We start from the raw sequence: 51,595 nt of genomic DNA, 5'->3' as shown, positions 1-51,595 counted from the left end.
GTGCCTGCGGGGGCTGCTGATCGCTGTTCTGCGGTAGCGCTGGAAGCCCCGTAAGTCCACCGCAGGCAGCACCCTCGTGCTGCCGAGGAGGATGAGCGTTAGCGAAGGGCGCACATAGCGACGGCTCCGCCGAAAGGCTGTGCCGAACCGCCTCTATGAAAAAAAATCAAACCGTTTTGCTAATTATAGCAAAAACTAGAACACGTTTACCCTAAGCCCAACGGAAATCTGTGGAATAAGATTTTCGACATCGACCTGCGAGTTTACATCGGTTGGAACAAACCACAGCTGGCCTTCGGTATAGAATGCAATCGTTCGGAACATCTTCTGCTTTGCAAAAGTTATACGAGGGAATTCCAACTGTGCAAGAACTGCAGAAAGTATTTGCGGCTTTCCAGATGCAGATTCGTTAAATCTTGTAAAGTTTGCACCAACCGTAATATTGGCAGAAAGCCATTCATAGTCGCGACCTAAGAAGTACATAAATGGAAGATAGACTACGTTTGCAAGGATTTTTCCACCAAAGATGCTATCGCCTCCGTAACGGAAATCTGTTTTGCTGAACATATTTCTTTGCGTCTGCGTAAACTGTCCCCACTGCGCCTGTAAGCGAACGTTGTCGTTAAAGAACGAAAGTCCTACGCCAATGTCAAACAGGGTTGCGCCCCAAAAGTGCCAATCCAAATAGAGACCTTGAATGAACGTTGGAACTTCATAAGTAGCTTTATCGCCTTTGCGAAGTGCAAGCGTTACACTTCTGAGCGCTACATTGTCATGAGCCAAGCCGCTTACTTCGAGAGTTTGGTTGAATCTTCCGCCTTCTCCAGGGCTTATCAATCTAACATTTGGACTTGTCTTATCGACTTGAACAATAGTTCTTGAAACCGCTTTTTCGCCGTTACGCATTGTGGCACGAACTAACAAGAAATGATAGCCTTCTGCAATATCTTCATTTTCAACTCTGTATCGCCATTTGCCAGAAGTTGAAACTTCTTTAAATGATTTGCCATTGTTGAGAGAGATTTCAACTTTTTCGACAGATTTTGCAGCGACAGCGGATTTAATTTCGTTTGATGCGCCTTTTGTTTTTGCAGCAATCAATTCATCTTCTGCTATTGAATAACCTGCGTTTCCAACGATATAAGGTCTGTCCATCGCAAAATCGCCATAAGTAAAGTTGTCGATTGTAACCCAAGGACCAACAGAATTGTAATTTATATACTGTTCGTTCGACATAATAGAAGAAGCGTTTGAAAGATTTGCCTTAACCTGAATTTTATGCTGACCTTCGGCTATCAATTCTGGAGTAAGATTGAATTTATAATATCCGCTTGAACTCAACTGCGTTTCTGCGGCTTTTTGACCGTCTATGAGCAGTTCAAGGTTTTCGATATTTATCTCGCTCACAGCAGTTCCATATATATTGAATACACCTTGTACAAATTCTCCATTAAGCGGATACAACAAATCAACTTTTGCGACTGCAGCAGTTTTATCGAGCTGAACATTTCTGGAAACTCTTGTGATGTTGTTTGCAACGTCGAGCCCTGTCAATTCAATGTTGTAAAATCCGTCTGGAAGCGATGACATATCGATTGACTGCGAAATTATCTCGCCAGGAACAAGATCCAAGCGTGCAAGTTTTGAACTTACAGTTTTTCCTTCCAGCGAGCGAATCGTTATGTAAAGTTTATCGAGCCCAATATTGTCTGTTGTTTGACCAGAAAAGAAGAGCATCTTTGTCGTTTTAGAATCGTCTAGTGGAAGTTCTAGGTCGATTTTTGGTGCCGTATTGTCGATGTTAATCAAAGATGAGTAAAGTCCTTCGATTCCAAACCAATCGACAACTTTTAAGAACACAACATGAGTTCCATCTTCAACAACGCGAGTATCAAATTCGTAAGTCCAATTAGATTTTTCTGTTTCGTGCGCGAAATTTCCTTTGGCTTCGTTATAAGTATTACCGCCATCCACAGAAATTAAAACTTTGCTTATTCCATTTTTGTCAGTCGCGATTCCAGAAAGCTTTACCCAATCGCGTACAGTCTGATCTATAGGTGGCGTTTCTACAGCACCTTTTGGCTCTTCTAGAGAAATTTTAAAGTTTCGAACGAATTCAGGACCTTTTACGCCATTTAAATCTTCTGCATAAACGGTTACTTTGTGTTCATTATCTTTCATAGAAGAAAGCGGTACGCTTATAGAAAAAGTTGTTCCGTATTCTTCTGAAGAAAGCCTGTAGTCGCCGTTGTCAATCTTATAGTAGATTTTTGCAGGGCCGTCATCATCTAAAACAACTCCAGAGATAACAAAATCCGTCGTAATTACAGCCTCTTCTTCTGGCAAATGAACTTCTGCTATAGGCAAATCCGATTTTTGATCTATTATGAAATCCCATTTTCGTATCGTAGCAACATTGCCTGCATCATCGTAAAAATTGAATATCATAAGATCGTTTATTGGCTTTTCAACTGTTCCAATGTGAGTTACAACCATAGGCCCAAGAGGAATTTCTATAGGATTAACCTTTTCTTTGCTATTCGCTTTTGGAGCAAGATATTCCGCTCTATTAAGATGACCATTATCTTTTACCCTAAACGCGATAAGGTTTTCGCCGTTTACAATATCTTGTGCAACAGGAAGAATAACTTCAACTTCTGGAACTGTAGTATCTTTTTGGATTACAGTTTGAGTGTAAGTGATTTTTCCTGCATTGTCTTTTACGCGAACACCGAGAGGAATAAGTCCATCTTCTTTTTCTTGCAAATTAAGAGTTGCAGAATAGGTTGTAGAATTCTCCGGTTTTGCAGAATTCCAAGATTCTCCTGCGTCTAAAGAATACTCAACGCTTGCAATTCCATTTGTATCTGTCGCCTTTACAGAAAGGTTTGTTCCTGTTTGAACCCATTTTTTTGTTTCTGGAGCGACCAGTTCTGCCGTTGGAGCAAAATCGTCCACGAGCAAAGTTACTGGTGTCGAATTATAAACAATTCCTAACGCATCTGTAATTTTTAGAACAACATTTTTGTAAAGACCTTCTTTTTCCGCAGTTATGTATATGTATTTTCCTTCCACAGAAAACGAAAGTCCAGTTTGCGCTTGAGCAAAACTTACTGTAACTGGCGAATACACGTTTGCAAAGGCTGTAAATTTTGTAGCGGTTTTTAAAACATAACGACTATTCGCCTCATCATAAGGAGCATTTTCCGATGGAATCCAGTATATTTTTTTCTCGTTGTCCAAAAGCGAAGAATCTCTTTCTCTTACGATTGCAACGGTGCCGCTAAAAGAAGCACTGCCCTGTGCACTTTCTGCAACAAGTTTTATAGAAGTCAGACGGCTTGGCAAGTTAGAAAGAGGAATGTCGGCTTCATAATGCGTTGAATCTTTCTGTCTTAATGATTTTGCATCGATTTTTCCAGCTTGAGTTTTGTCGCCACCAGGAACATCTTCCCCGTCGATAGTCCAGTTTAAACTGGTTATTGGATAATCAGAAACTATGGTTGCAGTTGCCGTTACAGGAGAATCTTTTACTACACCTCTAGGAACAGCAACCTGCATTCCAGAAGCATAATCCCTTCCTGCAACAGAAGATATAAATACTTTCGCATTGCCATCTTTTTTTGTCGTGTATTTTGTTTCTTTTCCAGAAGAATCTTTTACGGTTAAAACAGGATTTCCACCTGGCATTTGTGAACGCAAAAATACGCGTTTAAAATCTTGTGTTTGGGTATGGCAGATTATCGCGCAATAAACGTCAACAGAATCTACCCATTTGTGAACAGCAACTGCTTTTTTGGGGTCAATATCTCGTGGCTCGATTTTTCTTATCATGACGGACGCTGCCGCTTGCTTGCCGTTGTTTGCAACAATTTCTACCAACGAGATTCCGTTTACAAGAGTTGAAGGTTCAAGTTCAAAAGAAAAATCTCCATTCTTTGCAGGAAGATTTTCAACTTCGCTCCAAACAATATCCGAAGTAACAAAGGTCTCTGGATTTTTTGAATCGCATTCTGCGGCGATAGAGCCAATCCTATAAGTTAAAGAAGTTAAAGGCGTTAATGATGAAACCTTTCCTCGAACGTGGACTTTTAAAAGCGGCTGAAGATAAGTGCCGTCTGGCTTCATCGTGAACTCTAAATTTTCTTCTTCGTTTTCTACAGAAATTTCAGGGGATGGAAAGTCAGAATGAAAAACCAAAGGTCTGCTTTCGTAAACGATTCCATTATCTGCAACAACCCTTACTTTAACAGGAGCAGAGCTTCCAGCAGATTCTACTGCGTGCAAAGTTACAGAGTGCTCATCGTAAGATATTGTTGCAAATGGTGTTGAAGGATTTAACGTTGCGCTTTTTATCTTTCCGCCTACAAAATATCCACTTACAGGGCATTCAAGGTCGTTTAAAATGTCGCCATTTTCTGATATGCGGCTGTCGCTGAATACTAATTCTGGTTTTTCAACGGTTATGTCCGTTAAATCTTTTATTTTTATAGCAGATTTTTGAATTGAAGTTCTGTTATAGATATCTGTCGCACTTATTGTAAGAGTTACAGTTCCCCAGGCGATATCGTCACCGCTAAGAGCGATGCTCAAAGGAACAGATTTTTCCCCTGCTTTGAAATTTACTTCTCCAGTTTTTGAACCATTTGAGCCCCAATTTATCTGATACCCTACAGAAGAAATTCCTGCCTCACAAGAAACTGTTGTTTCGTATTTAGGGTTTGCTTCTGGATGAATTTCCACATCTGCAAAAACAGAAAATTCACCTTGAGATGATACTATCTTTGGTTCAGAAAACTGAAGCGAGTTCCCTCTTGAAATAAAAGTCGCTGTTGCAGGCTTGCCTTTTACGCCATATAAATCCGTTGCAGTAACAGTTACAGTGTGCTTACCAGCGGAAAGCTCTTTATCCCCAGAAAGAAGAGCGTAAAAAACTCCATTTGTTTCTAAAACAGAAGTTTCGCCTCCGTCTAAACTGTATTCAACAGAAGCGACTGCATCATCATCAAATGCTATACCTCGCAAAAACACGTTTCCAGCTTCGCTTTCTACAGTTCCTCCTTCAGCAGGATATTCTATTGAAACAGTTGGTTTGTCTGCGTCTTGATTTAAAGGAATAACCTTTTTTACAGTAACTTCGTTTCCTGCGGTATCTAACGCTGTAACGGAAAATTCAATATTTTTTGTAAATCCTGTTGAATCTATTTCTTTATACCAATATGGATTTCCTGGTGTAAGTTCAAATTCTCCAGTTTGCCCTGCACACGCCCAAGTCAATTTTTTTATTCCGATTTTATCTTTTGCAAAACCTGTAACTCCAAACCGACCGTTTGCAACTTCATTTTCTGCCGGCGAGACAATTTTTACATCTGGCTTTGTGTTATCTATAAAGTATAAAAATGAATTATATCCGACAGAACCCATCTTATCGGTCGATTTGAACCAGCATACAGCAGCACCGTCTTGAGTTTTTCTTGTATCAAGAGGAAGTTCAAAAGTGCAGATTCCTGTTTTTTTATCTTCCTTAAGTTTTAATTGTGAAAAAGTTTTTCTTCCGTCTAAAGAATAGTAGAGCGATTTTATTCCGTTACCGTCAGAAACTTCACCTTTTAATTCAATTTTACCAGAAACCAAAGTGCCAAGTTCTAAATTCGTGACCTTTGTTTCTGGAAGTCTTCTGTCCAAATTCCAAGTAACATAGGCTTTCTTTTTTGGCTTAGAAATAGAGGAAAGACCGTTTATGTCAACTCCGTAAACTTCTATTGTATGAGAGCCTTCTGCAAGTTGAGTTGTATCTAAATAATAAGACCAAAATTCTTTGCCATTTGCTTTTACAGGTTCTCCACCGTCAAAAATCAACCAAACTTCTTGAACGCCGTCGTCGTCTATACAAGTTCCTACGATATTCAAGTTACCAGGAACTCGCATATTTTGTATTGGGTTTGTTATTCCAGAAATTGTATAATCGGAATCTGGGTCTATAAAGATATTGAAAGGACCTCCAATAGTAGTGTTTCCACCTTTGTCCTCTACAACTGTTATTACATTGTACTTACCTTCTTTTTTGGAACTTATATCAAATTCTTCCTGCCAACTGTCTATCTGCGAAACTTCTCTTTCGTCTATATCTCGCTTCCCTAACGCAAAAACAGTTGTCCCCAAAATGATTGAAGTTAAAATGACTAATCCCTTTTTAAACATTTTTGCTCCTTGTTTTAAACTTTTTAATTTATTTGCAATGCAGAATATAATGGCTTATTAAAAGATGCAAATAAACAAAAATATCCAAATTCTCGAATTTATTATCGGAAAGTATAACGCAATTATTCACCTATACCATGAAAAAACTGTGAAAAAAATCTAACGTTGCTAAAAATTTTAAATGCTATAATAAATATGAGGTTGCATTTATGGAAGAAAATAAAAAATCAAATACCACTTGCTTAGAAGAAAAAATTGCAGTTTTACAGGGAATTATAGATAAAAGTCAAAATATCGTATTTTTTGGAGGAGCCGGCGTAAGCACAGAAAGCGGAATTCCAGACTTTAGAAGCACCGATGGACTTTACAACCAAAAATGGAAATATCCGCCAGAAACAATTTTGAGCCGCACTTTTTTTGATGAAAACCCTAAAGAGTTTTACAGATTCTACAGAGAAAAACTGATTATAAAAGGAGTAAAACCAAACATAACGCACAAAAAGCTTGCAATGCTCGAAAATCGTGGAAAATTAAAAGCGATTGTAACGCAAAACATTGACGGTCTTCATCAAAAAGCAGGAAGCAAAACCGTTTACGAATTACACGGCAGCACTTTGCGAAATTTTTGCATGAACTGCAAAACCTTTTACGATGAAAATTTTATTTTAGAAAGCGCAACGAATGAAAATTCTCTTCCTATATGCACAAAATGTGGTGGACTTGTAAAACCAGATGTCGTTCTCTACGAAGAAGGTCTCGATAATCAAGTTGTCGAAAAAGCGATAGAAGCAATAGGAGCGGCAGATTTACTGATAATTGGAGGTACTTCTCTTGCCGTATATCCTGCTGCAAGTTTTATAAATTTTTTCAGAGGAAAAAATCTCGTCATCATAAATAAAACGCAAATTCCAGCCGACAGCCATGCAGACTTGGTTTTGCACACAAGCTTAGGCGGTGTTTTTGAAAAGATAAAAGTGAACTAATCACTTAACTGACAATTTCTTTTTGTCATGTTAAAATCTTTTTAAATATGTATGAAATTGAATTAAAAGCACACGTTCAAGACAGAAAAAAGACAATCAAAAATCTTGAAAAATTTGCTTCGTTCTATGCAGCAGTAGAAAAATATGACAGTTATTATGAAAATTTAATTAACGGAAAAACGATAAAAGTTCGTATACGAAAAGAAATTCCTTTTTCCACAAAAGAATTAGAAAATTCGCCAAAAGTTTCCACAGGAAAATCTGTAATCTTTACCTACAAACAAAAGGAAATGCACTCCGAAACTGGAGTTGCAATCGAAGTAAACAACGAACACGAAGCCTATCTTTCAGATGCAGAGCCGCTTGAATCTTTTTTAAAAGACACAGGATTTTCACTTTCACTTACAAAACACAAAACAGTTTTGAGCTGGCAATTCGACGGAATCTTGTTAGAACTTTGTAACGTGGAACGTTTAGGAGATTTTATAGAAATAGAAGTGCTAACAGAAACAAACGATTCCCATCAAGTGGAACAAGCACAGGCAAGGCTAAGAAAATTGCTTTCAAAATGCGAAATTCCAGAAGATAAAATTGAAAAACGATATTATTCACAAATGCTGGAGGAGTTAAAAAAATAATATGTTTAATAGAAGAGCTTACAAAAAACTGGCAAAAAGTCAGTTAAAAGGAAGAAGATTTGTGCCTGCGATTGCAACTTTAATAACGATTGCAATTCTCGCCTTGATAAGCGGTTCCGAAACCTATTCTAAAAATTTTTCCGAAGGAAAAAATCCCTATTTGCAAAATGTCGACTTTATAGAAGAAGATTTTCCAAATGGAATGAACTTTTTCTGGGAAAAGAATTTTTCAGCATACAGCGATAGTTCAGATTTAATTTTTTCTATCATAATGGTTTGTATTTTAGGAATTTTAAACCTTGCGCTGTGCCACTTATACAATGAATATTTTAAGGATGCAGGAAAAATTCCCCTTTCACGATGGCTTCAAGGATTTTCGTACTGGTTTAAAGGTGCACTTTCTATGCTTTGGTATTCTTTGTGGGTTTTTCTTTGGAGTCTTTTATTTTTTATTCCAGGACTCGTAAAAGCGTTTTCGTATTCGCAGATGTTTTTTATAATCGCAGAAAATCCAAAAATCGGTGTTGCAAAGGCAATGCGTTTAAGCAAAGTTATGACAAAAGGATTCAAAGGCGATTTATTTGTAATGTATCTTTCGTTTATACTTTGGGATTTTCTTTCGGTTTGCACTGGAGGAATTCTAGTCCTTTGGGTTCATCCATATAAAAAACTTTCGTTTTTAAACGCCTACAAGGATTTAAAAATTCACGCAATAAGAGCAGGGCTTCTCTCTCCAGAAGATTTTAGATAAACACATCTTTGTAAGGAAACTAAAGGAAAATATATGAAAGACAAAAACACGAAAAAAGGGCTCATAGTTTTGCTACTGATTGTTGCTGTCGCGATAACAATGGGAACATTCAAATTAGTATCTAAAAAAAGCGACAATCTTTTACAAAGCGAAAGATTTACTTCAAAAAAAATAGTAAATTTTAATAAAAAACTAAAGCCTTACATAGCAGTGATTTACATCAATGGAGTTATACAAGAAAAAGGAAATCAATACAATCAAGCGTGGCTCTTAGATAAGATTGAATCGCTAAAAAACGACGAAAAAAACAAAGGGATTCTGCTTTTTATAGATTCGCCAGGTGGTGCAGTTTATCAATCTGATGAGGCATATCTTAAACTTATAGACTATAAAAATACCGGAAAAAAAATCTATTCATATTTTGGCTCTCTTGCCGCTTCTGGCGGATATTACATAGCCTTGGCAGGCGATAAGATTTTTGCAAATCGCAACACATTGACAGGCTCAATCGGTGTAATAAGTGCAAGCACAATAGATGCAACCGCACTGCTTGAAAAAATTGGCATAAAATCGCTTACGATACATGCTGGAAAAAACAAAAATATGTTTAACTACAACGAAAAAGCGACTGATGAGCAAATTAAGATAATGCAGTCTATTGCAGACGAAGCATACGAGCAGTTCACCCAAATTGTAAGCGAGTCGAGAAAAATGAACATAAAAAAAGTGCAACAACTTGCTGATGGAAGGATTTACACCGCAAAACAGGCAAAAGAACTCAATTTAATTGATGAAATTTGTACTTTTGAGCAAGCGAAAAATAAAATAAAAGAAGATTTTGACAACAACGAGTTGAATTTTAAAGGATTTCGATATGAAAAAAATGAGAACCTTCGCTCTCTACTTTTCGAAAGTCTTTCGTTTATAAAATCACCACAATCCGTATTTTTGCAAAATGCGCCTCTTTCTTACATCTATATCGCAAAATAATAAAAACAGATTATAAGCAACTCAGGTTATAGAATTATGATTTTAAAGTTCTATGACCTGTGCAAGCTGAGCCAGATTAAGCGGTTTTTTAAAGAAAAATTTTACGCCCTGCTCCTTTACACGATTTTCAATATCGCCATCTTCAAGGGCAGTTATGACTATAATCACAGTGTTTGCAAAAGCTTCATCCCCATGTATTCTCTTGCACAGGCTAAAACCGTCGACCCCTGGCAAATCAAGATCCAAAATTAAAATTTTGGGATGTTTTTCCATCATCAAAACACCTGCTTCAAAACCGTCAAATGCCTGAAAAACTTCTATATTTCCATCTTCAAACTTATTGCTAAGGAATTTTGTAACGACGGTATTGAGTCCCAAATCGTCATCAACCACCAAAATTGAATGTTTTTCAAAAATCAAAGAAGAACAAGATTCCGCTAATTTTTTAGGAATACGCATGTTGCGTTTTTTCATGAAGTCTGCCAAATCGTCTGGATAAACTCTGTATTGACCGCCAGGAGTTGTAAAAGCCTTTAAATGACCACCTTTTATCCAGTTTATTGCCGTCTGATTTACGACGCCGCAGATATTTGCTACTTCCAATGCCGAAAAAACTTGCGGTTTATTATTTTTCATCAACATTCCTCAAAAGCCTCTCCGACTTTTTTTGTATTTAGTTTTCTTTTATATCTATAAATCTCGATACCATTTTATACGAAAAACCGGAATCTATCATATATTTTATCAATTTTTCGTCTTTTTTCCCCATAGCTGTTGCTTTTATAAAACAGCGCTTGCATAATTTTTCTTCTTCTGCAATCTCCAAAAACTCGTCAACGGCCTGCCTTGCAACAAAAGTTTTTATTCCTCGCGAACAAAGTTCACTTACGAGCCGTGGCCGTCCTTGCGGTTTTGAAATAACATGAGAGCGTAACCATGAACGACAAAATCGGCTATCGTCCAAAAGCCCCTTTGCTTCGAGCCAGTCAAGAGCAGTTTTTACAGACGATTTTGAATGATTTTTTTGAATAAGTTTTTTTTCAAGAGAAAATCTGCATTGCTCACAGCGAGCAAGATATTCTTCTGCCTTGCATTCAGCAGAAAAAATGAGTGCCGCTTGAAGAATTTCTTCTTCCTCTTCTCCAAAAAATTCTTTTCCTTTTGCAAAGTCGTCTATTTTTAAATTTTGCAAAAAAGCTTCTCTGACAAAAAAAACAGGCCTATCATCTGCGGTAATTTCTACAACATCTGACGCAACCTGTTTTACTGATTCTAAGCGCATTTTGAATTCTTAAGAAACAAGACACCCTGAACAAAATTGAACTGGATGCCAAAAGAATTTCTTAACGCTTTGAGAACTGGAATCTGCGACGTGCACCACGCTGACCGTACTTTTTGCGTTCAACCATGCGGCTATCACGAGTAAGGAATCCGTTAGCTTTTAGAGATGTGTGAGCATCAGGATCAACTTGAAGCAACGCCCTTGAAAGACCGTGAAGACATGCTTCTGCCTGTCCAACAAGTCCGCCACCAGTAACATTTATGAGAATGTCAAATTTATTCTCATTGCTTGTAACCAAAAGTGGCTGATGCACGATACGAATTTGATCTTCAGTATCAAAATAATCAGCTAAATCTTTTCCATTTACAACAATTTTTCCGCTGCCGTCGCGCAAGAATACACGAGCTGTAGCAGTCTTTCTTCTACCTGTACCAATTGCAATATTCTTTACCATAAGTGGACTCCTAACTTAAACTTCAAGCGGTTTTGGGTTCTGAGCCTTCTGTGGATAATCAGAACCAGCATAGATTTTTACGCTGTCCATCATTTTGCGTCCAAGACGACCATTAGGAAGCATACCAGCAATTGTTCTAGTAAGTGGCTCGGTAGGCTTTTTTGCCAAAAGTTTTGCGAAAGAATATTCGCGAAGACCACCTACATAGCCTGTGTAATGGCGATAAAGTTTGCCTTCTTCTTTGTTTCCAGTAACGACAACTTTGTCTGCATTGATGATAACAACAAAGTCTCCCATAGCCTGATTAGGCGTAAAAGTAGATTTGTTTTTTCCACGAACAACTGATGCAGCTTTTGCGGCAACACGTCCGAGCGGTTTTCCGGCAGCGTCTATAACGTACCAGTCACGTTTTTGTTCATACTCTTTAACGAATAAAGTTTTCATTTGTATATACCTTGTACTAAAAAGTCTCTTGTGTTCATTTTGATTTGCATCTTCAAAAATCACACTCCGCAGATGTTGAAGCATTATCTGCGCATATACGGGGATAGATAATATAAATTTTTTATTTGATTTGGTCAATAAAGTGTCTATCAATTACATTGAAAACAGGGTTGCTCGCTTTCTTTTTTTTCTAGCATTTTCACAGCAAAATTGAACTGGAACTCATACTCCATGCAATTAAGAATGAAAGAGCATTACGCATTATTGAAAAATTTTATTAACCTTGGTTTTGAGCCGCTTTTTCGGCTTCTTTTTCTTCTTTGCGTGCTTCTTTTTTATCCTGAATATCTGCAAAACCTATAAAAATTGCAATTATTCCAACAAGGGCAGCAATGATTGGAGAGAGTCCTTTTAGAACAAAGATTATGTATTCACTCCAGCCTAAAACATTTGGCAGGCAGGCACAAACAGTAAAGGCTATTAAAGCCATACCGAACAAAATTGCTATCATTTTTTACTCCCACTTTTTCGTACATTTTTAATGCAAATCTCTCTTACATAAAAAACTTTATCATACTAAAACTGTTTCATCAAATAGGACAAAATGATACAATCGCTACCATGTTAAAAAAGAATTCTGCACGCAGGGCAGTAAAACTGACATTGCCGATTTTTTTTGGTTACATTTCTATAGGAATTCCGTTTGGACTTATGGTTGTAAACGCAGGGTATCCGTGGTGGATGTCTTTGTTTATGGGGCTAACCATTTTTTCGGGAACTGGACAATATATTGGAATTGGACTTATGACAGCAGGTGCAAGCCTTCCAACTTTTTTGATAACCCAATTTTTTGTTGGCATACGGCACATAGTTTACGGACTTTCTCTCTTAAAAAAATATAAGAGAACTAATGTTGGAAATTGGAAATTCTTTTTGATTTTTTCTTTAACAGATGAGACCTACGCTCTTACGACAACCTGTGAAGTTCCAGAAGGAGAACACCCTGGAGAATTTTACAGCTTGATTGCAGCGTTGAACTGGTCGTACTGGCTTTTAGGTGGCTTGATTGGCGCCTTATTGGGAACAGTTTTGCCGTTCAGTTTTGCAGGAGTGGATTTTGCACTTAATTCGCTGTTTATTGTTCTTATGATTGAGCAGATAAAAAAGAGCAAGGATTTTTTCCCTTCGTTGTGCGGAATAGGAACTGCCACACTTGCAATAATTCTCTCTCGACTTGGAATACTGCCTGCACAACAGGTTTTGATAGTATCGCTTTCGCTTGGAATTGCGGTTCTCCTTTTGGTTCGAGGAATTTTTGATAAGAGGAGGCAATAAAAATGAGACTTACTTTATTACAGGCTGTTATTGCAACTTTGGCGAGTGCAGTTTTAATGTTTTTATTGAGAGCCTTTCCTTTTATGCTATTTAGCAAACGAAAACCGCCTAAACTTTTGAGCTTTATAGAGCAGTACATTCCTGCAATGGTGATTGGAGTTTTGATAATCTATTGTTTGATTGATCCAAAATATATGACTTTTACCGCTTCTCCATGGGGAATTCCTGCTATTGCAGGTGTAATTTTTACGGTTTTTTTGCACCTTTGGAAAAGGAACAGCATGATAAGCATTTTTGGCGGAACCATCATCTATATGGTTCTTGAATATCTTATATAGAAAAAATGAAAGACAGTTTTTGCAAAACTGTCGAAGTTTATTGTAGGTCACACCTCCTGTGCGACAGTGCGGCAGTGATTGGAGGGGGAAGCGCAAGCGAAAACAAACGCAGGGCGAAGAACTGCGTTTGTTCGGAGCCGAAAGGCGCAGCCCCGCAAAGCACGGTTTTGCGAAGCAAAAGCCGCCCAAAATATTTTCTGAAAAATTCTTAAAACTTATAGACAATTTGTCCTAATAATCTTATTTTACTCTTTATGCAGATATGCTGTTTTTTATCAAAGCCTCCTGAAGTTGGCTTATAAATTAAGAGGTACGCATTTTGAACGGTAGCCAGGTTACGATTACCAACGTGTCTAAGCAGTTTGGTGATTTTATTGCACTAAACAATATTAATTTTACGATTAGGCAGGGTGAATTTTTTACGCTGTTGGGACCTTCCGGCTGTGGTAAAACAACGTTGCTGCGTATTATTGCGGGTTTTGAGAATCCTGATGAAGGCGCTATTCTTTTTGATGAAACAAATGTTGTAGGGGTGCCTCCAAACAAGCGACACTCAAATACTGTTTTTCAAAGTTATGCACTTTTTCCGCATATGAGCGTTTTTGAAAATGTGGCTTTTTCTCTAAGACTAAAAAAAACAGACAATGCAACTGTAGAAAAAAAAGTACGTGAATATCTTTCTTTGGTACAACTCGAAGAACACATGTATAAAAAACCAAATCAACTTTCTGGCGGACAAAGACAGAGAGTCGCAATCGCACGAGCGCTTATAAACGAACCAAAAGTTTTATTGCTTGACGAACCACTTTCTGCATTGGATGCAAAGTTGCGTTCAAACCTGCTTGTTGAATTAGACAGACTGCACGATAAAATTGGAATTACTTTTATCTTTGTAACACACGATCAAACAGAAGCTCTTGCAGTTTCTGATAGAATTGCCGTTATGAACAAGGGAAATGTTCTACAAATTGGAACTCCTTATGAAATTTATGAAAGTCCTGCAACACAGTTCGTAGCTCAATTTATTGGAGAGACAAATCTTTTTGAATCAAAGGTTGTAAACTGTGAAAGCTACAAGGCAAAAACCGGCGAAGAATATATGGTAACGCTCAATGTTCCAGCTTTGGGAATGCAGGCACAACTTTCTGGCGACACCCAAGCGACTAAAGAAGAAGATAAAAATATCCTTGTTACAGATTACGAACACACCGATGAAGGGCAGGCGGTGGCATTTACAATCCGTCCAGAAAAAATTCGCATAACTTTAAACGAACCTGATGTAAAAGGCAGAAAAGACATAAACGTTTTTAAAGGCATAGTTGAAGAACCCGTTTACACCGGATTTCAATCTAAGTTCATTGTAAAACTGGAAAAAACTGGAACTATAATAAACGTCTACAAACAGCATACAAACTATTTGGATGACGGTCCTGAAATTCAGTGGAAAGACACCGTTTATATATCTTGGTCGGCAGAAGACGGATATATAGTCGAAGACATCGAAAAATAAAGCCACTGTTAAAAAGTTTTAATTCAACTTGATAGGAAAAGTTTGTGATGGAAAACAATAAAGAAAGTTTTTTGCTCAAATTTGTACGCAAAGCAAGAGATAAAGCATTCAAAAAATCAAATCCAGGTCCAATTTATGCTTGGCCCATGGGTTTGTGGTTCAGTTTGTTTTTTGTAATTCCGCTAGTAATAATCGTGGCATACGCTTTTATGAAAAGAGATGTTTACGGCTCTGTAATTGCACAATTCAGTTTAAAAGCCTTTGGACAGATGTTTCGCCCTGCTTACGGAATTATCTTGTTAAGGACTTTATGGATTAGTGCAATCTCAACTCTGGTTACGATTTTAATTTCTCTACCTTGCGGATACGCAATGGCAAGAAGCAAACACCAGACAATTCTTTTGATTCTAGTAATTATTCCTTTTCTCACTAATTCGCTTATAAGAATTTTCGCTTGGATAACGATTTTAGGCGATAACGGTTTGCTAAATATGATTTTGGGATTTTTCTTTAAGCTCTGGAACGAGGTTACAGGAAATCCTGAAGCGGTTTTTAAACCTGTAAAATTTATGTACACAAACGGTGCGGTCATAATCTTAAGCATTTACATGTATCTTCCTTATGCGATTCTGCCAATCTTTACCGCTGTAGACAGATTTGATTTTTCACTTTTGGAGGCAGCTCGCGATTTGGGAGCGACAAAGCCACAATCAATGACAAAAGTTTTGCTTCCAGGAATACGCAGCGGTATAATTTCTGCGTTGATTTTTACATTCATTCCTATTTTTGGCTCTTACACTGTTCCAAACATCGTCGGCGGAAAAGACAGCTATATGATTGGAAACGTAATTGTGGACCAAGTGCAGAAGATAAGAAACTGGCCATTGGCTTCTGCTTTTTCTATGATTTTAACATTACTTTCTATGGCAGGAATCCTTTGGATGCTATATTCCAGCAAAAAAGATGCAGCACTTAAAAAACTTTCTACAAAAGAAGATGTAACATCAACTTGCGGAGTAAAATAATGAAACACAACCCTTTCAATCTATTTGCACCAAGAAAAGTAAAACCGAGTGAAAATTTTCGACATGCAAAACGCGGCTGGAAACGTCGCGAACCAAAATTCAGTTTTTCTAAGACAGTCCTATTTTTGTGCTTTTTATTTTTATTTTTGCCCTTGATTGTCATAATCTTCTATTCTTTTAATGCGTCAAAAGATACAACTTTTACAGGATTTTCGTTTGTCTGGTACCAAAAGTTGATTTTTGATTCTAAACCGCTTTGGCAGTCCCTGTTTAACAGTTTTATAGTTGCAATTTCGTCTTCTGTCGTTGCAACTATTTTGGGTTCACTTGCTGCGTTAGGGGTTAGTTGGTACAAATTCACTGGAAAAAACTATATCCAAACTATAAGTTTTTTGCCTATGGTTTTGCCAGAAGTTATAATGGGACTTTCTCTCCTGATATTTTTTAGTGCTATAAAGATGAGCCTGGGACTGCTTACAATTTTTATTGCGCATACAACTTTTTGTCTTCCGTTCGTTTATCTTATGGTTAGTGCTCGTGTTGAAGATTTTGACCTTTCTATTATAGAAGCAAGCCACGACCTTGGGGCAAATGAAATGCAGACTCTTACTAAAGTCATAATTCCTGCGATAATGCCAGGAATAGTTTCTGGATTTATGATGAGCGTAACTATGTCGCTAGAAGATTATGTAATCACTTTTTTGGTGAGCGGGCCTGGAAGCACAACTTTACCACTATATGTTTATTCGATGATTAGGTTTGGAGTAAGCCCTGTAATCAATTCGCTTTCTTTTGTTCTAATAATCACAATCTGCATTTTAACTTTTTCTCTTAGACGCGGATTAAAAGGCTTTGCAGCGGCACGCTAATTTTCACCATTAAAACAACGCTCTGTGTGAGTGTTTTATTTATTTGTTTTTCTAGATTTATTTTATCTAGGTTTTGGAGTTGAATTATGAAAATCGCCTCTAAAATTGCAACGGCAGCATTCGGTTTTATTGCCGCAGTGGGTCTTTTCACTTCGTGTGGAGATGACGGAAAAAAACTTTATCTTTACAACTGGACATACTACACTCCAGACGAAGTTTTGCGCGATTTTGAAAAGGAATTCAACTGCACTGTAAAAGTTGACAGTTATGCTTCAAATGAAGAAATGTATGCAAAATTAAAAGCTGGCGCAAAGGGATACGATATTGTAGTTCCGTCTCAAGACTATGCTTCAATAATGATTGCTCAGGGAATGGTTCAAAAATTGGACAGTGCAAAACAGACAAACAACAGCAAAATAAATCCGCTGCTTTCAAAAATGGCTGTTTACGATCCAAAGTTTGAATACGCTTCTCCTTATTATTTGGGCGCTGCTGGCGTTTGTGTAAACAAAACAAAAATCAAAGAAGGCTCATACGAAAAGACGTGGAATATCTTTGCAGACAAGCAGTTTGCAGGGCATGCAACAATGATGGATGATATGAGAGAAGTTATAGGCGATGCATTAACCGTTCTTGGATACGATCTAAACACTCTAGACGACAACGAACTTGCACAAGCAAAAAATTTGATAATTAAAAACTGGAAACCAAACCTTGTAAAATTTGATGCAGAAGGTTTTGGAAAATCTTTTGCCTCTGGAGATTTTTGGCTGTGCCAGGGCTATGCGGAAGTCGTATTTGGTGAAGTTAGCGAAGATAAATGGGCAGAAACAATCGACTTTTTTATTCCAGTTCAAGGCGGACCGTCATACCTCGACAGCATGTGCATATTAAAAGATTCAAAAAATCCTGAACTTGCAAACGAATTTATAAACTACATTCACCGTCCAGAAGTATACGCAAAATTTTTGGATGCTTTTCATTTTCCGTGTTTTGTGATTCCAGACGCTGCACAGTTTACAAAAAAAGTTCCAATGTATGACGCAAGCCAAATGAACAACTGCGTGTTAAAAATGGACATTGGCGAAGGATTGGACAAGTATAACAACATCTGGCAAGAAATCCGCTTTAACAACTAGATTAAAAAATCCTCAAAATTTTGTTTTTATCTTTAAAATTTTGAGGAATGATTTTTATCAAAATTCAGTAAAACGAAAAAATTCACAACCTAAAAACCACTGTATAAGTCTGAAAATTTAAAAAAATACACTGTTAAAGGTTACAAAAAAAGTATATAAAAATAACAGAGAGTTTATTTTATAATTTTTAAATATATCAATTAAAAAAATGCTTGAACTTTCAGAATACAAAAACACTGTCGACAATGCTTCAATTCCTGTGATAATTGGAGTGCCAATTTTAAAGGGTTCTATTCCTGTTGATTTTAAAGTTTTATATATAAACAAGGCATTTAAAGAAGAGTTTCCAGGTCTTGAAGATGAAGGAGCTTTGTATTCAACGCTAAAATCAAAATTGACTTCCGACATGCCTTGGGCAGAAGCAACTTCCAAAACTATAGCAACCCACAAAAAAGTTGTTCACAGTTTTTATTCGCCAAAATATTCGCGCTGGTACAAAGTAATTTTAAATACGCTGCGCAACGATTTAATCTTTTTTAGCCTTACAGACATAACTCAAGATAAAAAATATCAAGAACGATTGAAAAATCAAAATTTAAAACTCGCCTCGCTCACAAAAGAGTTGTCGCTTTCCAAAGAAAATTTTCGCTCAAAAATTGAAGAAGTAGAAGCACTAAACGAAGAATTGTGTTACATCGCCTACCACGACACTTTAACAGGAATATACAACAAACAAAAATTGAATGAAGATCTATTGCGCTGTCAAAGGGAATTTCAAAAATCGAGAAAAAAGTTTGGAATAATCTTAATCGATTTAGACAACATGAAATTGATAAACGACGCTCAAGGACATTTTGCAGGCGACGCTGTAATCTGCAATGCTGCTCTGATATTAAAAAATTTTGTCCGCGAAAATATACACGCATACAGATTTAGCGGAGACGAATTTATCGTTTTGGCAGAAGGATTAGATTCTCACAATACGCTTTTAAATATAGCCGATGCAATCCTAGAAACTTTTAATGCACAAGGAATTGAATTTTCTGGCGGAATTTCACTTTATCCCGACGACACAAATAATCTGGAAGAACTTTTAAAATTTGCCGACATGGCAATGTACGATGTAAAGAAAAAAACTAAAAACAATATAGGCGTTTTTCAACGCTCGATGCAGGAAAAATTTTTGAGCCGACTGACCTTGCAAAATAAAATTTCGCCAGCGATTCAAAACAATGAATTTTCACTCTACTATCAGCCTCAATTTGATGTTGAAACAGGTAAGCTGCGCGGTTTTGAAGCACTCCTTAGATGGTACGATAAAAAATTGGGTTGGATAAGTCCAGAGCAGTTTGTTTCGATTGCAGAAGAAAGCAGACTGATAATTCCACTTGGCGAATGGGTTATGGATACCGCGCTCTCTACTTTGAGCGAGTGGTGCCATAAATTCAGTTTTAATGAAATTTTGAGCGTTAATGTTTCTCCAGTTCAGTTAAAAAAAACAGATTTTTTGTTTTGGCTTGACCAGAAGATAAAGCAATACAAAATCAATCCTGCAAATTTGGAAATAGAAATAACAGAGGGCGTTTTAATCGACAACAAAGAAGAAACCGTAAAACTTTTAAAACAGATAAGGCAGATGGGCGTAAAAGTTTCTCTGGATGATTTTGGAACAGGATATTCCTCGCTTAATTATCTGCAAATTCTTCCTATAACGACTTTAAAAATCGACAAATCCTTTATAGCAAATTTAACTTCAAAAACAGAGATAGAAGCCAACATCACCGATTCAATCATAAATATGGTTTCTAAAATGGGACTCGATACGATTGCAGAAGGCGTAGAAAATTTAGAACAGTTAAATATCTTAAAACGAATAAGATGCAAAACGATTCAAGGATTTTTAAAAGGCAAACCGATGGAAAAAGATAGATGTGCAAGGATGCTTTCTGGCGACAATTCCGCAATTTTAAGCATAGAAAACGAAGTCGCCTCTTAAATTCTATATTCGACGTATCGAACTTTGCCTTGCTCTATGCAAGATTTAATCTGTTTTTCGTGTTTAGAAAGTTTTGAATTTCCAGTTTTAACTTCTATAAAAACGATTTCACTTATTTCATCTTCTAAAGTTACTCCGCTAAAAGCGATAAAATCCACCGGCTTACCTATAAAACGACAGTCGTAACTCTTGCACGGAAAATTCGGCAAAAAAGGGGCAACCTGTTCAAAGGCAAATCCAGAAATTATCGCTTTTGATCTTTTTACAGAATCCGCGCGAGCGTCTTTTATAAGCGGCTGGATTTTTAATTTTGCAAAGAAATATCCTGTTTTAAAAGCGATTAAAATCATCAAAAATATTAAAACTATTCCGAAAATCAAAAAGTACACAGAATTTGATTGCAACAATAAAACAAAATTTTTCATTTTTGAAGTATAACATATCAGGTTGGACGTTGTTTACAAGTTGTCATTAGAACTTTGAACCAAAAATTGATAAATTGATAAAAAAGGAATGTTATGAAAAAAAATAGTTTAACTTTATTTTGCCTTTGCGCTTTTGCTTTAAATTTTTCCCTTAAAATTTTTGCTCAAGAAGCAAATTTACCTATTTCAAAAAATCAAAATTCCGAAGATGAAATTTTGCTTCAATTTAAATTTAAAGAAGGAGATAATTTTTCGCTTACTTCATCTGTAAACGAAGAAGTAAAAATTAACGGAAGATTGAGCCACAAAGCGCAAATCGTAACGAGGGTTACAGAAAGCGTAGAAAAGATTGATGAAAATGGACGCGGTTACATAAAAGGCAATTTTATGACAAGCGAACAGTCAACTCGTGCACAATTTTTAGGGCAAAACGACACTTATCGTTGGGGCGAAAATTTTGAAAGCGAATTCTGGCGGGATTCCCGCGGAAAATTTGAAATTGAAAGCAAATATTTTATGCCTGTAATTCGCGACTTGCCAATTTTTCCACAAAGGCCAATAAAAGTTGGCGATGAATGGAGCGAAGACGGTTATGAAGTTCAGGATTTACGCAGAGATTTGAATGTTACGGAGCCTTTTAAAGTTCCGTTCACAGCAAAATATAAATATCTTAGAAACGAAAAAGGAGTTACTTCCGACAGTTCGAAAACGGAGCGTGTTTTTCAAGTTATTTCTGCAAAATATTCCGTGTATTATGAAACACCGCAACAAAATTCAAATTCTTTGCGTGGGTCAGATTATCCTGTTACGACTATGGGATATTCAAATAGAACAATCTGGTGGGATAACGAAAAAGGGCAGATAGATAGATACGAAGAAGATTTTAGAATAGTGATAGAAACGCTGTTTGGAACTCAATATCAATTTGCTGGCGGAACACAGGCCGAATACACGGAATTTGAGCGAACTTCTACAGAAGAAAATTTAAAAGATGTCATGCAAAAAGTTGAAGATTTAGGATTGAAAGATATTTCTGTAACAAAAACTGAGCAAGGACTGACGATAAGCCTTGAAAATATTCAATTCCGTGCGGACAGCGCAATTTTAATGGAAAGCGAAAAAGAAAAAATCAAAAAAATATCCCAAATTCTTTCTGCATATCCAAACAATGACCTTTTGATTTCTGGGCATACGGCAAGAGTTGGAAGCGAAGAATCCTGCCAAATTTTAAGTGAAGAAAGAGCGGCAAGCGTTGCTAATTTTCTTGTAGATTTAAAAGTTAAGGAAAAAACACACGTGTTTACGCAAGGCTTTGGTTCAAAAATCCCGATTGCATCAAATTTGACAGAAAGAGGAAAAGCAAAAAACAGGCGCGTAGAAATAACGATTCTTGATAAGTAAGTTTCAGGAAAAATATCCGTGTTTTTCTTTAACTGACAGTTTTCTTGCAAAAAACTGTCGACATTGCTTGTAGGTCGCACCTCCGTGTGCTGTTCAAGAAAAACTTCCTTGTTTTTCTTGAACGACAGTTTTTACAAAACTGTCAACATTCCTTGTAGGTCGCACCTCCTGTGCGACGATGTGGCAGGGTCTACTTGTAGCCCCGCTACCCGCCTGCGAGCTTACAGCGGCAGCGGATAGGAAGGGCGCGGAGCGTTGGCGTAGCCAATGGAGCGAAAGCGGAACCCTGTATAGCCCGATTTTTTGCGGAACTCTAGTGGAGCAAAAAAGCCGCCCAAATAAAAAATAAATTTATAATTTTTATCTGCACTTTTTTGTAAAAAATGAATTTTTAAAGCCATATATAAATCGATGGAAATGTTTTTGTTTGTACTCAGGCATTGCACATTCAAGTCGAGGTTTTATGGCTTTCGACTTTATTGAAGGAAAAGATTTTCCAGAGCAAAAATTTGACTCGGAGTTTTCTCTTGATGACGAAGTTACTCAGGCTGCGGAGCGGGCTTTTGGAATAAAATATCTTTTTGCGTGGCAGCACCTTGTAATTTCGAACATTTTGGACAGTGCACAGACGGCAGATGACGAAAACCTAATGAAAAATGCAGCGCAAGAAAGTTTAGAGGAAGACGGTGTTTGCCGGGGAAAACAGATTGTTCTTTTGCCGACGGGGAGTGGAAAATCGCTTTGTTTTTTAACTCCTGCCCTGCTTTTAGAAGGTGCAACTTTGGTTTTGTATCCGCTTTTGGCATTGATGGCAGACCAAAAAAGGCGAATGGAAGAAGGTGGGCTTGTCTGTGCGGTATTTAAAGGTGGGCAAAGCATTGAAGAGCAGGAAGAAAATTTTAATCTTATTGAAACGAAAAAAGCAAAGGTGATACTTGCAAATCCAGAAATTTTGCAGAATAAAAAAATAGTCAACAGGTTAAAGGGCTGCAAAATAAGCCATATTGCAATAGATGAAGCCCACTGCGTTAGCGAATGGGGAGAAAGTTTTAGACCAGCGTATCTTACACTGGGAAAAATAATAAAGTACCTGGACGTAAAAGTTGTAACCGCATTCACTGCAACTGCAAGTCCTCCTGTTTTAAAGCGAATAAGTGAGATTTTATTCGATGGGCAGGCACATATTGTGCAAAGTTCAAGCGACAGGCAAAACATTCACTATGAAGTTCGGCATGCATCGGCAAAGAAAAAAGCCGTTCTAAAAGCGTGTATTCAAGAAAAAAAGCCGCTTATCGTTTTTTGTTCAACAAGGCGGAGAACCGAAGAAATGGCGAGAATTTTACACTCGTATTTTGGAAATTCAAACGTGAAATTTTATCACGCAGGAATGACGAAAGAAGAAAAAAATCGCACGGAAAAATGGTTTTTCGATACAACAGACGGAATTCTTACCGCAACCTGTGCTTATGGAATGGGCATGGACAAAAAAAATATATATACGGTTATTCATCTGGATGCGCCTGAGCATCTGGAAAATTTTATTCAAGAGGCTGGCAGAGCAGGACGAAATGGCGAAAATGTAAAATCCATTTTGATTTGGGGAAGCAAAGATAACTCAAAATGGAAGTCGCAAAAAGAAGGCTCTCGAGAAAAAGCGATTGGAGATCTTGCAAATACGAACGAGTGCAGAAGAGGTTTTCTTTTAAAATATCTTTCTGGGGAAAGTGCTGTTTGCAGCGGCTGCGACATCTGCAATGCAAGAAAAGAAAATCGGACGATTGAAAATTCCGCGATGGATGAAAAAATCGTATTTAATTTTATAAAACGACACAGAAGATTTTACACAAAAGATGAATTGATAAATGTTTTGCTTCCAGATTTTAACAAGAGGGATATAGATTTTTACAAGCAAAATGTTTGGGAAGCAAGCGATTTGCAAGAAATTTTAAGTGGTTTATTAGGTAGCAAAAAAATTAAAAAATTGAGCGGTTTTTGGGAAGACAGAATCGATATAGAAAAAGGCGAAAACAGATTTTTGAGATTTTTAAATCCAAAGACTATTCACTTTCTTCAACACTCGCGTCTTCGCCTGCGTCATTTTCAGAAGGAGTTGGCTCTGGTTTTGGAATAAATTTTTTAATTCTCTTTCGCGGAGTTTTTTTTCGATAGGAGCAAACATAGGAAGCAAAATCCATCAACAAAAAACAGACAACGGCAACAGAAATTACATATTTGTTTTTAAGAATCTCAAGGATTATCGAAAAATTTCCACTCATAGTTCATTATCGGCATGAAAATAAAATTTTAAACAAAGTTGTGCAAAATCGATTATGTAAAATAGTTGACCAAGAAAGTTTACGCTACTAAAATTCGGCTATGATTGGAATTGTAGATTATAACGCTGGAAATATAAAGAGTGTCGAAAGAGCGCTTATTGCAATAAAAGCAGAATACAAAATTTCGCAGAATCCTTTAGATTTAGAAAATTGCGAAAAGATAATTTTTCCTGGAGTTGGCGAAGCGAAATACGCGATGGAGCAACTAAAAAAAACAGGCTTTGATTCGTTTTTGCGCGATTTTTATTCCCAAAAAAAACAAATTTTAGGAATCTGTCTTGGCTCGCAGATAATTTTTGAACATTCTCAAGAAGGCGATATCGCTTGTCTTGGACTATTAAGGGGCTCGATAAAGAGTTTTCAAACGGTTTGGCAAGAAAACGGTGAAAGTCCAAATCTAAAAGTTCCGCAAATTGGCTGGAACGATTTGACATATTCAAATGGGTCTTCAAAACTTTTAAAAGGGATTCCTGAGCATTGCGATTTTTACTTTGTGCATTCGTATTTGATTCAGCCAGAGGATAAAAGCATTGTAAAAGCGTTTGCAAATTACGGTACTCAAGTTCCTGCCTGCATAGAAAAAGACAATCTTTGCGCATTCCAGTGCCATCCAGAAAAATCTGGAAAATGGGGCTTAAAAGTTCTCCAGAATTTTATCAACTCATAAAAAAATCAAAATCAAAGGTAAAAATCATGCTAAAAAAAAGAATAATAGTTTGTCTGGATGTAAAAGACGGAAGAACAACAAAAGGCGTAAAATTTCAGAATAATGTGGATATTGGAGACCCTGTGGAAATGGCAAAAAAATATTACGAGCAGGGAGTCGATGAACTGGTCTTTTACGACATAATGGCAAGCGCAAATTCGCGAGGCCCAATCTTAAATTTGATAAGCAAAGTTGCGGAACAGATTTTTATTCCATTTTGTGTGGGCGGAGGAATCGGCTGTGTAGAAGATATACGCTCTACAATTCTTGCAGGAGCTGAAAAGGTGAGTTTAAATAGTCAGGCTGTAAAAAATCCGAAGCTCATAACTGAAGGCGCAAAAATTTTTGGGAACCAGTGCATTGTATTGGGAATGGACGCAAAAAAAGATGAATCTGCACCGAGCGGATACAGCGTTTACATAAACGGTGGCCGGGTAAAAACGGAACTCGACGCTTTAGAATGGGCAAAGCACGCTGTCGAATTGGGGGCTGGCGAAATCGTTTTAAACTCTATAGATGCTGACGGCATGAAAACCGGTTACGAATTAAATCTTACAAAAATGATCGCAGAAAATGTGAGCGTTCCTGTAATCGCTTCTGGCGGAGGAGGAACTGTTCAACATTTAAAAGATGTTTTAACAGACGGAAAAGCAGACGCAGCCCTTATTGCAAGCATGGTTCACAGTTTGGGCTATACGGTTCAAGGAATAAAAGAAGAATTAAAAGGAGAAGGCGTGCCTGTAAGACTTTAAGAAGATTTCAAAATTCGCTCAAATATTTTACTACTTAAAATGATTTTTTAATGATAAAGCCACAGAGTTGAAACTACACAATGAATTGTATTTCAAAACTGTGGCTTTTTTTATCGGCGATTAACGCTTTTTGCAAGATATCCGCGTTCTAAATAAAATTAAAATTCTTCAAAATTCCTGCTGGATTTTTTATAAGCACTCGCTCCATTTCTTGTTGTTGAAGTATGTACTCGCGCTCTTCCGTGTTCATTTTTCAAGTTTCCAAGAAATTTGCTGCGCTTACCGCGCTCCCTGCTGGAATTTTCTCCTCTTGCTACTGAATAGCGATCTGCTCCAAAGCGACTTTGCCTTTCGCCACGGCGAAAAAAACTTCCTTCGGACTTTTCAAATCTTCCACCATCTCGTCTTCTTGAACGGCTGCGACCACTGCCAAAAAAGTTGTCGTCATCTTTTGAATCAAGGTGCATGTGCGGAAGGCTCGTGCGACTTTTAGAAAGTTCCAACGCACGAACTGCATTTACAGAAGGTAAACTCAACAATGAAAAATTCTGGCTCACATCAATTCGGTCAACCATTCTGCCAGGAATATGGAGTAAATCGCTAAAATATTCGGCGATTGACTTTGCATTGTAGCCATCTCGCCTTCCAAGCTGGACATAAATTCGTTTCTGGTCAGGAGTTGAGCCCCCCCCTGAGCGAGCAGCCATAACTTTTCCGTAGTGGCTTTCGTCGAGCGAGTTTCCGTAGTTTATTTCTAAAACAGCAGCAAGGATATCCTTTGCATCGTATTCCCCGCAAAGTTCATCGGCAGCTTTTTTATACAAATCTTTTACTTGAATCAATTTAGGCTCAAAAGTTTTTTTAGGTGAATTTTTATCTTCCGATTGAAATTCTTTCATTCCTATTGAATTTTCATTTTGATTTGCACTTTCATCAAAAATTGGAATCGTCTCATCATCATAGGTTTGATTTTTATCGTCCAAATCAAAATCATCGTTTTCGCTCTCGAATTTTGCTTTTAAACCAAGTTTTTCTTTGAGTTCATCAAAAATTCGCTGTCTTTTTACTTCTAAAACTTGAACAACCGACGGAACATTTTCTTCAATCATTTCGCCTTTTGCAGCAATGCGAATTCGTTTTTTTAAGAATTCTAGTTTTCGCCTTTCTTCCGGTCGCACGAAAGTAACCGCAATTCCTGAAGTTCCTGCACGACCTGTTCTTCCAATCCTGTGAACATAAGTTGCAGCGTCAAACGGAAGAGAATAATTTACAACATGGCTCAACCCTGTTATGTCGATACCACGAGCCGCGACATCCGTTGCAACGAGAATTCGAGTTTTTTTATTTCTAAATCTGGCAAGGATTTTCTCCCGCTGACCTTGCGGAACATCGCCGTGCAAGGCTGCCGCTTCGTATCCGCGCTCGTCCAAAAGCCTGCTAACTGTATCGGCATCGTTTTTTGTCATTGTAAAGACAAGCCCATAAAAATCCGGCGAAATGTCGATAAGGCGAACCAAGGCTTCAATCTTATCACGCTCGCTCACAACCCAATATTTCTGGTCTATCAGCAAAGGCTCTTCAACAAAACCCTCTTCTTCGACAACATCGTATTCGCCCATAAACTCTTCGGCAATCTGCAATATTGGTTTTGGCATTGTCGCGCTAAAAAGCAGGATTCTGCTGGAAGGATTTGCCTGTGCAAAGATTGACTTTATGTCGTCAACAAAGCCCATGTCGAGCATTTCGTCGCCTTCGTCAAGGATAAAATAATCAATCTTGTCGAGTTTTAAAGTTCCCCTTTCCAAGTGATCTTTTATGCGACCTGGAGTTCCAACAACGATTTCTGTTCCTCGTTTTAAATCTCTTATTTGTGTTGAATACGAAGCGCCACCGTACAAAACGGCAACACGCGGAAATTTTCCCGTCGAAAATGATTGCATTTCGTTGCAGGTTTGAATCGCAAGTTCTCTGGTTGGTTCTAGAATAAGTGCACGAACATGGTCGCTTTCTTCGCAGATATTTTGAACGATTGGAAGTCCAAATGCAGCAGTTTTTCCAGTTCCAGTTCTTGCCTTTGCGATTAGATTTGTGTCGCCGTTGAGCAAGCGAGGAATTGCCAGAGTTTGAATAGGAGAAGGAGTTTTAAAACCTTTTTTTTCGATTGCATCTAAGATTTTTTCGCTCAATCCTAAATCGGCAAAGGAAATTTCTTCTGAATCTTCAGATTCGTCAGCATTTTGAATTGGTGTTGTTTCGACAAAAACACCATCGCGGTTTGCCAAAATATCTTCGGCATTAAATTTTGAGTCTTTCATCATGTATCCCAAAGGCGAAATCCAGCCTTCAAAATACACCGTAAAAATCAGATACACCGTACAAAAAGGCTACAAAATCGCAGTTAAAATGTCAGCACCCTCTGTGCTGTGCGCACAATATAGATGAAATAAATAGAAAATGCAAGAATATTGTTGAAAATAATGCAATTTTCTGTGAATTGAACTAAAGCCTTATTTATGATATATTATAAAGAATATGAGTACACAATTTTTACTTAACGAAAAAGTAGTTTATCCGAGCCAAGGTGTAGGCGAAATCAAAGAAATTTTTGACAGAAAAAACGGCGAACAAATCGTTCAATATTACAGAATCTACCTTGAAGTTTCAGACATGATAGTCATGGTTCCTGTAGCAAATTCAGAAAAACTTGGAATAAGAAAGATTGTTTCCGCAGATGAAGCGCAAAAAGCATTGGAAATTTTAGGAGAACCAGTTGAATCTGTAACTTCGGACTGGAAATTGCGCTACCAGATGAACCTTGACCTCTTAAAAAAAGGAAGCATAGAAGACATAACAAATATCGTTCGAACCCTCTATCATCGCTCAAAAGTAAAGGAACTTCCAATTCAAGAGAGAAAACTCTACGATACCGCAAGAAAACTCCTTACAGACGAAATTTCGCTTGCACTGGGAATTTCTACAAAAGAGATAGAAGCAATGCTCCATGCAAAACTTGAAGTCAATGCAATTCACGAAAAGAAAGCTGTTCAACTTGATAGCGACGATGACGATGATGACGAATTTGGAGATGATTTGACTGCATCGTCAAATAATGAAGACGATGATTCCGATGAGAGAGACGATTCTGACGATGAAGAAAGCGATGATGACGGAGATGAAAGCTGATTCCTGTCAAAAAAAACTTGCTTTAATCTTAACCGCCGCTGGCTCTTCAAACCGCATGGGCGGCCTAAAAAAAGAATATCTTGAATTAAATGGCGGTACAGTTCTATCTTCTGCCGCCTCAGTTTTTTTAGATACCCTTGGATTTTCAGCAGTGATCGTAACCTTTCCGCACAAAGAAGATGTCAATCTTTTAAAAATCGAAGAGGAAAAATCCCGCAAAGCAGTTTTTAGCGATGAGCGTGTAAAAAAAGCAGCAGAAAATGGCATAAAATTTTTCTTTGTACCAGGTGGAAACAACAGACAGGCTTCTGTTTACAATGCTTTGCTAAAATTGCATAGCGTTTTTGGCGAGAATCCTGCACTGGTTTTTATACACGACGGAGCGCGTCCCTTTGTTTCAAAAAAAATTATAGTTTCTACTTATGCGCTTGCCCTCGAAAATGGTTGTGCTGCCGCAGGGATTGAGCCTGTAGACACTCAAAAAGAAATAGACGAGAAAGGTTTTATAACAAAGCACCTTGTGCGTTCTAAGATGATTTCGATTCAAACTCCACAGGTTTTTCCTTTGGACGAACTTTTGCAAGCTCACAAAAAAGCACAAAATTCAGCAAAAGAATTTACAGACGATACTGAAATTTGGGACGAATTTTCAAATGGACAAAAAATAAAGGTTTCGACAGGAGAAAGTTCCAACAAAAAAATCACATTTAAACAGGATTTAGACAAAAAATCGGGAGAAAAAGGGATGATTCGCATTGGGCTAGGTTACGACAAGCACGCTTTGGTAAAAAACCGAAAACTCATGCTTGGCGGGATACAAATAGAAAGTGAACTTGGCGAAGATGGGCATTCAGACGGAGATGTGCTTCTTCACGCGATAACAGACGCTCTGCTCGGTGCCAGTGCACTCGGAGACATAGGCTCGTTTTTTCCACCAGAAGAAGCAAAGTGGAAAGATGCCGACTCAAAATCGCTTTTAAAAACCGTGTGGGAAAAAATAAAAGAAGAAGGCTGGTCTCTCGTAAACCTTGACTGCGTTATCGCCTTGGAAAAACCAAAATTTCTGCCGTACAGACAAGCGGTTATCGCTTCAATCGCAGAAACTTTAGAAGTAAATTCCGACCAAATCTTTGTAAAAGCTAAAACAGGCGAAAAACTTGGAGACGTCGGTCAAAGCCGTGCCATCGAAGCGTTTGCAACCTGTCTTTTAGAGCAAGCTTAATCTGTCGCTTTTCAAAACTTCGCTTAGTTTAGATTTCCCATCTCTATAACCATTTCGATTTCGCCAATGCTGCGCTTCATAGTGCGGGCAATCTGTTCAACTTCCCAGCCTTGTCTTCTCAAATTGATTATATTTTCGCGGTCTTGTGGCGAAAGTCCCTTGCCCAGCGGTTCAGGATTTTTCTTTAAATCTTCGTTCGTTATGGCAGCGAGCAAGTTCATCTTTTGGTCGATTTTTGCATCGAGTTGCTGCAACCTTGTTTCAGTACGTCCAATACCCTCTCTGCTAGTTTGAATCTGCTTAACTTTTTCTTCTGCCTGCAAAAGTATATTATCCAACGATGACAACTGTTCAACCGCTTCATTTATCTTGGCGCGATTGCTAACGAGGTTATCAATATTTTTTTGAACATCTTCAATTTGGGCAGGAAGGGTATCCGCATGCCGACTTGCATCGTTTAAACGCGCTTCGAGATTTTTTAGAACATCAAAAGTTTTATCGACTTCGTTGGATATAACATCAATCTGTTTGCCTTTGGTTTCAAGCCTGTCATATCTCGTTGAAATTTCACCCAAAGTCTCTTGGAATTTTCTGACATTCAACTGCATCGAAGTCAAATCGTCGCTTGTTCTGTTCAATTCTACTATTTTCTGATCCATCTGCTCGCTCAACTGGACAAGGCGACTAAAATCTTTTTCCATTTCGTCAATGCGATTTTTCTCACTTGAAAATTTGCTCAACTTTGAATTTACATCTTCGTTTAAATTCCTTATAGAACGGAAACTTCCGTTTAATTCATCAACAGTTGACTGGAAAGTTTCCACTCTGCTTATCTCGTTTTTTAACTCAGAAAGTTCTGATTCAAGTTGAGTTTTTAATTGTTCCGCTTTTTGATAAACCTGCATCTGATTTGAAAAATCTTTAACTTCTTTGTCAATTTCGCTCAAGCGGCTTTGAAGATCAGAAGCGTCATTTTGCATTTTCATTACCATTTCTGCTTGGCGAGTATCGTTACTTTCGTTGATTTCTTGAATTTTAGAGCGAATGTCGCGCAAATTCTTTTCGGATTCAATATTTTGTTCCCTAACTCGCTTTTGAGTATCGTTCAGCATCTGTTCATACATTTCGCTCAACTGTGAAACAATGGATTGTGAACGCTCCTTATAACTTGAAATCGACTCGTCAACATTGCGTTGCAAATTGTCGATTGTCGCAGAAAGTTCTTCTCTTTCCTTTTTTGTAGAATTTTTAAAATCATCAAAACTCTGTTCCAATTCTTCTTTTAAACTTTCTATTTTTTGAACAGAAGCCTCTTTTGTTCCGTTGAGCTGCTCTGCAAACATATTTTTTGTCTGGTCAAATTGAGTTTTTAATTGATTTCTCCAAACGTTGTATTCACCAAGCATAGCGTCTATATTCGTTCTGTTGTTTTCTGACTGAGCTTTTATATTTTCGTCCAGAGAAGCAAGCCTTAGTTGAGTATCTTTTTCTGCCTTTGCGAGCAATTCTAAAATTCTCTGATTATAAGAATCCAGCGACGTTTTTACAAAGGAATCCTGACCCGCAGTTGCATCCTGAATTTGAGTGCGACTGTTCAAAGCGAATTCTTTCAAAGACTTTTCAAGTTCTTCGAGATTTGACCTCAATTCCGTTTCTGTTTTTTCAATTCCCTGTTTTACAGATTCCGCCTGCTCAGAACTGCGCTTTTGCAATTCCAGAAGTTCGTTTTTAAGATTTTCTGAATATTTATTTTCAAGTTCACGCCTGTTATCTTCAAAATCGCTTTGTACAATAGAAAGTTTCGATTCCATCGCATTTTTCCAGCCGTTAAGACGCTCATCCATGCTTTCGCTGCGTTTTTTAAGGTCATCATCAAATTTCGCTTCAAAATCGCTGAGAGCTGCGCTCACATTTCCACTTGCAGCAGCTTTCATATCGTCAAGATTTTTTTCAAGGGAAGAAATTTGCTCTATTAACGCTTGATTATTTTCCTTTACACCGTTTTCAAATTGTTTTTGCTCGCTCGTCTGCAAATCAGCAAAAGATTTAAAATCTTTAAGCACGTCCTGTTGTGTTTTTTCCAATGCAACGCGAAGTGTATTTTCCAATGCATCGACATCACTCGTTGCCATCTGCAATTTATTAAAGCGATATTCCATATCTTTGCGATATTCTTCAAGCTGCCTGTCAACTTCAGCAAGCAACTGGGTCTGCTTAATATCGTACGCAGAAGATATTTTTGCCATATTCTCTGCAAGCATCTTATTGATTGCTTCAATTTTTGCATCCGCCTGAGCTTGAAAATCCGCAAGTTGAGCATTTGCAGTTTCTGTCGCTTTTTTAATTGTCTCGGCAGTTGCAGTTGCTCCAGTTTTGCTGTCATTCATAGAATTTTGAATGATTGCGACAGATTTATTGAGTTCATCATTTAAAACGCTAACACGATTGTTTACTTCGCTTTCAATTTTGTTGATTTTATTTTCGACTGTGGTTTTGTAATTTGTAAGATGCTTATCTGCAATGTCTTGGAATTTTTCAAACGCGGCACTTTCTTTTTGAGTAGCATCCGTAATCGCCTTTTCAAAAAGCCCCGAATACTTTTGGTCAAGTTCTGCGGTCTGTTTTTCAAGTTTTGCTTTTAGCGCTTCCATGTTTTTTCCGCTGCCGTTAAGTTCTGCCACAAGTTCTTCGCTAAGTTTTCGGGTGGATTCGGCATGTTCCTTTATTTTTGTATCAAAAAAACTGACCTGTTCGTTAAGAGACTCTTCCAGAGAATAGATTTTTGAATCCAAATCTTTAGAAAATCCTTCATGCTTCATAGCGAGCAAAGATGAAAGAGAGGCTGTTTTGTTTCTAAATTCATCTTCCAAAGCCGCAGATTTTTCTGCCATCGAAGTCGAAAATGCATTGTTGAAAATTTCCTGATTTTTTTGCATTTCCATCAATTTGCTTTCCTGTTCTTTTGAAAGTTGAGCCGTTCGCTCCATCAATTTTTTTATATACGAATCGGTGCGATTTTTTGCTTCTTCTGCAAGTCGTTTGAATGCTTCATCCTCAAGATTTTTTGCTTTTTTGGTCGCCTCTTCGTAGGCAGTTTTTATTCCCTGCTCAACCTTTAAAAGAATTTCATCGGAATGAGCAGCAGAATTTTTTACAGAAGATTCAACCTGTGCGGCACGAGAGTTAAATTGATTCAACAATTCTGTGCCTATGATTTTTAAACTGTCGTTGTTCTTATTTTTAAATTCTTGAATTATAAGTGGAATTTTCTTTTCCAAAGCATCAACCGCTTTTGTTTCTTCGTTTAATTTTGAATTGAGCCGGTCTACAACAGCACTTTCTTTTTTTACTGCAACAAGGTTTTCTTCAACTCGGTCTGTCATCTCCATAAGTTCGCCGAGCGCTTTACCGTATTCATCAATTTTCTTTGTAATATTATCGACCTTTGCAAACTGTTCTTCAAAGCCGCGGCTCATCAACTTAAATTCTTCAATCTGCTTTTCAAGCCTGTTTACGGCGGCTACTGCGGAAGTCTGATGAGTTTCCAAATCCGCAGAAAGCGCATCCAGATTAGAAGACCTAGAACTAAAATATTCATCAATTTGATTTATTCTGGAATCCGTATAGTGCTTAACCTTGTTCATCGAATTATTTTCTTTGTCGGTTAAACGAAAAAACATGACCACAGCAACAGCAGCAATCGTCGATATAAGAATAGAGAGAACAGCCAATTTTTTACCCACCCAAAAATGAACTTTATATTGTATGTAAATCTGTTGTTATTGAGGACATTTTAACACAATATCTGCCAGTTGACGATAGTTTGAAAAATTGATGTCAGCAAGTTTGTATGGGAGATTCAGCAACTTTCTCCAAAACGGCATTATGTAAGCGGTTTTTAATCCCGCATTTTTTGCCCCTTTTACATCGTACTTTATAGAATTCCCAACATACAAAATATTCCCAGTTTTTACGCCAAGCGTATGGGCAAGAATTCCAAACGGATAAATCGAAGGTTTTAAAGCGCCACAAGCTTCTGACCCCAAAATTGCATCGCAATACGGAATCAAGCCCCACATTTCGCCTTTTTGTTCCGGCGGAAAATCCGAGAGGATTGCAATTTTAAATCCTGCATTTTTCAATCGTGAAAAAGTTTCTTCAACATACGCAAAAGGTTTTGTCTTTTTAAAATACGGCTTCATTCCGTCATAAACAATTTTTTGAATTTTCTCTTTTGCCTCTTCAACAGGACATTTTAAAAGTTCAGCCAGAAGCCGTGCCTGAAATTCATAAAAATCAGGAAGAGGAGCGGTTTTGTGCAGGATTTTTCGAACCTTGTTATACTTTATGTAGAATTTTAAATTTTTCAGAAAATACGGAATTATTTTTACATAAAATCCAAAAGACGAGTACAAAGTTCCATCTATATCAAACGCAATTACACTTATGCCGTCCAACATTCTTAAAATTATAAAGAAAACTTTTATTATGAACAATAATGTTTTTTAACTTTGTTCGCTTAGGAAATTTTATAGGGCGGATTTTTGCGTTCGCAAAAACCAGGTGTTGCGTGGCTCCGGCTTAAAGCCTACGACCAAACGCAAAAGCGTTTGTTTTCGCTTCGCTCACCACTCCACCCCTTTCCGCATTTATCGTTTTACAATTCTGTGTGTAAAAAATGCAGTTGCAGAATCAGAATCCGCAGTAAATCTCCATCGGCTTATCTGCTCTTCTATTTCGCGTCTAACCAAAGCAGAAGTCAGTGCAGAAGGAATTTTTATAGAATTCACTAAAACTCTTCCATCTGGATTTACGGTAAAACTTATATTCAATTCCACCGTTGCAGAAATAGTTGCACTTGCCGCTGGCGACAAATTTATCACAGGTTTTTCCGGTTCAAGCAAAGTTCTGCTCGTTCCATCGCTCATAACCAAAGCAATTTTTCCGTCTGGGGAACTCGCCGTTTTTATGTTAGAAGTCGAAGTAACACCGTTTCCTGCCGTAGAACTATAACTGGAAGAAGCGATATTTTTTAATGCAGCAGAAGTGGAAGATGAAACATTTTTGTTTGCTTGCGAAGAAGAATTTGAACTTTTTGAAGAAGAATTTTCCGATGCAGCAGCCTGTGCAGAAGTTCCTTCAAATTCGTTTATCTTATTTACAGGCGTTGTCTGTAAGTTTGAACTAGCCGTCGACGGAGAAGAATTTGAAGTTTCAGAAGAAGAGTTTTCAAATTTGCTCCAGTCAAATTCTTTTTTTTGCACTAGGCGAGATTTTCTCTGTTCTGCCATAAGTTCTTCAACGCTTTTTTGCAGTGTTTGAACGGCTTTTTTTTCTGGAACATTCTCGGTCTTTTTTCCCACTGGAGCAGTTGCAGTTTCCTGCTTTTTTACAGCAGGCTTTTGCTGTGCTTTTTGAACAGACTTTTCCTCAATTTTTTGTGCAGATTCCTGCGTTGCAGTTTCTTTATCAGGCTTTAGCTCTTGTGCTGGAGGAGCAGCTTCTTTTTTTTCTGCACGCAAAGGCGTTGTAGATTCACTTAAAGAAATTTTTACAGACTTATAAACTTTTTTCTGTGGCAAAAGCGACGCAAAAGAAAATAAGACAAAAAGAAAAATCCAGACTGCAAAAGTTCCCAAAAATGCAATCTTATTGGGACGGCGTTCAATTTTTGTCATTATTCGGTTGTCCTCAAATTTACGGCGACAAAACCATTTTTTCGCAAAACATCAAAAATTTTTACGATAGTTCCATTTGTAACTTTTTCGTCGGCTTCCAGAGTTATCGGATACTCTTCGCGATTTTTTCCTTCTGTATCAAACTTTTTTAATTTATCGTCCAAAGTTTGCATCGAAACCTTTTCTTCATTAAAAAAAAGTTCTCCGTTTTCGCCTGCCGTAATCGTAATTCCGCCAATGCTTTCTGCCTGTGCTGTAGAACTTTGTGGAAGATTTACATTTATGCCTGGCAAGACCGCAAAAGTCGTAGAAACAAGAAAAAAAAGTATCAGCTGAAAAACAATATCTATCATCGCAGTTAAATCAGAAACTGCATTCATTCCCCGCTTTCGTATAATTTTCATCAGTTTAAATGTCCTGTAAGCCTTAATAAAATTTCTGTAGAATAAGATTGGAGCAAAGTTATCTCTTTATTCACCCTTCGCGTAAAATAGTTTGAAAAAATCATCGACGGAATCGCCACAAAAAGTCCTGCCGCTGTAGTTACCAGCGCTTCTGCAATCGCCCCTGCAAGAACAGCAGGATTTCCCATTGCAGCACCAGCGCCCAAAACTCCAAACGCTTTTATGTTGCCGGTTACAGTTCCAAAAAGTCCGAGCAAAGTAGAAATATTTGCAATAGTTCCCAAGAGCGTAAGCGAATGCTCATATTGCGGAATGACCGCTTCAACTTCTGTTTCTATTATTTCTTTTAAATACGATTCTTCCAAATTCCTCATAGAAATTGCTTTTTTTACAACTTGAGCGAGCGGAGTTCCACAAGCGGTGCAAAATGCGTCTGCCGCAGAATAATCTTTTTTAATCAGTGCATCTTTTAGATTATTCTTTAAGATAGAATCGTTTTTTTTGAGCATCGAAAAATAAACACAGCGCTCAATTATTATATAAGTCGCTGCAATTCCGCATAGAACAATCGGAATCATCAAAATTCCGCCAGATTTTAATAAATTTAACATAATTTTCCTCTATTCTTATAAATCTACAAAATGATATTCATTTTTTGTAAGTGTTTTTATCAAATTTCTAAAATTGAAACTTCACCAGCATTTTTATGTGCGATGAATCGAGAACATATTCGCTTGACGCAAAAGCTCTGCTCCTGTTTAGAATCAATTTTATAATATCGGTTGCTTCGAGGGCAAGCCGAATGGATGGCGACGCTTTAAGCGAAGCGTTCATATCTAAAACAGGAGTTTTATCGCTTTCGCTTGCAAAAAATTGTTTTAAACTCGCCCCAAATTCCCAAGCAGAATCTTTTGCTCCATAAAAAAATTCACCTTTTAAAGCCTGCCCTTCTTCGATATATGGCACATCGAGCCAATAAGATTTCCAGCCCACAGAAAAGCGCAGTTGCTCTAAACTAAATTTAAAAATCGCTTCGCTATTAAAATCTGTGCGGTTTGTCTGCTGCAATCTATAAAACCCAGAGGCCAGAAGCGTTGTTGAATCAGAATAATTTGCTTGCCAAAATCCATTGTCAAAAGCAGTTTTTCTGAATTCGGCATTCAAGTCAAAATCAAAAAAATCCTTTACAGGCAAACTCGCATAAAAGTTTGCATACCAGTCGCTTTGTTCACTCGGAAGAGAAGGCAAAACAGAATACGGATTTTTTTCTTCCAAAATTGAAGCCAAAGTCAAAAACGAATCGATTCCACCTTGAATTTTAAATATCGCACTTCTCGAAGAAAGCGGCGTTTTTAAGTTGAATTGAGTTCCCAAAATAAAAGGAATTAAAAAATTATGATTGCCTATTGAAGTTCCAACAACAGCCGATACCGCACCAAAAAGTTTTACATTTTCATCCGTCCATGCAAAATCTATTCCCAAATTTGCACGATGAGTAGATTCTGCACTTGTAGCGTAAGCGGCTTTTTGCAAAGTTCCAGAATCTTTCATGTTTAACTGGCTTTGATATTTTGCAGAAAAATTGAGAGCGAAATTTGATTTTTTTAAACCAAAATCGATTTCTGGCGAAATGCTGAATATCTTTGCACTCTTTTGAAAATCGTCGTTCAAAGATACCGCACCTGGATATGTTGTTCCGTAGCGGCTGTAATAAGAAGAATTTAATTTTGCAGAAAGGTTCCAGTCGTTTGTCAATTTCCAAGATGCAAACGCCTCGCCACCAAAATTATTTTTAAGATAATCCGTAAACGAAGTTGATTTTAATTGAAATCCTCGGTCGTCATTTTTGTAAAAGGCAGAAAAATCGTATTCGCTTTTTTCGCGGAAAAATTGTTTTTTTAAGTCGATTTTTGTATTTCTGTAAAAAAATCCATCTTCAACATCTTTAGAAACAAATCCTTCTGCATTTTCGTGAAAAAAATTTATTGCAAACGGAGAATTTCCTGTTGTTCTATAAACAGAAAAATCGCCTGTAAAATAAAATGGAAAACCGCCGCCTATTTTGCCTTCCGCGTAAACGGATTTTTCGTTTTCGTCTTGAGATGAAGTTCCAGAAATATCTTCATTTTGTTTTTTGCTTTCAAATTTTGGAAGAGCAAACTCAGAATCATTTTCATTCGGAATTATTTTTGAATAATCTGGGATAGAATCCTTGCCAGCCGTCAAAACCGTTCCAGCGACAACAGTTGTAACATCTGGAAGTTCAATTTCTTCGCCTTGTGAGCTTTGATTTTGCGCAGATATAAAAAACGCCTGCAATAAAATTGCTCCAATTAAAATCGATTTTTTCATATTTTCTCCAAAGTTAATTTTTTAAAAGTTTATTCGCCTGCTTTGCATAATCGCTCGAAGGATATAACTCGCTCAAAGTTTTTGCTGTTGAACTAGCATCGCCTTTTAAGCCTGCCGCATCAAACGCTTCTACCGCTCCGTAAAGGCTTCGCTCTGCAAAGGAAGAAAGCCCCGCTTTTCTTGCAAATTGAGCTGCCATAAGATAAGTATTTGCTGATTTTTCATTTTTTATTTGGTTGCGATAAATTTCTGCCAGAATGATTGCAGTTTTTGCAGAATCTCCACTTTCCCCTTCAAACTTGGACTGAATTTCGAGCAATTCGCTCGCAAACTTTTCAATTTTTGCAAAACTGTCGCCATTTTGTTTATAAAGTTCGCAAAGTTCTGTGCCGATTTTTCGTCCCTGGATGGTCGTGTTTTTGCCTGATTTTTCGTATTCCGCTTGTTTTGATTCAAGCAGCGAAATTGATTTTCGATTTTTGGAAAGTTCTTCCAGTTTTTGCTTTGCAGGATATAAGTATGTTGAATTTTCTCCAATTTTTGCAACTTGCTCATAATACAAAATTGCTTTTTGTTTATTTCCCAAATTTTCAAGGCAAGAGGCTGCAAAATAAAGCGAAGCTACAAAAAAATTCCCATTTTCATAATTCTTGATGTACGATTCAAAAACTTCTGCGGCTTTTAAATAATCTTTTTGAGAATACAAAAGTTCTCCGAGCCTAAAAGTTGAATCTTCCGCAATCCTTCCTGCTTTTTTTTCTTTTGAAAGCGATAAATACAAATCTTGTGCCTGTGAATAAGACTTTTTTTGAATCATTATATCGGCCGCCAAGAATTTGCATTGATAGGCAAAATCGGTTTTTGCAGAAAAATGTTTTTCCAAAATCGAAATCGCTTCATCATATCGTTCTATATCGGTCAAAATTCCAACAGTTAAAAAAGTGCTTTCCTGTTTTTGTTCTTCATTTACAGAAAAATCCATCGCTTTTTTTGCAACCAAAAGTGCATCCGCGTATTTTTTTGACTGCAAAGCAGCACGGCTTGCAAGAATCATTGACTGCCAGAAAATTGCAGAGTTAGGATTTTCGTCCGCAACTTTTTTGAGATTTAAATAGGCTTCGTCATATTTTGCAGATTGATATTGGCTGTAACCTAAATAAAAACTTGCATAAGTTTGAGTTTTTGAATCTAAAGAATTCTTCGAAATTGAATTTTTAAATTCCTGCTCGGCACCAGTCCATTGCTTTCTGTTAAAAAGAGAAATCGCTTTTAAATATTGGGCTTGCGATTCTTGTTTTTTGTTTAGAGCGTTTTCTTTTTTTTGTTTTTCGTAAGATTTTTGGCTTTGCTCAAAAGAAGATTCCAAATAACCTGCGCTCAAAAGACTTTTTGCATAATCTAAATTACCGTTCAAATCCAAAAGATTTTTTTCGTCCAAAGCAGAAAAAATTTTATTCGCTTCGGTGTACTTTCCACTTCTTGCAAGCAGATTTGCTTTTAAGAGCAAAAGTTGCACTTCTGTAAAATTTTCCTTTTTTTCAAGAAGAGAAAGCGCTTTTGAATATTCACCCAAGTTATAAAATGCGTTCGCCTGCCAATAAATAAACTCATCTTCAAGATTTTGCGGAACATTTTTTAAACTTGCATATTCAAGACATTCATTCCAAAGTCCACACAAACCCGCAAACTTAGCACGCAAAAGCATTGCATACTCGTAATAAAATTTTTCTTCTTCAAAATGTAGCGTTTTCCAATTTTTGTTGATTTCTTCCAAAGAATCTTTTGCTTTGGAGACAACATCTTTTTTGGAAGTCAAAAATAAAATTTCCGCACGATAGAGAAGCGCAATCTGTTTTTCCTGTATCGAAGCATTTTTGTTAGCGTAATCAAAATACGAAAGCGATTTTGAAAAATCTTTGTCTTCAAAAGCTTCTATTGCAAGTTGAGTCCAAAACTGGCTTTTGCCAGACGAGGAGGAATCTTCGTTAAAAAGCTGACTGTAATATTCGTAAGCCAAATCATTTTTTTTCTGTTTTTCCAAAGAATTTGCAAGCGTTAAAATCAATCGAAAATGATTTTGGCTCTGGAAATTTTCTTTTACAAACTCGGTTGCATAGATTTCTGCCTTTTTAAAATTTTCGTCTAAAAAAAGACTTTCAACTAAGAGAACAGCAGAATCTTCATATTCAAAAGAGGAAAGATGATTTGCATTTCTTATTGCAAACTCAAAACAGCATGTCGCCGCCGAATAATTTTTTCTTTGGAATTCTGTTTTTCCAGAAAAATATACGCAATTTACAAAAAGTTTTTTTTCATCACGAGAATCAAAATCTTTTAAAATTTTTTCTGCATCGTAAAAACAAGTGCTTGCCGCATCATAATTTTTTAGCTCAAAATAGCAGCGACCAAGCCAATAAAATCGATTTGCGTTTAATTCCTTTTGATTTTCATCTTTAATTTTGAATGAAGTTAGAATTTTTAGAGCATCGTTTGCATTTTCCATTTTTAAAAGCGACTGTGCTTTTAAAAGTTTTGCTTTAGAAAAATAAATCGAATTCCGCTCATCCTGCAAAATTTCATCTGCAAAACGAATAACGCCTGGATAAAATCCACTCGAATATGAGTCCTGCATCTTAAAAAAAAGCGACGATGCTTCATCTGCAAAAAGCGCCGCTCCCACAAAAAAGGAAGCGAGAGCAAAAACGTATAATTTTTTTTTCATTAAAACTCCAATTCAAGAAAGTATTTTAATCAGGGAAAAAAGAATTTTCTGTGAGCAACCTCGAAAGATTGACAAAACATCCCTTATACTTATTAACAAATTGAGTCAAAGAAAGTTCCTTGCCATTCTCAAAAATGACACATTCAAAATGACCGTTTTTATCATAATACGGAAAAATCACCGCACATTCGTCAAACACAAAATATTCCAGGGGCAAATTGCCAGAAGTTTTTGCAGGACGTTTTACGGCAGCGAGATAGCAATAAGTGGGTTCTGTAGAAGCCAAAACATACAGCAGAGGTTTTAATTTTTCAACTTCATATCCTGAATCTTTTATATAACCTACAGTTTGCGTTATTCCCTGCGATGTAACTTCTGCGCTAAAAGGCTCAATTTTAACATCTGCATGGGAATCATTCCAAAGGTAATGCCTTGAACTTCTTATAGAAAGACAGGCGGCTGCAAGATTACGACACCAGTCAAGCGTAAAAGAAAGTGGCAAGCTTTGATTCAATTTTGCCTGCAAACCTATTTTTTCGTATTCAACCGTTTGCACTAAGAGCGGTTTTACATAAAGATGACTTCCTGCAACGGGCTCTACAAGTCCGTCGGCTATCCATTTTAAAAAGCCAGCCGAATCCAATTCCAAAAAATCTTTCGATTCAACTTTTCGTATTTCTCCAGAAAAAATATCAACAAGCTCCCCGTTTTCGTCATAGCATGAAGCAGGCGAATAGTGAATCCTATTCAAATTTTTTCTTATAACGCCAATCATCTGCAATTTTGAGCCAAACTGTCCAAGTTTCAAATCCGCATATTTCCACGGTAGGATTTTTTCCGTTGCTTGTAAAATTTCTCTGAACGATGCCGTATAAAGTTGTTCAAATGGAATACCAATCGGAACGCCTTTTGCAGCGTAAAGACCTGCAATAACGAAATCTGCAAGGGTTATATTTCCGTTGGGAGCAAATTGAATGTACATTTCGCTGTTCACAGAAAAATAAATTCTAATCCACTCGCCCTCGCCTGTTAATGAATTACGACTTAAAATCCAAGAGCCAAAAGCGTCGCCCGGATATTCATCGACAATCTTCTGCTCAACGCCGTCTTCTGTATAGAAATCCATCTTTAGTTTTACCTGAGGAGCAACTATTATCGCAAAAGAGCCTTCTGTTTCTTCCATTCTAACTTGAAAAGGCTCTGCAATCGCATTCATGCGAACTTCGGAATATTTTTGGCGAATACTTTTTAAATCGCCATAAAACCAAGACTGTGCAATCGCCTTTCTTATTTCTGTTGAATCTGGAAGATTCATCTCATTAAAATCCGCAAAAACTGGCAGGCATAAAAAAGCAAAAACGATAAGGAAAAATCTCTTCATAATAGACATTATCGGCACAATGAGGCTTTTCAACTAGAAAATAGAATCGAAAACATCGCATAACAAAGTGGCACTGCAAAATACTTGCTTGCAATAACTGGCTTCACAATAAAAAAACACCGCTTAAAAAAAGATGTAAATCCAAATTCAAGCGGTGTAAATATCAATTTTATGCAAATTTTCTATACACGATTAACTTACAGCTGTCGTTGCAGGAATCATATTTTTAGCGTCAACTGGATCGTCATCTACAAACTGACTTCCGCCAGACGCATACTGGATAATCGGGTCAACCGGACCTTTTTTTGTCCAAATTTTGCCGTTCTTCAATTCATCTGGGTTTTCGCCTACAGGCGCATTAGAAAGCAAAAGTTTTACGCGGTTCAACTGGTTTACTTCCGACGCACCAGGATCATAATCGATTGCGCTTATGTTTGACTGTGGGAATTTTCTTCTCAATTCCTTAATCATTCCTTTTCCTGTTATGTGGTTAGGAAGACAACCAAATGGCTGTACGCAAGCAACAGAAGGAGCGCCAGAGTGAATGAGCTCTATCATTTCTGCGGTTAAGAACCACCCCTCGCCACTTATGTTTCCAACTTGGCAAATTCCTTCTACGGAATCCATCATCTTCCAAATACTTGTAGGAGTTGTAAAGCGGCGGCTTCTTCGTAAACAATGGTTGCTGTATGAGCGATAAAAATCGAGCATTTTGATTATCAATTTGCCGTTTCGCTCTTCTTTTGAAGGGAAGGCAAGTTCTTTGTGGCGGAATTTTCCGTCTGCCATCGTATAATAGACAAAGTCCATAAGGTCAGGCATTACGCATTCCGCACCTTCTTTTTCTATTACATTTACAAGGTCATTGTTTGCAGTAGGATGAAATTTTACAAGAATTTCACCAACAACTCCAACGCGTGGCTTTTTTACAGGAAGAATTGGAAGCCTGTCAAACTCTTTAACGATTCCTCTAATCATTCTGTGATAGCCAAAAATCGAAAGCGATTTTAACTGCTTTATAACCTTTGCATTCCATTTTTCGTAAAGCGCATTTGCACTTCCAGGAACGGCCTCGTAAGGTCTAACTCTGTATAGAACCCTCATCAAAAGGTCGCCTATAAACGAAGCCATCATCGCACGATGAACTAAAGGCAAGGTGAATTTAAATCCGGGATTTTTTTCCAAACCAACTGTGTTCAATGAAATTACCGGAACCTGTCCCCAGCCTGCATCGTTTAATGCACGACGGATAAAGCCAATGTAGTTTGTAGCACGACAACCGCCACCAGTTTGAGTAATCAGGAGTGCAGTTTTGTTTATATCGTACTTTCCGCTTTCCAAAGCGTGCATCATCTGCCCCGCAACAAGTATGGAAGGATAGCAAGCGTCGTTATTTACATATCTAAGACCAGCATCAACAGCTTTTGGATCGACCGCATCCAGAACAACCATTTTATATCCCGAATACCTAAAGGCGGCTTCGATTAATCTCATGTGGATAGGCGACATCTGTGGACAAAGGACTGTATATTCGCCTTTCATCTCTTCTGTAAATACAACTCTCTGATATGCAGAAGATTTTACAATCACCTTTTTCTTTGAACGCTGGCGCGCTTTTACAGCGGCAATCAAAGAACGAATTCTTATTCGCACTGCTCCAAGATTACTTCCTTCATCAATCTTAATGAGCGTGTACATTCGGCTTTTTGCCTTCATTATGTCGTCAACCTGATCTGCCGTTACAGCGTCGAGCCCGCAGCCAAAAGAAGTTAATTGAACAAGTTCCAGATTCGGCATTCCTGCAACAAAATTTGCAGCACGATAAAGCCTGTTGTGATAAACCCACTGGTCAACAATGCGCAAAGGTCGCTCTATTGCACCAAGGTGAGCAACAGAATCTTCTGTAAACACAGCGAGCCCCAATCCGTGAATCATCTCTGGAATTCCGTGGTTGATTTCTGGATCAAGGTGATATGGGCGCCCCGCAAGCACAATTCCGTTACCACCGCTTACAACGAGTTGTTCGAGCGCTTCTTCTGCGGCATTTTCCGTATCAAGTTTAAACTGCTCTTGCTCCTTCCAACCTGCGTCAACAGCGTCATAAACCTGTTTTTCTGTCAAAGTCGGATAATATTTGTGAATCTCCTCATAAAATCTTTCCTTAAGGCGAATTTTATCGTAAATAGGTAAGAACGGATTCATAAACAACAAATCTTTTGCATTTATTACATTATCGAGGTTGTGCTTTAAAACTTCTGGATAAGAAGTTACAACAGGACAGTTGTAGTGATTTCCTGCCCCCAAATCTTCCTGCTTTTCGTAAGGAATGCAAGGGTAGAACACAAACTTGCAGCCCATCTTTAAAAGCGACTCCATGTGGCCGTGGCTTATCTTAGCAGGATAGCATACAGATTCAGAAGGAATTGAATCTATACCACGCTCATAAATCATGCGGTTAGAGCGAGGGCTCAATTTTACCTGGAATCCCAATTTTGTAAAAATAGTGAACCACATTGGATAGTTTTCGTACATGTTAAGAACTCTAGGAATTCCAACGCTACCCATTGGCGCTTCTTCTGGTCTAAGCGGAACATAGTGATTAAACAATCTCTTATATTTCCAGTCAAAAAGATTAGGGAGTTCAATAGGCGCTTCATCAATACCTGTATTCTGTTTGTTAGAACCGTCGACAGTTTTAGTATCCTTTAACTTATGGAGTTCCAATCCTCTTTCGCACCTGTTGCCCGTTATAAACTGCCTTTTTTCGCCACCCGCAGAAAAAGTGTTTATCGTCAAGAGACAGTTGTTCTGGCAGCCGCCACAACGAGTAAGTTCAAGATCAACTTTAAAAGATTCCAACTGCTCCAAAGTTGCTATATTAGAAACAACCTTAGGCGGAATCCAGCCTTTTTCCTGACCTGGCTTTGGAGCGGTTAAATCGCACCACTGGTCGTATGCAATAAGTGCAGAACCGTACGCACCCATAAGCCCTGCAACATCGGGTCTAAATACTTCAACACCAGAAATTTTTTCAAATGCACGAAGAACCGCATCGTTGTAAAAAGTTCCCCCCTGTACAACAACTTTTGTTCCAATTTCAGAAGCACGACGAAGTTTTATAACTTTAAACAAGGCATTTTTAATTACGGAATAAGAAAGTCCGGCAGAAATATCATCTATAGTAGCGCCTTCCTTTTGTGCCTGCTTAACTCTACTGTTCATAAAAACAGTACAGCGTGAACCCAAGTCAACAGGCTTTTTTGCAAGAAGAGCCCTTTTAGAAAATTCTTGAATATCCAAGTTCATTGAATTAGCAAAGTTTGCAAGGAACGAGCCACAACCTGCAGAACACGCTTCGTTTAATTGAATAGAAGTGATTGCACCATCTTTCATCCTTAGGCATTTCATGTCTTGCCCACCAATATCGAGCAAAAATTCAACGCCAGGAACAAAAAATTCAGCAGCACGATAGTGAGTTATCGTTTCAACTTCGCCAGCATCAACACCCAAAGCCGCTTGAAACAGTGCCTCTCCATAACCAGTAGAAACAGAGCGTGCAATATAACAGTCTTTAGGAAGTATCGTATATAAAGTTTTTAAAACACGCACTGCAAGGTCAACAGGATTTCCAGCATTTACATCGTAAAAATCCCATAAAATCTCGCCTTTTTTATTAACCAAAACCGCCTTCGTTGTAGTAGAACCAGCATCCAATCCCAAAAACAAAGGGCCGCTCGCCTCGCTCAATTTGCTACGGCTAGCCTTGTCTTTTGCATGGCGTTCACGAAAGTCTTTTAAATCATCTTCATCTATAAAAAGGGGCTCAAGGCGTTGAACTTCGTTTAATTCAGCACCTTCAAGATTTTTAAGGCTATCTCTAAACTGGGCAATCGTTAAAAACGACTTAGGGGCTTCACCACCAACGCAAGTGTATCTTTTTTCCGCAGAAAAAGCAGAACCCGCAGCAACAAAAAGTTGAGAATCTTCTGGAACAATAGTTTCTTGTGGAGTGAGTTTTAGAGTTTCAATAAAACGCTGTCTCAACTGGTCAAGAAAGTGCAAGGGTCCACCTAAAAACGCCACATTACCGCGAATAGGTTTACCGCAGGCAAGACCGGATATAGTTTGATTTACAACCGCCTGAAATATAGAAGCCGCAATATCTTCTCTTCTAGCACCTTCGTTTATGAGCGGTTGAACATCTGTCTTAGCAAAAACGCCACAGCGTGCCGCAATCGGATATATAGTGTTAAATCCTGCCGCAAGTGCGTTAAGACCTGGAGCGTCGGTTTCCAAAAGAGCGGCCATCTGGTCAATAAAAGCACCAGTACCACCAGCACAGGTGCCGTTCATTCTCTGCTCAACACCGCCAGTAAAGTAAGTAATCTTCGCATCTTCGCCGCCAAGCTCAATAACAACATCTGTTTGTGGAATAAGCTTTTTTACCGCAGTAGTAGCCGCAACAACTTCCTGAATAAATGGAATATTCAGCCATTGCGAAACAGAAAGCCCACCAGACCCCGTAACCTTAACAGAAACGGTATGCTTTTCGCCAAGTGGCAAATCTTTTTCAATAACATCAAGCGCTTTGGAAACAACAGAAATAATCGTATTTCTTATATCAGCACGGTGACGCTGATAGTCTCCATAAAGCATTTTATCGTTTTCATCCAAGCAGACAACCTTAACCGTTGTAGAGCCAACATCAATACCAATGCGCACAGGTGTCACAGCTGGAGTAAAATTAACATTTGAAAGTTCCATCAAGTACCTCTTTTATATGAACTAACTTTTCTACATTATATACTTAAAATACTCTTAAAGCGAGTAAGGGCGACTTTTTACGCAAGCATAAAAACCGGGCTTTGCGTGGTTCCGCTAACTCTCCATTGGCTTACGCCAACGGCTTCGCCGCCACTACAATCCCTGTCGCTGTCGCACACGGATGTGTACTTACAATAAATGTCGACAGTTTTTGTAAAGAAACTGTCTGTTAAAGAAAAACACGGACGTTTTTCTTTAACGCCAATCCCTGCCGCATTTATAACATTTGTCGCACACGGAGGTGCGATTTACAAACATTTAGGACAGTTTTGCAAAAACTGTCGTTTAAGAAAAACACGGACGTTTTTCTTAAACACCACACGGAGGCATCTCTCTCCCCCTAAATGCATAGGACTCTAGCACTTCTATATCTTAAATTCAACATAATTCATTTTTTTCACCGTTATCGCATTATAGATAATAAACTATTTTTATGGACAATATCTTTAAAAAAGAGTTTTTGGATATTATCCAAATTTTCTCCTCATTAACTGTAAAGAGCATAATATAAATTATTTTTCTATAAAATATACTCTAGTTTATATAATAAATTATAAATTTAACGGTATTTTAAAAAATGGCAACAACTTAGTCTATTCCCGACCACTGAAAAATTAAATTAAACTTTTATCATTAAAAATATATGCATAAAACATAAATGTCAGCATAAAAAGGTAGTCTTTATCTTTCATGCAGATAAAAAAGGAGAATTTTTATGAAAAAGTTAACAAAAGTGGCTATCCTGCTTGCAGCAACAGCCCTCTTATTTGGAACAGTTGCATGTAGCAGTGGTAGTGATGACGACAAACCAACATCACAACCAGGAAACAGTGGTGGAAGCGGAGGAGCCTCAACAGTCTCAACATTCGACTCTTGGACATTTACTCCAAGTACAGACAGTGCAATAACTGCCCTAACCCCAAAGGGAACTCTTACATCAGACATAACAACAAAAGGAGAAAGTGCAGTTCTTAACCTAACCCTATCTAAAAACGGAACAGGAATAGGAGCAACAAAAGCGAGCGATCCTAATTTTACAACTTTCTTTTATGATTCAAAAAAAGGTCTTTTAATAAAACGCGATGCATTAAAAATTGCAGACGTAAAAGGCAAGGTAAAACTCACTGTTGGTTGGTTTATGAATTCAAAGAAACCAGCTGGCGACCGTAAGCTTGAAGTAACTATTGGCGACACAGGCACAACTGAAGAAACACAAACAGTAGATACAACCAGCAAAGCTGCAAAGATGCCTGATTATGTTGTAACAGTAGATGCACAAAATGGAACAAACATTTACATAGGTGCTTCAAACGAAGTTTACATTCAGTCAATAAAAATCGAAAAAGCTGAATAAAAACAACTAATCACTAAAAAAGGAAAATCCCCAGTGAAGCAAAACTCGCAGGGGATTTTTTATTGTGTGCGAGAGTAAAATCCCTTCCATCAATTCATTTTTCATCGCTGACTTCTTCTTATTCTAACTTCATCTCCGTTCCTTAAAATCCAGTTGCAGATGTGTTCCTTTATTTTTACAAAATCCTCAATTCTTATCTTTACCCACTTCTATCCCCCATATCGATTACGCCTCTTTCCCAACATATTTTCTTAACAAGTTATTCTATTCTTTTTGTGTTCATACACCCTCAAATTTGTTAAATTATATAGCAGAGGTATATTATGAAAGGCTATATTCATCAATTTGAGAGTTTTGGTTGCGTTGACGGGCCGGGAAGTCGTTTTATCGTTTTTTTTGCGGGGTGCAACTATCGCTGTAAATATTGCCACAATCCAGACACGTGGATTATGAAAGACGGCAAATTGATGGAAACTGACGAGGTTCTAAAAGAAGCACTTTCTTGTCGTGCCTACTGGGGCAAAAAGGGTGGAATTACCGTTAGCGGCGGAGAGCCTCTTTTGCAGATAGACTTTTTATTGGAACTTTTTACAAAAGCAAAAAAACTTGGAATAAACACCTGTATAGATACCGCAGGCGGACCTTTCACAGAAGAAGGCGAATGGTTTGAAAAATTCAAAAAACTTATGGATGTTACAGACCTTATTCTAATGGACATTAAACACATAAACGAAGAAGAACACATAAAGTTGACCGGTCATACAGGAAAAAACGTTCACGAAATGTTTTTATATCTCGATAAAATTCAAAAGCCTATTTGGATAAGGCACGTCTTAGTTCCTGGAATTACAGAAAACGAGCAATACTTAACGCAGACAAGAGATTTTATTAGAACTTTGTCAAATGTTTATCGTGTAGAAATTTTGCCTTATCACGGACTTGCTATTACAAAGTATCACGAAATGGGTATAAAATATCCGTTGGAATCGACCCCAAGCCCAACGCAAGAAAGCATAGAAAAGGCAAAGCAAATTCTTGAATGCGACAAATATACCCGCTGGAAAGAATAAATTTTTAAGATAAAATACGAACACAAGGAATATGTGTAAAAATGATAACGATTTTTGACTCTACAGATAAATTCCCACTGCAAAAAATCGGCAAAATGGCAGGTGTCTGCTGGAATTCGCCAATAGATTCTAAAGAAAAAAACATAAAGCGTGCTCAAGACTGCATAATAAGCGGACATGGGCGCGTATTGGAATACGTAGACATAGAACTTTGCATAGAAGGCTATTCTGCAAGGGCGATTAGAGAATACTACACGCATATCGGTGGCGCTCCAACTCGTTTACAGGAATCGACCAGATATGTAAACTGCGAAAAATTTGATTTTTACCTGCCACAAAGCGTAACAAAAAACGAAAACGCAAAAAAGATATATGATGGATGCATGGAAGAAATAAAAAAAACTTACGCAAAACTTATAGAAGCTGGAGTTTCTAAAGAAGATGCGGCAAATATACTTCCGCTTGGGATGATGACAAAAATCGTCGACAAAAGAAATTTGCGCAACATGATTGCACTTATGAACCAGAGGCTTTGCACTCGCGCATACATAGAAATTCGCAAAATGGCAAACGAAATAAAAACCTCTTTAAGCGAATATTCAAATGAATGGAAATGGATTTGCGATAATTTTTTTGTTCCAAAGTGCGATGTTACAGGTTGGTGTACAGAAAGCAAATGTTGCGGTCGACGTCCAAAAAAAGAAAACACCATTCCATTAGAATTATAACAAATCAAAAAAAATCCAAATTTTTGTTTAAAAGACATTCCGCTGCAAAACTGCAATATTTGTAAGTCGCAAAAATCGTGCAAGGGATTGGCGTTAAAGAAAAACTTCCGTGTTTTTCTTTAACCGACAGTTTTTAACAAAACTGTCGATATTATTTTGTAAGTACACCTCCGTGTGCACAAGCGAAAACAAGCGCTTTGTGCTTGGTCGTAGGCGAAAGCCGTAGCCTCGTAAAGCCCGGTCTGCCGGAAGGCAGATGCGCCCTTAAATAAAAAAAACTCTCCAATTTAGGAGAGCGTAAACAGAATTACTTACGAACCAAACCGCTGTTTCTATACGGCACATCGTAAAAAGCGACTATGTCCGAATTAAAACGGCTTTCAATCCTTGCACGATAGGCGCTTATCTTGGCAACATAGTTGAGCGTGTGTTGTGGAGTTTTGTTGGCTCTTACTCTAGAAGTTCCTGCATTGTACATAGCAAGAGCGGTAACATCATTGCCTTTTCCCGCCAAATCCATACACCAGCGCAAATGAATCATTCCGTAACGTGCACTTACAGACGGATCGAAAAATTCTTCTTCGCTAAGCCGTGGGAAAGATGCGCTGTTCAACTGGAACAAACCTCTGTCTACAGTTGCATTGGAATTTCTGTTAACCGCTTTTGGATTAAATCGGCTTTCGACAAATGCAAGGCTAAAAGCAAGGCTCAAAGGCACGTTGTTTTTGTCAGCGTTTTCCAAAATCGTAAGCGCAACAGCACGACTTCCAGTAACCTGTGTGTAAAACCATTCAACAGCGGCTTTGGAATGTGGCTGGCGATAAAGCTCAAGAGCACGGTCAACGCCCCCAGCAAATTCAGGGTATTCAGATTTTAGTCCTGCTTCCAGAGCAATTTCGTTAGAATAATCAAAGTTAATCAAAGATGCATAAGAATCAAAATCTGAAACTGTTTTTTCTTCTGTGGGAAGCATAACATGCACTAAAAAACACGCGCTCAAAAACAAAACGCTAAGTGCAAAAGTTCCCCTCAATAATTTTGCAGTATACGAACTCATAATAGAAAACATACTGTCATATAAAAAAATTAAATTCAATTGGAG

Annotated in this window: 39 protein-coding genes; 20 read left to right on the top strand and 19 right to left on the bottom strand. The window is 37.7% G+C overall.

Annotated elements, in window-relative coordinates:
* Positions 1-195: 195 nt before the first annotated feature.
* A complete protein-coding gene (locus FXX65_RS09515) occupies positions 196-6,201 on the bottom strand; it encodes an Ig-like domain-containing protein (RefSeq protein WP_147616072.1) in 6,006 nt (2,001 codons plus the stop codon).
* A gap of 209 nt (positions 6,202-6,410) precedes the next feature.
* On the opposite strand from FXX65_RS09515, the gene FXX65_RS09510 reads away from it, so the two are divergent.
* Genes FXX65_RS09510 through sppA form a run of 4 tightly spaced genes read left to right on the top strand, consistent with a single transcriptional unit; the run spans position 6,411 to position 9,563 of the window.
* Positions 6,411-7,184, top strand: coding sequence for an NAD-dependent protein deacylase (locus FXX65_RS09510; RefSeq protein WP_147616071.1), 774 nt, complete (start codon positions 6,411-6,413; stop codon positions 7,182-7,184).
* A gap of 47 nt (positions 7,185-7,231) precedes the next feature.
* On the top strand, positions 7,232-7,822 hold the full coding sequence (locus FXX65_RS09505) for a CYTH domain-containing protein (RefSeq protein WP_147616070.1): 591 nt from the start codon (positions 7,232-7,234) through the stop codon (positions 7,820-7,822).
* 1 nt (position 7,823) lies between these two features.
* The gene (locus FXX65_RS09500) at positions 7,824-8,573 is read left to right on the top strand and encodes a DUF975 family protein (protein ID WP_147616069.1); all 750 of its coding nucleotides are present in this window, start codon (positions 7,824-7,826) and stop codon (positions 8,571-8,573) included.
* A gap of 33 nt (positions 8,574-8,606) precedes the next feature.
* The gene (sppA, locus tag FXX65_RS09495; RefSeq protein WP_147616068.1) at positions 8,607-9,563 is read left to right on the top strand and encodes a signal peptide peptidase SppA; all 957 of its coding nucleotides are present in this window, start codon (positions 8,607-8,609) and stop codon (positions 9,561-9,563) included.
* A 42-nt stretch (positions 9,564-9,605) separates the two neighbouring features.
* Here sppA and FXX65_RS09490 read toward each other — a convergent pair whose 3' ends face one another.
* The 5 genes from FXX65_RS09490 to FXX65_RS09470 form a co-directional block, all read right to left on the bottom strand.
* Positions 9,606-10,199: a response regulator gene (locus FXX65_RS09490; protein WP_187116253.1), complete on the bottom strand. Its 594-nt coding sequence runs from the start codon at positions 10,197-10,199 to the stop codon at positions 9,606-9,608.
* A gap of 37 nt (positions 10,200-10,236) precedes the next feature.
* A complete protein-coding gene (locus FXX65_RS09485; RefSeq protein WP_147616066.1) occupies positions 10,237-10,845 on the bottom strand; it encodes a regulatory protein RecX in 609 nt (202 codons plus the stop codon).
* Between the two features lie 61 nt (positions 10,846-10,906).
* A complete protein-coding gene (rpsI, locus tag FXX65_RS09480; protein WP_147613672.1) occupies positions 10,907-11,299 on the bottom strand; it encodes a 30S ribosomal protein S9 in 393 nt (130 codons plus the stop codon).
* Positions 11,300-11,314: 15 nt separating this feature from the next.
* Entirely contained in the window at positions 11,315-11,743 is a 429-nt protein-coding gene (gene rplM / locus FXX65_RS09475; protein ID WP_147613671.1) for a 50S ribosomal protein L13, read from the bottom strand.
* Positions 11,744-12,020: 277 nt separating this feature from the next.
* On the bottom strand, positions 12,021-12,254 hold the full coding sequence (locus tag FXX65_RS09470) for a hypothetical protein (RefSeq protein WP_147616065.1): 234 nt from the start codon (positions 12,252-12,254) through the stop codon (positions 12,021-12,023).
* Positions 12,255-12,364: 110 nt separating this feature from the next.
* On the opposite strand from FXX65_RS09470, the gene FXX65_RS09465 reads away from it, so the two are divergent.
* From FXX65_RS09465 to FXX65_RS09435, 7 genes are all read left to right on the top strand, one after another.
* Entirely contained in the window at positions 12,365-13,078 is a 714-nt protein-coding gene (locus FXX65_RS09465; RefSeq protein WP_147616064.1) for an AzlC family ABC transporter permease, read from the top strand.
* Between the two features lie 2 nt (positions 13,079-13,080).
* A complete protein-coding gene (locus FXX65_RS09460; protein WP_147616063.1) occupies positions 13,081-13,416 on the top strand; it encodes a branched-chain amino acid transporter permease in 336 nt (111 codons plus the stop codon).
* A gap of 319 nt (positions 13,417-13,735) precedes the next feature.
* Positions 13,736-14,926: an ABC transporter ATP-binding protein gene (locus FXX65_RS09455; RefSeq protein WP_147616062.1), complete on the top strand. Its 1,191-nt coding sequence runs from the start codon at positions 13,736-13,738 to the stop codon at positions 14,924-14,926.
* A 47-nt stretch (positions 14,927-14,973) separates the two neighbouring features.
* Positions 14,974-15,951: an ABC transporter permease gene (locus FXX65_RS09450; protein WP_147616061.1), complete on the top strand. Its 978-nt coding sequence runs from the start codon at positions 14,974-14,976 to the stop codon at positions 15,949-15,951.
* On the top strand, positions 15,951-16,820 hold the full coding sequence (locus tag FXX65_RS09445; protein ID WP_147616060.1) for an ABC transporter permease: 870 nt from the start codon (positions 15,951-15,953) through the stop codon (positions 16,818-16,820). Before FXX65_RS09450 ends, FXX65_RS09445 begins: the two co-directional genes overlap by 1 nt.
* Positions 16,821-16,906: 86 nt before the next feature.
* Positions 16,907-17,959 (top strand): extracellular solute-binding protein, encoded by a 1,053-nt coding sequence (locus FXX65_RS09440; RefSeq protein WP_147616059.1) that lies wholly within the window; start codon positions 16,907-16,909, stop codon positions 17,957-17,959.
* A 208-nt stretch (positions 17,960-18,167) separates the two neighbouring features.
* Positions 18,168-19,955, top strand: a complete 1,788-nt coding sequence (locus tag FXX65_RS09435) for a putative bifunctional diguanylate cyclase/phosphodiesterase (protein ID WP_147616058.1) — start codon at positions 18,168-18,170, stop codon at positions 19,953-19,955.
* Here FXX65_RS09435 and FXX65_RS09430 read toward each other — a convergent pair.
* Positions 19,952-20,380, bottom strand: coding sequence for a Holliday junction resolvase-like protein (locus tag FXX65_RS09430; protein WP_246104375.1), 429 nt, complete (start codon positions 20,378-20,380; stop codon positions 19,952-19,954). The two genes, FXX65_RS09435 and FXX65_RS09430, sit on opposite strands and share 4 nt — an antisense overlap.
* A gap of 93 nt (positions 20,381-20,473) precedes the next feature.
* Between FXX65_RS09430 and FXX65_RS09425 the strand changes: the two genes are divergently transcribed.
* Positions 20,474-21,781: an OmpA family protein gene (locus tag FXX65_RS09425; RefSeq protein WP_147616057.1), complete on the top strand. Its 1,308-nt coding sequence runs from the start codon at positions 20,474-20,476 to the stop codon at positions 21,779-21,781.
* Between the two features lie 221 nt (positions 21,782-22,002).
* Here FXX65_RS09425 and FXX65_RS09420 read toward each other — a convergent pair whose 3' ends face one another.
* Entirely contained in the window at positions 22,003-22,182 is a 180-nt protein-coding gene (locus FXX65_RS09420; RefSeq protein ID WP_147616056.1) for a hypothetical protein, read from the bottom strand.
* A 62-nt stretch (positions 22,183-22,244) separates the two neighbouring features.
* Between FXX65_RS09420 and FXX65_RS09415 the strand changes: the two genes are divergently transcribed.
* From FXX65_RS09415 to hisF, 3 genes are all read left to right on the top strand, one after another.
* Positions 22,245-23,912: a RecQ family ATP-dependent DNA helicase gene (locus tag FXX65_RS09415; protein ID WP_147616055.1), complete on the top strand. Its 1,668-nt coding sequence runs from the start codon at positions 22,245-22,247 to the stop codon at positions 23,910-23,912.
* A gap of 245 nt (positions 23,913-24,157) precedes the next feature.
* On the top strand, positions 24,158-24,784 hold the full coding sequence (gene hisH, locus FXX65_RS09410; protein ID WP_147616054.1) for an imidazole glycerol phosphate synthase subunit HisH: 627 nt from the start codon (positions 24,158-24,160) through the stop codon (positions 24,782-24,784).
* Between the two features lie 26 nt (positions 24,785-24,810).
* Entirely contained in the window at positions 24,811-25,575 is a 765-nt protein-coding gene (gene hisF, locus FXX65_RS09405) for an imidazole glycerol phosphate synthase subunit HisF (RefSeq protein ID WP_147616076.1), read from the top strand.
* Positions 25,576-25,733: 158 nt separating this feature from the next.
* Here hisF and FXX65_RS09400 read toward each other — a convergent pair whose 3' ends face one another.
* Complete coding sequence (locus FXX65_RS09400; protein ID WP_408057376.1) at positions 25,734-27,893, bottom strand: DEAD/DEAH box helicase; 2,160 nt, start codon at positions 27,891-27,893, stop codon at positions 25,734-25,736.
* Between the two features lie 214 nt (positions 27,894-28,107).
* Here FXX65_RS09400 and FXX65_RS09395 point away from each other — a divergent pair, with 214 nt between their 5' ends.
* Together FXX65_RS09395 and ispF are read left to right on the top strand one after the other, a co-directional pair.
* Positions 28,108-28,758, top strand: coding sequence for a CarD family transcriptional regulator (locus tag FXX65_RS09395; RefSeq protein WP_147616053.1), 651 nt, complete (start codon positions 28,108-28,110; stop codon positions 28,756-28,758).
* Complete coding sequence (gene ispF, locus FXX65_RS09390) at positions 28,694-29,980, top strand: 2-C-methyl-D-erythritol 2,4-cyclodiphosphate synthase (protein ID WP_246104374.1); 1,287 nt, start codon at positions 28,694-28,696, stop codon at positions 29,978-29,980. The genes FXX65_RS09395 and ispF overlap by 65 nt, the downstream gene beginning before the upstream one ends.
* 23 nt (positions 29,981-30,003) lie before the next feature.
* On the opposite strand, the gene FXX65_RS09385 is transcribed toward ispF, so the two are convergent.
* The 9 genes from FXX65_RS09385 to FXX65_RS09345 all read right to left on the bottom strand — a co-directional run bounded on the left by FXX65_RS09385 (position 30,004) and on the right by FXX65_RS09345 (position 47,281).
* Positions 30,004-33,723 carry a SpiroCoCo family coiled-coil protein gene (locus FXX65_RS09385; protein WP_408057374.1) on the bottom strand — a complete coding sequence of 1,240 codons (3,720 nt, stop codon included), beginning with the start codon at positions 33,721-33,723 and terminating at the stop codon, positions 30,004-30,006.
* A gap of 36 nt (positions 33,724-33,759) precedes the next feature.
* Entirely contained in the window at positions 33,760-34,440 is a 681-nt protein-coding gene (locus FXX65_RS09380; RefSeq protein WP_187107426.1) for an HAD family hydrolase, read from the bottom strand.
* A gap of 189 nt (positions 34,441-34,629) precedes the next feature.
* Entirely contained in the window at positions 34,630-35,658 is a 1,029-nt protein-coding gene (locus tag FXX65_RS09375) for a hypothetical protein (protein WP_147616051.1), read from the bottom strand.
* Positions 35,658-36,062: an ExbD/TolR family protein gene (locus tag FXX65_RS09370; RefSeq protein WP_147613655.1), complete on the bottom strand. Its 405-nt coding sequence runs from the start codon at positions 36,060-36,062 to the stop codon at positions 35,658-35,660. The genes FXX65_RS09375 and FXX65_RS09370 overlap by 1 nt, the downstream gene beginning before the upstream one ends.
* The gene (locus FXX65_RS09365; protein WP_147616050.1) at positions 36,062-36,673 is read right to left on the bottom strand and encodes a MotA/TolQ/ExbB proton channel family protein; all 612 of its coding nucleotides are present in this window, start codon (positions 36,671-36,673) and stop codon (positions 36,062-36,064) included. The genes FXX65_RS09370 and FXX65_RS09365 overlap by 1 nt, the downstream gene beginning before the upstream one ends.
* A 67-nt stretch (positions 36,674-36,740) precedes the next feature.
* A complete protein-coding gene (locus tag FXX65_RS09360; RefSeq protein WP_147616049.1) occupies positions 36,741-38,414 on the bottom strand; it encodes a hypothetical protein in 1,674 nt (557 codons plus the stop codon).
* A 13-nt stretch (positions 38,415-38,427) separates the two neighbouring features.
* Positions 38,428-41,136, bottom strand: a complete 2,709-nt coding sequence (locus FXX65_RS09355; protein WP_147616048.1) for a tetratricopeptide repeat protein — start codon at positions 41,134-41,136, stop codon at positions 38,428-38,430.
* A 25-nt stretch (positions 41,137-41,161) separates the two neighbouring features.
* A complete protein-coding gene (locus tag FXX65_RS09350; protein ID WP_147616047.1) occupies positions 41,162-42,517 on the bottom strand; it encodes a hypothetical protein in 1,356 nt (451 codons plus the stop codon).
* 192 nt (positions 42,518-42,709) lie between these two features.
* Complete coding sequence (locus FXX65_RS09345) at positions 42,710-47,281, bottom strand: 2-hydroxyacyl-CoA dehydratase (protein WP_147616046.1); 4,572 nt, start codon at positions 47,279-47,281, stop codon at positions 42,710-42,712.
* 775 nt (positions 47,282-48,056) lie between these two features.
* Between FXX65_RS09345 and FXX65_RS09340 the strand changes: the two genes are divergently transcribed.
* The 3 genes from FXX65_RS09340 to FXX65_RS09330 all read left to right on the top strand — a co-directional run bounded on the left by FXX65_RS09340 (position 48,057) and on the right by FXX65_RS09330 (position 50,493).
* On the top strand, positions 48,057-48,695 hold the full coding sequence (locus tag FXX65_RS09340) for a hypothetical protein (protein ID WP_147616045.1): 639 nt from the start codon (positions 48,057-48,059) through the stop codon (positions 48,693-48,695).
* Positions 48,696-49,018: 323 nt separating this feature from the next.
* Positions 49,019-49,765 (top strand): pyruvate formate-lyase-activating protein, encoded by a 747-nt coding sequence (gene pflA / locus FXX65_RS09335; RefSeq protein WP_147613645.1) that lies wholly within the window; start codon positions 49,019-49,021, stop codon positions 49,763-49,765.
* Between the two features lie 41 nt (positions 49,766-49,806).
* On the top strand, positions 49,807-50,493 hold the full coding sequence (locus FXX65_RS09330) for an FAD-dependent thymidylate synthase (protein ID WP_147616044.1): 687 nt from the start codon (positions 49,807-49,809) through the stop codon (positions 50,491-50,493).
* Positions 50,494-50,800: 307 nt separating this feature from the next.
* On the opposite strand, the gene FXX65_RS09325 is transcribed toward FXX65_RS09330, so the two are convergent.
* On the bottom strand, positions 50,801-51,595 hold a 795-nt coding region (locus FXX65_RS09325), incomplete at its 5' end, for a transglycosylase SLT domain-containing protein (protein ID WP_342781539.1).

Origin of the sequence: Treponema pectinovorum (assembly GCF_900497595.1) — a bacterium.
Taxonomy (GTDB): domain Bacteria; phylum Spirochaetota; class Spirochaetia; order Treponematales; family Treponemataceae; genus Treponema_D; species Treponema_D pectinovorum.
This window is presented reverse-complemented; position numbering and strand designations above follow the sequence as displayed.

Excerpts from the sequence above, each read along its gene's own strand:
- FXX65_RS09515 (WP_147616072.1), bottom strand. The coding sequence starts at position 6,201 with ATGTTTAAAAAGGGATTAGTCATTTTAACTTCAATCATTTTGGGGACA.
- rpsI (WP_147613672.1), bottom strand. The coding sequence starts at position 11,299 with ATGGTAAAGAATATTGCAATTGGTACAGGTAGAAGAAAGACTGCTACA.
- FXX65_RS09415 (WP_147616055.1), top strand. The coding sequence starts at position 22,245 with ATGGCTTTCGACTTTATTGAAGGAAAAGATTTTCCAGAGCAAAAATTT.
- sppA (WP_147616068.1), top strand. The coding sequence starts at position 8,607 with ATGAAAGACAAAAACACGAAAAAAGGGCTCATAGTTTTGCTACTGATT.
- FXX65_RS09355 (WP_147616048.1), bottom strand. The coding sequence starts at position 41,136 with ATGAAAAAAAAATTATACGTTTTTGCTCTCGCTTCCTTTTTTGTGGGA.
- FXX65_RS09490 (WP_187116253.1), bottom strand. The coding sequence starts at position 10,199 with ATGAAAAATAATAAACCGCAAGTTTTTTCGGCATTGGAAGTAGCAAAT.
- hisH (WP_147616054.1), top strand. The coding sequence starts at position 24,158 with ATGATTGGAATTGTAGATTATAACGCTGGAAATATAAAGAGTGTCGAA.
- FXX65_RS09430 (WP_246104375.1), bottom strand. The coding sequence starts at position 20,380 with ATGAAAAATTTTGTTTTATTGTTGCAATCAAATTCTGTGTACTTTTTG.
- FXX65_RS09505 (WP_147616070.1), top strand. The coding sequence starts at position 7,232 with ATGTATGAAATTGAATTAAAAGCACACGTTCAAGACAGAAAAAAGACA.
- FXX65_RS09340 (WP_147616045.1), top strand. The coding sequence starts at position 48,057 with ATGAAAAAGTTAACAAAAGTGGCTATCCTGCTTGCAGCAACAGCCCTC.
- FXX65_RS09375 (WP_147616051.1), bottom strand. The coding sequence starts at position 35,658 with ATGACAAAAATTGAACGCCGTCCCAATAAGATTGCATTTTTGGGAACT.
- FXX65_RS09510 (WP_147616071.1), top strand. The coding sequence starts at position 6,411 with ATGGAAGAAAATAAAAAATCAAATACCACTTGCTTAGAAGAAAAAATT.
- FXX65_RS09350 (WP_147616047.1), bottom strand. The coding sequence starts at position 42,517 with ATGAAGAGATTTTTCCTTATCGTTTTTGCTTTTTTATGCCTGCCAGTT.
- pflA (WP_147613645.1), top strand. The coding sequence starts at position 49,019 with ATGAAAGGCTATATTCATCAATTTGAGAGTTTTGGTTGCGTTGACGGG.
- FXX65_RS09470 (WP_147616065.1), bottom strand. The coding sequence starts at position 12,254 with ATGATAGCAATTTTGTTCGGTATGGCTTTAATAGCCTTTACTGTTTGT.
- FXX65_RS09485 (WP_147616066.1), bottom strand. The coding sequence starts at position 10,845 with ATGCGCTTAGAATCAGTAAAACAGGTTGCGTCAGATGTTGTAGAAATT.
- FXX65_RS09400 (WP_408057376.1), bottom strand. The coding sequence starts at position 27,893 with ATGATGAAAGACTCAAAATTTAATGCCGAAGATATTTTGGCAAACCGC.
- FXX65_RS09345 (WP_147616046.1), bottom strand. The coding sequence starts at position 47,281 with ATGGAACTTTCAAATGTTAATTTTACTCCAGCTGTGACACCTGTGCGC.
- ispF (WP_246104374.1), top strand. The coding sequence starts at position 28,694 with ATGATTCCGATGAGAGAGACGATTCTGACGATGAAGAAAGCGATGATG.
- FXX65_RS09440 (WP_147616059.1), top strand. The coding sequence starts at position 16,907 with ATGAAAATCGCCTCTAAAATTGCAACGGCAGCATTCGGTTTTATTGCC.
- FXX65_RS09420 (WP_147616056.1), bottom strand. The coding sequence starts at position 22,182 with ATGGCTTTAAAAATTCATTTTTTACAAAAAAGTGCAGATAAAAATTAT.
- FXX65_RS09500 (WP_147616069.1), top strand. The coding sequence starts at position 7,824 with ATGTTTAATAGAAGAGCTTACAAAAAACTGGCAAAAAGTCAGTTAAAA.
- FXX65_RS09365 (WP_147616050.1), bottom strand. The coding sequence starts at position 36,673 with ATGTTAAATTTATTAAAATCTGGCGGAATTTTGATGATTCCGATTGTT.
- FXX65_RS09330 (WP_147616044.1), top strand. The coding sequence starts at position 49,807 with ATGATAACGATTTTTGACTCTACAGATAAATTCCCACTGCAAAAAATC.
- FXX65_RS09445 (WP_147616060.1), top strand. The coding sequence starts at position 15,951 with ATGAAACACAACCCTTTCAATCTATTTGCACCAAGAAAAGTAAAACCG.
- FXX65_RS09450 (WP_147616061.1), top strand. The coding sequence starts at position 14,974 with ATGGAAAACAATAAAGAAAGTTTTTTGCTCAAATTTGTACGCAAAGCA.
- FXX65_RS09370 (WP_147613655.1), bottom strand. The coding sequence starts at position 36,062 with ATGAAAATTATACGAAAGCGGGGAATGAATGCAGTTTCTGATTTAACT.
- FXX65_RS09380 (WP_187107426.1), bottom strand. The coding sequence starts at position 34,440 with ATGTTGGACGGCATAAGTGTAATTGCGTTTGATATAGATGGAACTTTG.
- FXX65_RS09360 (WP_147616049.1), bottom strand. The coding sequence starts at position 38,414 with ATGAAAAAATCGATTTTAATTGGAGCAATTTTATTGCAGGCGTTTTTT.
- rplM (WP_147613671.1), bottom strand. The coding sequence starts at position 11,743 with ATGAAAACTTTATTCGTTAAAGAGTATGAACAAAAACGTGACTGGTAC.
- FXX65_RS09425 (WP_147616057.1), top strand. The coding sequence starts at position 20,474 with ATGAAAAAAAATAGTTTAACTTTATTTTGCCTTTGCGCTTTTGCTTTA.
- FXX65_RS09465 (WP_147616064.1), top strand. The coding sequence starts at position 12,365 with ATGTTAAAAAAGAATTCTGCACGCAGGGCAGTAAAACTGACATTGCCG.
- FXX65_RS09460 (WP_147616063.1), top strand. The coding sequence starts at position 13,081 with ATGAGACTTACTTTATTACAGGCTGTTATTGCAACTTTGGCGAGTGCA.
- hisF (WP_147616076.1), top strand. The coding sequence starts at position 24,811 with ATGCTAAAAAAAAGAATAATAGTTTGTCTGGATGTAAAAGACGGAAGA.
- FXX65_RS09435 (WP_147616058.1), top strand. The coding sequence starts at position 18,168 with ATGCTTGAACTTTCAGAATACAAAAACACTGTCGACAATGCTTCAATT.
- FXX65_RS09395 (WP_147616053.1), top strand. The coding sequence starts at position 28,108 with ATGAGTACACAATTTTTACTTAACGAAAAAGTAGTTTATCCGAGCCAA.